The following is a 57,671-nucleotide window of genomic DNA, read 5'->3' as shown; positions in this document are numbered from 1 at the left end:
CTTCCCTGCCGATACCGCGGGAAGCACCAGTTACTAGTGCCTTCTTACCTTCAAGAATCATGCTGGTTCCCCTTTCAATGCTTCGACCGTTTTATGTAGGGTTTCTGTATTCGATACTGAGTGAATATTGACGGATCGGTCGATTTTTTTAATCAATCCTCCCAGTACCTTGCCTGGTCCCACTTCAATGAACGTGTCCACGCCTAATTCAAGCAGCTTTTTGACACTATCTTCCCAAAGAACTGGTGAATACAATTGTTCAATTAATTTATTTTTAATCTCTGATGGTTCTGTGATAGGCTCGCCCGTTACGTTTGAAATCACCGGAATGGGTGCCTGTCGGAAACTCACTTCATCAAGTACCTTTTGAAGTTGTTCAGCCGCAGGTTTCATTAATTCAGAATGAAACGGCCCGCTCACATCAAGAGGGAGAGCACGTTTTGCTCCGCTTTCCTTCGCTTTTGCGCTCGCAAGCTTGACGCCTTCTGCCGTTCCGGAAATGACGATTTGCCCCGGACAGTTAATGTTAGCCAGCTGAACGGATTCACCTGCATCAGTAATATCAGCCGTTACAAGAGCGAGTGCTGTACGGTCCATTCCCAGAATTGCGGCCATCGAGCCTTGGCCATTAGGAACAGCGGCCTCCATGAATTGACCACGTTTTCTAACAGTATAGACAGCATCCTCAAAAGAAATTGCACCTGAGGCTACCAATGCCGTATATTCCCCTAAACTATGTCCTGCAGTGTAATCAGGCTGGATGCCCGCTTCCGCCAAGGCATTGAACAAGGCATAACTTGTAGTCAATAGCGCAGGTTGAGCATTATAGGTTACCGTTAATTCCTGCTGAGTGCCATTGAATATAAGCTCGGATAGCGCAAAATCCAGTTTTTCATCCGCCGTTTGAAAAATTTTCCGTGCTTGCTCATTTACCTCAAATAAGTCTAAACCCATCCCTATTGACTGTGAACCTTGTCCTGGAAAGACAAAAGCAATCTTACCCATCCCAAACTCCCCTATCTCTATATTTATTGGACTTTTTCTATCGTCTTCGCAATGGTCGGAATCACATCATGACTCACCATATCCCGGGTCTGACGGATCGCGTTATAAATCGCATTTGCGTCGGAAGAACCGTGTGCCTTGATGACAGGTGCCTTCAAACCGAATAATCCAGCCCCACCATATTCCGAGTAATCCATTTGATTTTTAATGCCTTTTAGTTCCGGTTTCACTAGTGCTGCGGCAATCTTACTCTTCATATTGCTCATCAACGCGGATTTTAACATATGAAAGACACTCATGGCTGTTCCCTCAAGCGTTTTCAGCACCATATTTCCTGTAAAGCCATCCGTCACAACTACATCTGCCGGACCGTTCAGAAGATCCCTGGCCTCTACATTCCCTATAAAGGAGATGTCCGATGATTGCTGAAGGAGCGTGAAAGCCTGCTTCGTCAGCTCGTTCCCTTTTTTCTCTTCAGTCCCAATATTTAAAAGGCCCACACGCGGTTTTTCAATTCCACGCACCTTTTGGGCATATACGGAACCCATTATGGCAAATTGAAGCAGGTGCTCCGGTTTCGCTTCTGCATTCGCTCCCACATCAAGAAAAACAAAACCTTTACCATCTATTGTCGGCAAGGTTGGGGACAATGCTGGACGTTCGATTCCTTCGATTCTCCCGACAACGAACAAGCCGGCTGCCATCAAAGCACCTGTATTTCCTGAAGATATGCATGCATCCGCTTCTCCATCGGCCACTTGGCGGGCTGCTAATACCATCGATGCATTCTTCTTGCGACGGACCGCACGAACAGGTTCATCGGTACTTAGTATCTTTTCTTCCGTATGTATGATCTTGATCCGTTCATTTTTCGTTAAGAACTGGTTGATTTCGCCTTCGTTCCCTACTAAGGTTATTTCCACATCGGGAAAGGCCTCGACTGCTTTCATGGCTCCTAATACCTGTGCCTTTGGAGCATTGTCTCCACCCATTGCATCTAGCGTTATTTTCATGAACGTTCATCCTTTTCTAAGCAAGTTAAGAGCGATACATTTCGAACTCACCTTTGAATACCATTTCATTTCCTACGTAGCTTCTGACTTCCACTACGGAACGATCTGCTTGATACTCCACCTTTTTAACTTTCGCTTTAGCTACCACTCTTTCATTTTCCTTGACGGAACGAGTAAATAGAATGGATGCTTTTGCCGTTAAGGCCAGTTCATCATTGATGACCGCCACCGCCAATGAATTAGCTTGAGCAAAAAGGTGATGACCCCTTGCGATTCCATTGCGCTTAAAAACATGCTCTTTTTTTATATCTAAAATAGAAATTGCATTTTCATCTAAATTCAAATCTATTACTTCCCCAATGATCTCATCCAATGGCAATGCCCTTATTTCGTCACTGAATTTCTTCTCGGCTACGTTTTTTATACGTTCACGAAGCTCCGGTATTGATAATTCAAGACGATCGAGCCTAATTGTCTGGACGCTCACCGAGTACTTTTCAGCCAGCTCCTCATCCGTTACAAAAGGATTCTGTTTAATCGTTTCGATTAATAATTGCTGGCGTTCCTTCTTGTTTCTTCGCATTTGAAGGTCACCATCCATAATATTATGACTAGGTACTAATAGTAGTATATATATTTTAAAAACAGATTGCAAGATTTTGTGGAAATTCTCACAATCTGTTTTACTGTTTCATTCAATCAAGACGATCAGTCAAGCTTTTCTCCTGTCAATACGCCTGTACCTTCCAAATGTGCCCGGAGCGACGCGTATTCTGGTGCATGCCAAAAACTATTTGAGGCTATCAATTTCGCAGCATCTTCCCTAGCAACTTCCAGCGTCCGGTAATCATGGACCATGTCCGCCACTTTGAATTCGGGAAGTCCGCTTTGTTTTTTACCGAAAAAGTCCCCTGGACCTCGAAGCTCCAAATCCTTCTCTGAAAGGACAAATCCATCATTCGTCTCTGTCATGATCTTCATCCGCTCTTTGCCGACTTCCGTTTTCGGATCGGCAAGCAGGATGCAAAAAGACTGGTTGCTCCCCCTCCCCACTCGGCCACGTAACTGATGCAGCTGGGAAAGACCAAATCGTTCAGCATCATAAATGACCATCACCGTGGCATTGGGTACATTCACCCCAACTTCGACAACTGTGGTGGAAACAAGGATTTGCGCTTCGTTGGAACTGAATTCCTGCATCACTTCATCTTTTTCATCCGCAGGCAAACGCCCATGCATGAGCCCCACCTTATAACGATTCACGAAGTATTGCGTAAGCATGGCATGGACATCGAGAACATTTTGCAAGGAGTCAAGTTTTTCCGATTCCTCGATCAATGGGCAGATGACATATGCTTGTCTGCCTTTTTGAAGTTCCTTTTCTACAAAGGAGAGGATTCTATCGAGCATTTGGTGTTTCGCCCAATACGTTTCGATGGCTTTCCGTCCAGCCGGCATTTCGTCGATTGTGGAAACGTCCATCTCGCCGAACACTGTAATGGCGAGTGTACGGGGAATCGGTGTCGCCGTCATGAAAAGGACATCGGGATTTCCTCCCTTTTCACGCAGGACGCGTCGTTGTTCAACACCAAACCGATGTTGTTCATCCGTTATAACCAAACCGAGGTCCTTGAAGTTCACCTCGTCCTGAATCAGTGCGTGGGTTCCAATCAAAAGATCAAGTTCCCCTAATTCAAGTTTCTCCAATAATTCTCTACGCTTCTTCCCTTTTACCGAGGAGGTCAATAAAGCCACCTTTACTCCGACTGGTTCTAACATGGCGGTCAATGATTGAGTATGCTGCTCAGCCAGAATTTCAGTCGGGACCATTAGCGCTCCTTGGAAACCGGCCGATATGGTCGCATATAGGCAAATCGCGGCCACTACCGTTTTTCCTGAGCCTACATCTCCTTGTAAAAGCCGGTTCATGCGGTAAGGCGATTCCATGTCAGTCAGGATTTCCTCGACAACCCTGTTCTGGGCAGTCGTTAATGGAAACGGGAGGGTATCAATGAATCCCTTCACCTGCTGCCTATCAAATTCTTGTCCAGTCCCTCCTGACTGTTCGCGCTGTATTTTACGAAGTGCCTGCATTTTCAGCTGAAACAGCAAAAACTCCTCATATACAAAACGACGGCGGGCTTGCTTAACATCAGCTGCCGATATAGGAAAGTGCATCATGCGAAGCGCATCTTTACGTGGCATCAACTTATAGGTTGTCAGCAGCTGTGGTGGGAGGTTTTCCTCAATCATATTTCCATATTGGGAAAAACCATTCGTGATATGGCGACGCATACCCTTTACCGTAATGCTCCCCTTGACGGAATACACGGGTTCGAATTCCTTTTCCCGGCTATGATCTCCAACATGGCATTCCGAACCAGTGATGGTTTGGCGATGACGATCCCATTTACCTGTCACTGTCACGGTTTCCCCGATTGTAAGTTTTGATTTCAAATAAGGCTGATTGAAAAATATAACCGTAATTAAATATCTTCCAGTCAACAACTTAATCGTTAGCCTGGACTTCTTCTTCCCAAAATAGCCCAAGGTCGGCACTGTATGAATTTTCCCTTCTACAGTGACGCGTTCCTCATGTTCAACCGTTTCTAAGTCCCTTAACCGGTAGTCTTCATAGCGATAGGGAAGATGCTCTAGAAGATCATTGACGGTATGGATCTCCATTTCCTGCATCGCAGCAGCTGTCTCTCCCCCAATGCCCTTAACTGCCGTAATTGGTTCCTGTAAGCCGTTGCTCACTTGTTACTTAACGGCAAGCCAAAGATCTTCGCTTCCAACTTCCGTCCAGTCGGTGTGGCCGCTAATCCTCCTTGTGCAGTTTCCCTTAAGGCCGATGGCATCGCCTGTCCGATTTTGTACATGGCATCGATTACTTCGTCACACGGAATTCGGCTTGTAATACCTGCTAACGCCATATCAGCTGCCACCATGGCGTTAGCTGCCCCCATCGCATTCCGCTTCACACAAGGCACTTCTACGAGCCCAGCAACAGGGTCACAAACCAGACCAAGCATGTTCTTTAATGTAATCGCCATGGCGTGGGCACTTTGAGATGGCGTTCCACCAGCCATTTCAACGATGGCGGCCGCGGCCATCCCTGATGCTGAACCCACTTCCGCCTGGCAACCTCCTGCGGCCCCAGAAATCGAAGCATTATTAGCAACAACGAAACCAAATGCCCCTGCAGTGAAGAGGAATTCAATTTTTTGTTCCCGATTTGGCTTTAATTTATTCTGCAAAGCGAACAAAGTTCCTGGGACAACGCCTGCCGATCCAGCAGTTGGCGTCGCACATATCGTCCCCATCGCTGCATTCACTTCATTTGTTGCCACAGCTTTACTGACCGCATCCAACAAAAGTTCACCCGATAATGAGTTTCCCATTTTAATATAATTCTGAAGAAGCACGGCGTCCCCACCTGTCAAACCCGAAACGGAACGGACTCCTTGGAGCCCTTTTTCAACGGCCTGTTCCATGACGTCAAGGTTTACACCCATCTGGTGGATGATTTGGTCCCGGGTTTTACCCGACACCTCCATTTCCTGTTCAATCATGAGCGTCGAAATTTTCACTTGCTTTGCTTCTGCCAATTCTACTAGTTCTGCTACATTTCGAAACATGTCCTCTTTCCCTCCTTAATGAAAACGGTTGCCTCAAGTAACTCAGTCGACAATCCTTGCGACCTTGGTGATATGAGGCAATTTCGAAATTTCATCGATGACTTGCTCTTCTATATTCACATCCACTTCGATGGTCATAAGTGCCATCTTTCCCTTTTCTTTTCGTGATACTTCCATCTGTCCTATATTAATTTGATGCTTGGCCAAAACGTTAGAGACATTGGCAATAGCTCCGAAACGGTCATCATGAACGACAAGTATGGCTGGGTTGTGACCCGAAAGCCTTAATTTGAATTCATTCAATTCGATTATTTCGATTTTGCCACCTCCAATCGATATCCCAACGAGCTCCAGTTCATCCGCATCATCACCAACCGTTATCTTCACAGTATTCGGGTGTTCCGGAACGGCCTCTTCTTCTTGGAAGGCAATGTCCATGTTCTTTTGACGGGCTATTTCAAGAGATTCTTTGATTCTCTCATCAAAAGTATCAAAATCAAGTAGTCCCCCTACAATGGCCACATCCGTCCCATGACCTTTATGGGTCTTTGCAAAAGACCCATAAAAAGAAATACGGGCCCATTTCGGTTCTTTGTTGAATAGATTCCTTGCCACCCTGCCTATTCTCGCAGCTCCGGCTGTATGTGAGCTCGAAGGTCCAATCATAACGGGACCGATAATATCAAATACACTCCTATATTTCACGTTCTATTCCTCCTTCATTACGCGCTGGACTTTAAGAACCTAAAGAAAAACGCTAGAGGTTATCTTCTGATTGGTCACAGTTCCTGCATGCATGCTGTTTTATAACCTTTAGTCCGCAAAAATAAACTGCATAGCCTAATGACCTATGCAGTTTATTACTTTTTATCGAGACTTCTATATCACATCTATTAAAGGGCAAAAGACGATCAGGTGATCTTACCCAAGTAGATGGTTTAGTTTATTCAATTGAGAAAATGAAAGCATATAACGGCTGTTTACCGTTATGGACTTCAACTTCAACATCTTCAAATGTTTCTTCACAAAACGCGACAAGCTCATCCACTTCTTCTGAAGTTGCATCTTCACCATAAAGAATGGTCAAGATCTCGGAATCTTCGTCAATCATTTTGGTTAAAAGATCCTTTGCAGCCTGAGCCTTGTCTTTATTTTTCACTTTGATGGTGCCTTCATCAATACCCATGAAGTCGCCCTTCTCGATTGAAAGACCATCAATGCTTGTATTCCTTACAGCATATGTGATTTGACCTGTTTTAACATGAGAAAGAGCATCGGTCATCACCTTTTGGTTCTCTGTAATATCCAATGAAGGGTTGAAAGCAAGCAATGCTGCCATTCCCTGCGGTACAGTTTTGGCAGGAACGACCATCACGTTATCCCCAAGGACATCAGCAGCTTGATTGGCAGCCATAATAATATTTTTATTATTAGGCAGAATGATTACTTTTTCTGCATGGGCTTCTTCAACTGCTTTCACGATGTCTTCAGTACTAGGATTCATCGTTTGTCCGCCTTCAATGACTGATTTTGCACCGATGCTTTTGAAAAGCTCGCTGATACCGGCACCCATCGCCACAGAAACGACACCATATTTATCCTTGGCTTTCGGTTTTGTTTGAAGTGGCGTTTTAGTTTCGCCGACTATAGCTGTATGCTGTTCACGCATATTATCAACTTTCAACTTAATAAGACTACCATATGTCTGACCATAATTAAGGCAATTACCAGGTTGTTCAGAGTGAATATGTACTTTAACTATTTCATCATCAGAGATGACTAATAATGAATCTCCAAATTCACTTAAATCATTCCGGAACTTCTCTTCATTGAACGATTGGGCAGCTGGCTTATCCTTTTCCAACCGGACCATGAATTCCGTACAATAACCAAACACGATATCTTCCGTATTAATGTGTCCTTGTACGTTAATGTGATGTTCAGCACTCACCATATCATCCATGCTTGGGCCATTGGCTGAACGAACGGGTAAAGCTTCACCCTTCAATTCTGCTAGGAATCCTTCATAAACGAAAACCAACCCTTGTCCACCGCTATCGACCACACCGACTTCTTTCAATACAGGAAGTAAATCAGGTGTCCTTTTTAAAGATGCATTTGCCTCAGTGACAATATCCTCCATTACCTGGATAAGGTCCTGATGCTTGGCAGCAGATGAAACCGCTTGCTTGGCTGCATCCTTCGCGACTGTTAAAATGGTGCCTTCAACAGGCTTCATAACGGCTTTATAAGCGGTTTGTACACCCGCCTCAAAAGCATGGGCGAATTCTTCACTATTGATGACCGCTTTATTTTCGATAGATTTTGCAAAACCACGGAAAAGCTGTGAAAGGATTACTCCAGAATTACCTCGAGCCCCCATCAATAGACCTCTTGAAAGAGAAGTACCCACTTTTCCGATATGTTCTTGTACATTATTTTGTACTTCCTTAGCGCCGGAAGTCATAGATAAATTCATATTTGTTCCTGTATCTCCATCTGGAACCGGGAAAACGTTCAATGCATCGACCATTTGGGCGTTGGCTGCTAAATGATTAGCTCCCTGGATGATCATTTCAGCAAAGCGCTTTCCATTTAAACTTGTAATTGACACAAAACTTTCCTCCTATACTTAAGGGTTCGTAACACGAACTCCCTGTACAAAAATGTTTACAGAATCTACAGCTAATCCAACAGTTTTGTCCAGAGTGTATTTTACCTTTGATTGCACATTATGTGCAACTTCCGAGATTTTCGTTCCATAACTAACGATAATATACATATCGATATGAACTTCTTCCTCATCTTGTCGGACTATTACACCCTTAGTAAAGTTTTCTTTTCTTAGTATTTCGGCAATGCCGTCTTTAAATTGTTTTTTGGAAGCCATTCCTATTATTCCGTAGCAATCAATAGCAGCACCACCGGCTACAGTAGCGATTACATCATTAGAGATATCAATTTGTCCATATTTCGTTTGTAATTCGATAGACATTTTCTTTTTCCCTCCCAAAACTAACTCAACTAAAGACATTTTACTATAATGTCTATTGTTTTAAAAGTAAATGTCATACGGTACTTAATATAATTCAATTTTAAAGGGGGTATGTCAAGGTTTTTTTCTTGAAAGTAATTAACTGAAGTATTGCATTCTCACGGTAGGTGTGATAAATTATTAAAGTATTTCACAAAGACTTAAGACAACTTCGTAAACTTAAGCTTGTTGTAGTTAGGAGGGAATTTGACATGGCACGTAAATGTGTAATCACTGGAAGAAAAACCCGTTCTGGTAACAGCCGCTCTCACGCAATGAACGCTAGCAAGCGTACATTCGGCGCTAACCTTCAAAAAGTACGTATTTTAGTTGACGGTAAACCTAAACGTGTATACGTTTCTGCAAGAGCTCTTAAATCGGGCAAAGTAGAACGCGTATAATGTTACGGCATCCTCTAAGGATGCCTTTTTATTTGAAAATGGCTGCCGCTTTTATAATGGGTGATGATTGGACAATCTGATTCTTTCAGAAAGATCATCACTCATTAAAAGCCTGTCCAACCTATCGTTTCTTTTTATTGTCCCCAGCCAAACCAAAAAATAACACCCCCTTTATAGAAGGTGTCACGTAAATATGTTTTATTAGCCTTTTTTAAACGCTCCGAGCATGGCCCTTACCAAACTGCCCAGAACTTTTGGCAATTTAATTGTATAAAATTTCATAATGCCCCTCCTCTTTACATCCCACAAATTTAAGATGAAGTGGAACTTTTCTATTACAACATAAGCTTTTAAGCGGATATAGGATGAAAAGTATATCCGAATCTGCTCTAAGCATGAATTTTAATCTCTGCTTCTTATCACCATTAATATGCCTTCCTCAAATGAAACATTCCCACAATCAGAAATTAGTTCATTGCTGACACAGAGTGTGGAGCCCAATTCAAGCTTTGCATCAACAAGTGGATACTTAAACCCCAAGAGTGTAATGCCGGTGATCTCTTCGGTTACCGGCAGCAGGGAAATATACTTCCTCTCTTCATCCAAGGTCAAGGGATAGGATCCTGGCGTCTTCACGGTTAAGCTATTCTGACAATCGACTATATACATATCAATATCCTTGTGATAAGGCAGGATGCTATCTTTCTGCAATAATTGGATATTGCCGAGAAAATGGTCCAGCCGCCCTCCTGTTGCACCTAGAATATGTATTTCATTTGGCTCCTGCTCCATTGCCCATTTAAATGCAATTTCCAAATCGGTTTCATCCTTCTCAGGAGGGTAAAGATGAATATTCTCCATCCTTTTTTGAATCTTGGACCATTCCTCTTCGGATACGGAATCGAAATCGCCAAACCCACACTGAGGAACAATGTCATTTTCAAGTAAGGACCAAACACCTCGATCGACCCCAACCCACAAGTCAGTACTCTCTTTATAAGTCGTTAAATCAGGCCACAAATCCTTTGGGCCTCCAGCCATAATGCTTATTTTCATATTCCGCCACCCTATTCTTAAGATTCTTTACATGTTTGATTGTTTTAAAAAAGCCGATCATCATCGTAGTATAGATACGATAATGTCGGCTTTCTCTCTTTTTAATTTCCACGAATTCTCTGAATCGCTGCCTGGCGATCTTCCTGGTTATATATGGCTGACCCGGCGACAAGTACCGTTGCTCCCCGTTCAATACAAACTTTGGCCGTTTCTTCATTTACCCCGCCATCTACTTCAATTTCAAGATTGGGATTGTACAAATCAGCCATCGCCTTCACTTCGGAAATTTTTGGCAGTACAGAAGCGATGAACTTTTGCCCCCCAAATCCTGGATTGACGGTCATCAATAAAACCATATCTATATCTTCGATGATCGGTTGGATCACGGATGCTGGAGTGGCCGGATTGAGGACTACCCCCGCTTTAACACCAAAGGACTTTATCAATTGAATCGTGCGGTGTAGGTGGGTACACGCTTCTACATGGACAGTGATATAGTCGGCCCCTGCTTTGGCAAACGCCTCGATATAGGCATCTGGACGTTCAATCATCAAATGGACGTCTAGAGGGAGTTTCGTCACCGGTCTGATAGCATCGACAATCAATGAACCAATTGTGATGTTAGGCACGAAATGGCCATCCATAACGTCTACATGGATATAGTCGGCTCCGCCCCTCTCTACATCCAAGATTTCTTCTCCCAGCTTTGCGAAATCAGCTGATAATATGGATGGTGCAATTTTAACCATACTAATACCTCGGCTTTCTATCTCTTATTTCCTCTAAAAATTGCATATAATGTTCGTACCTGTATTGTGGGATTACCCCGGTTTCTACCGCTTCTTTCACAGCACACTTCGGTTCCTTGTCATGGAGGCAGGCCCTGAACTTGCAGTCCTCACCAAGCTTATGCATCTCAGGAAAACAATACGATAGACGTTCTGCTTCCATTTCCGTGAATTCAAGTGAACTGAATCCAGGCGTATCCGCGACGAGGCCAGTGCCCATGTGAATCAGTTCCACATGACGTGTGGTATGCTTTCCGCGTCCCAAATGAGATGAAATGTCGTCTGTCTTTAGGGCCAAGCTCGGGTTGATCGCATTCAACAACGAGGATTTCCCCACTCCGGATTGACCGGCAAACACACTGGTTTTCCCTTCTATTAAAGGAATCAGCCGATTGACGCCTCCTGTGGTTATCGAAGAAGTTTCCAGCACTGTATAGCCTAACTTCTGATAGTCCTTGATATGCTGAGACAATTTCTCTTTTTTATCTTCCGTTACCAAGTCCATTTTGGTCACGACAATAATGGGCTCGATCTCATTATCTTCAATGAGGACCAGGAATCGATCAAGGAGAGCTGGACTGAACTCGGGTTCGACTGCTGAAAAAACAAGAATGGCCTGATCGACATTCGCTATGGGTGGACGAACCAATTCATTCTTTCGGGGCTTGACCTCCGTTACCGTTCCGTCCGTCTTATTATCTGCCTGATATACAACGTAATCGCCAACAAGGGGCGTTACCTTATTTTTACGAAAAACGCCTCGACCCCGGCATTGGTATACTTCTTCTCCATCTAAAACATAATAAAAGCCGCTTAAGGCTTTAATGATTTTTCCTTCGGGCATAGCCACACTCCTAATTTGATTAAATTCATTCCGGATAAGTGATGGTTTTCTCCTTAATCACCTGTCCGTCACGCATGACTTTATATCCGGCTTTCTTATCTTTGGACACCAAGAATTTGATCTCTTTTTCTTCAGTTTCCAAGAGCGAAAAAGTATCATAGGGCTCTGTCATGCTATTATTGATGTCTTCAATGAAGATTTGAACTTGCTGTGGTTTACCGGGCTCCACAGGGTCATATTCGATCGTGATTTCCTCTGTCACCGTCTTTGGTGGAATCTCTTCTTTCCCTTTTGAAAGGACCACGCTTACCGTACTTCCCTTGTCCACTTTAGTAGATGGTGCAGGTTCCTGCGAAATAACAAGTCCCTCGGCCACTAAGTCCGTATACACCTTTTTTTCGACGGCAATTTTTATTCCACTTTCATTGGAGTAATCATTCAAAGCCGTCTCATTGAAACCAGTTAGGTTCTTTAATGTTAATCGATCGGCACCCTTACTGACCATGAGTTCTAGCTCCGTTTCCGAAGCAATGACTTCAAAGCCTCCTGAAGGATCTTGATCAATGATCGTCCCCGGCTCGCTTTCATCAAATACCTCTGTCACTGCAACGTCCTTGAAGCCCATTTTATTGAGCATACTCTCGATATCATCATACTTTCTTCCTTCATAGCTAGACAATGTAATCGTTTCTTTACCAATGCTTTGATAGATATCTATTTTAGCGCCTTCTTTGACCAGCTTACCTTCTTTAGGGTTGGTCTTGATGACGAGACCTTTTTCGACCTCTTCATCATTAATCTCAATCGTGTCCCCCGTGACAAGTCCTAATTCCACCAAGGTAGAAATGGCATCATCCAGCTCCTCCCCTTTTAAGTCAGGGACGGTCACTTCTTTAGTGCCAAGCATGGATGGAAAAACGGTAATGGATAAAATGGCAACCACCGCTAAAACCAAAAAGATGGTAACTAAAATCGCAGGCCATTTTATGCGCCGATTACTTTTTTGCTTCGATTTCGTTTTTTGTTTTTTCTGTTTCTTTTTAAGCTTAGTCGCTGTAGCTGGCTCATCACTTTGTTCATCTTGTTCAACTACGCTCGCATTTTTTTCCGGTCCTCTTATGATTGTCTCATCTATGCTTGACAGCTGGTCATTCGTGATGATGGGGATGGCTTTTGTTGCATCATGATCTTCCGGAATGACAAAAGGCAATTCATTTAAGCGCTCTGGATCAAGCGAAGTTCGAATGTCATCTTCCATTGAATCGACGCTTTCATAACGATAATATGAATCTTTTGCCGTTGCTTTTAGAATAATATTTTCCACACTTTGCGGTATATCAGGATTCCAACGCTTTGGCGATGGGGTTTCCGACTGGAGATGCTTTAACGCAATGGAAACTGCAGATTCACCTGAAAAAGGGAGCCTGCCAGTTAAAATCTCAAACATCACGATACCCAGAGAGTAGATATCCGATTTCTTATTGGCCATGCCGCCTCTTGCCTGTTCTGGAGACAAGTAATGAACAGAACCTAAAACTGCATTTGTCTGGGTTATATTCGTGGCACTTAGAGCAAGGGCAATTCCAAAATCAGTGATTTTAACGGTTCCTTCTTTATCAATCAGGATATTCTGAGGCTTGATGTCCCTATGGATGATTCCGTTATGGTGGGCATGGGAGATGGCAGCCGTAATTTGCTTCATGATATCTAAGGCTTTTTCAACCGGAATTGGATAGTATTTTTGTATGTATTGCTTTAAAGTAAACCCGTCCACATATTCCATGACGATATAGTAGATATCATTTTCTTCTCCGACATCATAGATACTGACAATATTCGGATGGGCTAGACTCGTTGCTGATTGCGCTTCCCGATTAAAGCGTTTAATGAATTCATCATCATTATTAAAATCCATCCTCAGGATCTTCAAGGCAACATCACGGTCCAAAATCATATCTCTTGCAAGGTAAACATTCGCCATACCGCCACCACCGACCATCTCGATCAGTTTATAACGGCCGTTGATCCTTCTACCAATCAACATTGAGTTCACCTGCTTTCGCTTTCATCAATAAATTGAACAAGCACAAGGGTGATATTATCTTCTCCACCATAGTTATTGGCCATTTCTATTAACGACTGTGCCTTTTCTTCAAGTGAATGTCCATTGTTAAGCATTTCTTCGAGTTCCACTTCACTTACTTTATTCGTTAAACCATCAGAGCAAAGCAAAAGCATATCCTGCTCTTCGAAAATGACTGTCGTAATGTCCATTTCCACTTGCAGTTCAGTGCCCAATGCACGCAACAACACATTTTTCCTTGGATGATGCTCAGCGTCTTCCTTCGTGATCTGACCAGAACGGACCAGCTCATTAACAAGCGAATGGTCTTCCGTGACCTGCTTGAATCCGCTTTCGTTATACAAATAACACCGGCTGTCCCCGATGTTTGCGATGGTTGCAAATTTATCTGTGCATATTGCCGCAACAATGGTTGTACCCATGCCCTTACATTCCAGGTTCGCTTCGGCATGTTCAAAAAGCAATTGATTGACAAGGAGGATCTGTGTTTTCAACCAATTTTCAGCATCATTTGCCGTTTCAATACCACTTGACTCTTCCCATCTTTCCTTCAAAAGGTCAATCGTCATCCCACTCGCTACATCCCCGGCACGGTGGCCGCCCATGCCATCTGCAACGATGGCAAGGCGTACGCCTTCCGGATTACTAAAAACTCCCCCATTATCTTCATTATGTTGGCGGACTTTCCCACGGTCAGTCTTGAATATTGCCCTCATAGGGTCACCTCGTCTCTTCTTTACGCTCCTTAGCCCGAAGCTGGCCACAGGCTGCGTCAATGTCACTGCCTTGTTCTCTTCGAATTGTTACATTAATGCCACGTTTTTTCAATGTTTTTTCAAACTCAAAAATCTTATCCCGAGGTGTACGTACATAGTTGCGTTCCGGTACATAGTTAACCGGAATTAAATTGACATGACACTTGATGTCTTCTATTAAATCGGCCAGTTCTTCAGCGTGCTCTACTGAGTCATTTTCTCCACCGAATAGACCATATTCAAAGCTGACACGGCGTCCTGTTTTTTCCGTGTAGTATTTGATGGCTTCAATCAAGTCAGGAAGCTTATAAGCCTTATTAATCGGCATCAATTTACTTCTCAACTCAGTGTTCGGCGCGTGAAGTGATACAGCAAAATTGATTTGCATGCTTTCTTCGGCAAATTTATAGATTTTAGGAATGATCCCACTAGTCGAAACGGTGATATGGCGAGCACCGATGTTCAACCCTTTTTCATGGTTGATATTTTTAAGGAAAGACATCATATTATCATAGTTATCGAATGGTTCGCCGATTCCCATGATAACGACCGAGCTAACGCGTTCCTCCACTTCATCAAGTGCTTGTTGGACCTTGACGACCTGGGCAACGATTTCCCCTGATTCAAGATTACGTTTTAAACCACCAAGCGTCGATGCACAGAATGTGCAACCGATTCTACAGCCTACCTGTGTCGTTACACAGATGGAATTCCCATATTCATGGCGCATTAATACGGTTTCAATTGAGTACCCATCATGCAATTCAAATAAGAACTTCATGGTTCCATCATTGGATGTTTGTTGGATCAATGTCTTTAACGTCGTGAAAGTAAATTGATCTTCCAATTTATCTCGCAATGTCTTAGATAGGTTAGACATATCCTCAAAACTTGAAACGCGTTTTTTATAAAGCCAGTCATAAACTTGGTCCGCACGGAAAGCTTTCTCACCGTTTTCAACCAACCATTCTTTAATTTGATGAAGCTCCAACGAATAAATCGATGGTTTTTCTGGTGTTGTGTCTTTTCTCACTCTTGATGATTTCGTAATCTCTGCCATTACAGCACCTTCTTTCTAAAACTCGCAATAAAGAAACCGTCACTGCTAAAATATTGCGGGAACACTTGCAAGGTATGACCTTCAACAAATGGTTGAACACTTTCGGGCATTCTTTCAGACAATGTTGTATCGCTTTCGAACTCCGGATGTTGTTCCAAGAACGTCGCTGCTACTCTGTCATTTTCTTCTTTGTCCACTGTGCATGTACTATATACTAACTGTCCACCTTGTTTCAGGAGCGGAGCAGCTGCTTCCAATAATTGTTTCTGTATGTTTGAAAGTTTCATTATATCATTATTTGTTTTTGTATACTTCACATCAGGCTTACGACGCATGACGCCTAATCCGGAGCAAGGAGCATCTATCAGGATTCTGTCAAACCCTTCTTTATTGAAGTGTTCCTGAACGTGTCTGCTATCTAAGACTTGCGTCTTAATGTTGTTCCTTAACTTTAGTCGCTCTGCCTGTTCCTTGATGAGCTTAACTTTATGTTCATGAAGGTCAAGAGCATATACCTGCCCCGTCGTCAGACCTTCGGCAATATGCATTGACTTGCCTCCTGGCGCTGCGCAACAGTCCAAAACTGCATCGTTATCATGTGCACCAAGCGCATGGGCGACCAGCATCGAACTTTCGTCCTGAATGGAAAGAAGACCCAATTTATAGCTTTCGGAATGTGCCAGGTTCCCTTTGTAACTGATAATGGATTCCGGCACGAATTCACTGGCTTCCACATCATATCCCTCTTCAGTCAAAATACTGATTAATTCACTGCGGGAAATCTGTTTCAAGTTAACTCGTCCCGTCTGTAACGGAGCCATTAAGTTAATTTCACACATTTCCTTTGTTTTCTCATACCCATATTGCTCAACCCAACGGTTTATCAACCATAATGGATGGCTCACTTCAATTGATAGGCGTTCACGGTCGTCCTTGATATCATCAAAAGATGCAACACCATTTCTTTGGATATTGCGGAGCACCCCATTGACCATTGACTGCGTTCCTTTATGCCCGCGTTTTTTCGATATCTCGACAGCTTCGAAAATAATCGCATGATCTGGCACTTTATCTAAATAAACCATTTGGTATACGGAAAGCCTAAGAAGGTTAATGACCCAGCTTTGCGTTTTTTTAGGATTTTTTATATATGGCTGTAGATAGTAATCCAATGTCATCTTCCGCTGGATCGTTCCGTAGCTGATTTCTGTTAACAATCCACTATCCACTGCAGACAATTGATGCTTTTTAATCAAATTATTAAGTAACAGGTTGCTATAAGATTGATTTTTCTCTACAGATTCCAAGATGTCGAGAGCAATATCGCGTACTCCCTTTTTAGTTTGTGTCATTAGTTTCTCCTAACTTTATACCTGCTTTAATGAATGAACCCGCACCAATCAAGTAATTCTTCGCTGGCATTTTTTTCTTACCTGATGGTTGTAGTTCGGTGATGAGAATCGCCGTTTCATTTCCAGTCGCCACGACCATTCCTTCATCAAGCACCTCAATGATCGTTCCGGGGCTTGTTTGAGCGTTCCCTTTAACTTTCTTTGTCTGCCAGATTTTCAGGACAGACCCGTTTACGAGTGTATAGGCAACAGGCCAAGGATTCAAGCCGCGGACATGATTATAGATGGACTCTCCCGTTTTCGACCAGTCGATTTTTTCCTCTGATCGTTTAATGTTGGGAGCAAAAGTTGCCTTTTCCTCGTCTTGCTTAATTGGGGATAGCTCACCATTCAATAACTTCGGCAATGTGTCGGCAAGTAAATCCGCACCGACCTTACTCAACTTATCATGCATCGTACCGACATTATCTAGTTCTTCGATGACCACTTCTGCCTGAGTTAAAATATCTCCGGCATCTAATTTCTCAGCCATATACATGATGGTGATTCCCGTCTTTTCTTTACCTTGTATGATGGAGTAGTGAATAGGCGCTCCGCCACGTAGTTCAGGTAGTAAAGAGGCATGTACATTAATACAGCCAAATTTAGGAGCTTCCAATAACTCATTAGGAAGAATTTGTCCGAATGCCGCCGTCACCACTAAGTCCGGTTTTAAACGGATGATCTTTTCCAATTCTTCTTTTTCACGGATTTTCTCTGGCTGGTAAACGGGTATCCCTTGTTTGATTGCTTCAACTTTAACCGGTGGTGGAGTCAAGACTCTTTTCCTGCCAACCGGACGATCCGGCTGAGTGACGACAGCAATCACTTCATACCCCTCGTCAATGATTCGCTTAAGCACCGGTACTGAAAAGTCCGGCGTCCCCATAAAAATAATTTTTGTCATTTTTCTTCAAACCTTTCTAACTCTTCCTCTGTAATATATCGGGACACTTTACTTGTAAATAGCACCCCTTGCAAATGATCCATTTCATGCTGGATGGCCCTAGCCAGGAAACCTTCAGCTTCTATTTCGAAAAAATTCCCCTTCCTGTCCTGTGCACGCACTTTGACACGGTATGGACGGGACACTTCCCCATATAGGTCTGGAAAACTTAGACAGCCTTCAACGCCTGTCTGTTCTCCCTCGACTTCCAGCACTTCCGGATTGATCAATTCAATGACACCTGATCCTTCCTCTATCTCTACGACGGCGACTTGTTTTTTCACGCCCACTTGTGGGGCTGCAAGACCCACTCCATCCGCTTCAACCATCGTTTCGTACATATTATTTAACAGCTTTGCCAATTTTTTATCAAAACTTGTTATTTTAGCGCATTTTTGTTGTAAAATTCTTTCAGGAAACATGACAATCGGTAAAATAGTCAAAGCGAAAAGTACCCTCCTAATATAAAAAACAAAACTTACTATATAAAAACGCAAGCCTGAACAGCTCGCGATATCATAACAACTACATCATAATCTGCGGATTTAAATCAATGGAAATCTGCAGGTGATTTTGGGCCGTTTCCTTTTGATAATGCTCCAAAAGCGTTCGTAAATGGTGATAAAGCTCCGGCTCTCGTTTGTATTTTATCAGACATTGGTATCGATATCTATTGTTGATTCGACTAATTGGGGAGGCGACCGGCCCGAGGACGATAGAATCCTTATGCAGTCGCGAACTCAGGAAATTAGTAATCTTATCCGTCACACTCACGGTTTTCATCAAGTCCTCATGAGAAACCGTTACGAGGATTACATAATAATAAGGAGGATAATGGGCTTGCCTCCGGATGTACATCTCCCTTTCATAAAATGCATCGTAATCCTGCATAGCGGAAAGCTCTATACTGTAATGCTCAGGCGTATAGGTTTGGATCACCACTTCACCAGGAAGTGTATGTCGCCCTGCCCTTCCGCTGACTTGCGTCAATAGCTGGAATGTCTTTTCCGAAGAACGGAAATCAGGCAAATGCAGCATCGTATCGGCTGAAAGCACGCCAACCAACGTAATATTCGGGAAATCAAGGCCCTTGGCAATCATTTGGGTTCCAAGCAGTATATCTGCTTTTCCTTCACCGAATGCATTCAGCAGCCGCTCATGTGATCCCTTCCTACTCGTCGTATCGACATCCATCCGAATTACTCTTGCATCAGGGAGGATCTTGGCAAGTTCTTCCTCCACCTTCTGTGTACCCGTTCCAAAGAATCGGATATGGTCACTCTCACACTCGGGACACACAGAAGGCATCCCTTCCTCAAACCCGCAATAATGGCATTTCATTATATCATTAAAGCGATGGTAAGTGAGGGAAATATCACAATTTGGACAGTTGATCACCAATCCACAACTACGGCACATGACAAAGGAGGAATGCCCACGCTTATTTAACATCAGTACCGTCTGCTGTCCCTTTTCGAGCCGATCTTGCAACTTCGTAAATAGCAGTTCGGAAAACATTGAGCGGTTTCCCGATCTTAGTTCTTCCCTCATATCCACGATATCGACTGCAGGCATAGCATGTTTATTCATCCGCTGACTGAGGGTCAATAACTGATAGACATTTTTCTTGGCACGGGCAAAGGATTCTAGGGTAGGGGTGGCACTTCCGAGGATGACAGGGCATTGATAGGATTTCGCTCGTTCAATCGCAACATCCCTTGCATGATAACGCGGATTTTCTTCTTGCTTGTAACTCGCCTCATGCTCTTCATCAATGATGACGATCCCAAGATTCTCAAATGGAGCAAAAACGGCCGACCGTGCCCCTACCACTACTTTTACTTCTTTACGATGAATTTTCCTCCACTCATCATATTTTTCTCCAACGGATAAACCACTATGCATGACCGCAACCTGCTCGCCAAAGCGTTCTTTAAACCGTTTCACCGTTTGGGGAGTCAAAGAAATTTCCGGAACCAACATGATGGCTTCCTTCCCTTTCTCCATAACCGAAGCGATGGCCTGTAAATACACTTCTGTCTTCCCACTTCCCGTTACACCATATAAAAGGAAAACATCATGTTCGTCCTGTTTAATCTTCTCCTGAATGGGCCCAAGCGCGGCAGCCTGCTCATCTGTTAATGTGAAGGGATTGGATTTATTAAATACACGGTTTTCATAAGGGTCGCGGTATACTTCTTGTTCCAGTTCGACCAATGCCCCTTTTGCCACAAGGGACTTCACCGTCCCACTAGAAGCATTAACCAATTCAAGAAGCTCCTTAAGCGGTATCGGGTCTGGGTGTTCAATGAAATATTGGATGAGCTCCTGCTGTTTTCTTGCATTTCCGGATAGCGACGAACCCATTTCTTTCAATTCCATTGGAGATACTAACGGTTTTATAACCCGTACCGTCTTTTTATTGAGACGGTTTTTCACAAAATACACTAACTCTAAATTGCCTTTTTGCAACTCTTTTTGAAGAAGGGAAGCATGTTCCCCTTCTATCGCATCTTTCCATGATAGCGAATCATGCTTGCCAAAAAGAGCTTGTATCATCGTGGACAGCTGGGCCTTTTTACCGTCTACGATATTGATGACTTTTTCATATTTTGCTTTCATTGCTGCCGGTAGCATCGCTTGCAGCGCCGAAATTTTGAAACACATGGCCTCTTTCGTCAACCAGTCACCAAGTTGCAGCAATTCATCATTTAAAACAGGCTCCAAATCCATCAGTTCTTTAATATGGCGGAGCTTAGCAAATTCACTTTTATCTTTTAGCCCCGTTACGAATCCCTGCACCATTCTGGGACCAAACGGAACAATGACTCGCATGCCAGGTTTAATGACCTGGATCCATTTCTTAGGAATTCGATAATCGAATTCCCTATCCGTTTGTTTTGCAGGTACATCCACTATGACGGATGCAATATCCATTAGACATCAATCCTTTTGCATGCAGGATACTTCTGCCAAAATACTTTTGGCGATATCCGCTTTACTCATTTTTGGAAGTTCGATGGAACGCCCATCCTTATTAAAGATCGTAACAATATTTGTATCCGTGCCGAAGCCTGCACCCGATACCGTAACATTATTGGCTACGATCATATCGGCATTCTTCTTCACCAATTTCCCTTTTGCATACTCTTCCACATTATTCGTTTCGGCTGCAAAACCGACTAAGAGCTGATGAGTCTTATTCTTGCCCAATTCCATAAGAATGTCCTTTGTCCGTTCAAATTCAATCACATTTTCACCAGGCTGCTTTTTCATTTTCTGTTCATGATAGAATTTGGGTTTATAGTCGGCAACCGCAGCCGTCATAATTACCACATCACTCGAGTCAAATTGCTCAAACACCGCTTCATACATATCTGCGGCTGATTCGACGGGAATGACCTTCACCTTCGAAGGCGGAGCCAAACTCACGGGCCCGGTGACCAAGGTCACATCGGCTCCCTGATTGGCTGCCTGCTCGGCAATGGCATAGCCCATCTTGCCACTAGAATGGTTCGTCACGAAGCGTACAGGATCGATTGCTTCACGGGTAGGCCCCGCCGTGATTAAGAATTTCTTACCCTTAAGTGGTTTCAAGCCAACTTCCCCAAAGTATTCTTGTAGATGTTGTACAATCGTTTCCGGTTCTTCCAGTCTTCCCTTTCCTACATAGCCGCAAGCCAAATACCCTTCACCGGGCTCTATGAATTGATAACCAAACGTACGAAGCGTCTCCATATTCTTCTGCACAGCCGGATGAGCGTACATATGGACATTCATAGCCGGAGCTACCCAAACAGGGGCCTCCGTTGCAAGCAACGTGGTCGTGATCATATCATCCGCGATGCCATTGGCTATCTTGCCAATAACATTCGCTGTGGCAGGCGCCACCAGGACAATATCCGCCCAATCAGCAAGGTCGATATGGGCAATGACCGAGGAATCTTTTTCATCAAATGTATCGGTATAAACATCATGTCTTGAAAGTGCCTGAAAGGTAAGAGGCGTCACGAATTGGCGCGCCGAGGCACTCATGATCACCTTAACGTGAGCCCCTGCCTGCGTCAGTTTACTGGTCAGGGCTGCAGCCTTATATACAGCAATTCCGCCAGTGACACAAAGTAGAACCTTTTTATCGATTAGCATGCAAATTTCCCCTAACTATACATTCTATTATTAACTAATTATGAAGGTTTACAGGTAAAATTTCATTATATATGCGCAAGAACCTTGGTAAGTGTCAATAAAGTCCATAACCGCTTTTTGGATTGCTGTTTGTTTGCTCCTATCCAAAATCAAAACAAACAGGCCTGACACACCTTTGCCGCAGGAAGGAAGCAAGTTCCAAAAGTAACGCATCCTGTTTGCTGTTAGGGTGTCAGGCCCGATAGGTCAAGCTTAAGTGTTCAATTATTTTACTTCAGATGAATTATCATATGATAATTTACCAGAATAGATTTCTTCAAGGGCACGACCGACTGATTTGTGAGAAACTGGTTTAGCAATCATGCAGTTATCTTTAATTTGCATTTCTCTAGCACGCTTGGCTGCCACAGATACAAGTGAGTATTTTGAATCGATTTTCAGTAATAATGAATCAATAGATGGATATAACATAGTTTATTCCGCCTCCAACATTTTTTTATAAAGAACAGCAACTCTTTCCCGACGGCAATGTTCGGCAATTACAATTGCATTAATTCTAGCACAAGCAGCATCTACATGGTCATTTTCAACGACGTAATCATACAGATCCATAAGCTCTATTTCCTCTTTAGCCACCTTCATGCGCCCTTTGATCGCTTCCTCCGTCTCGGTACCACGGGTTACGATCCGACTTTCAAGTTCACTCAAGCTTGGCGGGGCAAGGAAAATGAATAGGCCTTCAGGAAACTTTTCCCGAACCTGCCTAGCTCCTTGTACTTCGATTTCAAGAAAAACATCTTTTCCGGAATCAATCGTTTCTCGGACATAATCAACAGGTGTTCCATAATAATTGCCGACGAACTCCGCATATTCCAGGAGCTTTCCTTCTTCAATCAACGCTTCGAAATCCTCACGCTTTTTAAAGAAATAATCTACCCCATCCACCTCACCTTGCCGTGGAAGTCGTGTCGTCATCGAAATTGAATACTCGAATGCCGTACCCGGCTGAGAAAAGATTGCCTTTCTTACGGTACCCTTACCCACACCTGATGGGCCGGACAAAACAATTAATAAACCTTTTTCTCTCATAATCTTTCAGTTACCCCTCTTCTACGCTATCATCTCGATCTTGAAGCCTTGCTGCAACCGTTTCCGGTTGAACGGCGGATAAGATGACATGGTCGCTGTCTGTAATAATAACGGCCCTTGTTCTTCTGCCGTATGTAGCATCTATTAATGATCCGCGATCACGGGCATCCTGGATAATCCTTTTTATTGGAGCAGATTCAGGACTTACAATGGATACGATCCGATTTGCGGAAACGATATTACCAAAACCAATATTAATGAGCTTAATTGACATTTTTGTCCCCCATTCATATTCTATTGTCGCCTTGACAGGGTTATCATAAACCGATTATTCGATATTTTGAACCTGTTCCTTCAATTTTTCAAGCAGGCTTTTCATTTCAACCACTTCTTTTGTAATGGCTGAGTCATTTGCCTTTGAACCGATCGTATTGACTTCCCTGTTCATCTCTTGAACGAGAAAATCCAATTTCCTCCCAATCGGTTGGCCTTGCTTAAGGGTATCCGAAAACTGTTGCACATGGCTATCGAGCCTAGTCAATTCTTCATTTATATCACATTTATCCGCAAATATGGCCGCCTCTGTGACAATGCGACTATCTTCAATCATTCCATCAGTCAACTCGGAAAGCTTTATTGTCAGTCGATCCTTATATTGCTTTACAACAGAAGGCGCATAGGTTTTAACCCCCGCTACAATCTCAGCAAACTTCTTTAACTGACTTTGCAAATCACTGGCCAGCCCCTGTCCTTCCTGAACACGCATTTGTTTCAGGTTTTCTAGGGCACCCTTTACTGATTCCATAAGCAACTTTTCCAAATCACTAGGAACGGTCGCTACTTCTTCCATCAAGAAAATCGATTCGAGTTGCAGTATATCTTGAAGCGAAATGGAACCGCCAAGGTTATATTTCCCCTTCACTGCATCCATCAGGCTTACATATTGATCTGCAAGATTCCAATCGATATCAACATTTTTAGAAACCAGGCTTTTCCCTTCGACCGTTATGAAGAGTTCCACCCGTCCCCTTCTTATGTATTCACTCGCCATTTTTTTCACTTTTTCTTCCAGAACCAACAGCTGGCGCGGCATTCGAATCGTATATTCGCAGAAACGATGGTTGACGGTCTTGATTTCTGCAAAGACCTTGACCTGTTCGTTTTGTGATTCTCCTCTTCCATAGCCCGTCATACTGGTAACCATGTCTCCACTTCCAATCAAACATAATGTAGTAACTTGGTATGTTCATTCAATCTATATCAGCATTTTCACGTCATGATCAGTATAAATAAAAGGTTCTAAAAATAAAAAGGTAATAGAGAAAGACTCTATCACCTAAAAGATTATATCATATTTTATTGTGCTTTTCTTGCTAAAAAGGTTCCCGCCAGTAAAAAAGTTGGGATTGATGACATTCCTACCACTAATAGCCAATCCCTGCCCGAAATCGGAACGGTGTGAAAGATTGCCTGTAGCGGCTGTACATACATGACAGCAAGCATTAACAACAGGGAAGAGAGCACTGCTCCCACTAAATACAGATTGCCAAACGGATTTCTTGAGAAAATGGACTTTTCACTCCGACAGTCAAAAACATGGATCAACTGGGCAAGTACAAGGGTCGCAAATGCGATGGTCTGTGCATATGCAAGATTATCAGGATTCGCACGATATACCACATAAAAGGCAATTAACGTCGAGATCCCAATTAAAAAACCACGTGAGAGGATTTTCCAGCCTAGTCCCCTCCCAAAAACCCCTTCATTAGCATTTCTCGGATTCCTTTTCATCACATCTTCTTCAGGATCATCGAGACCCAAAGCCATAGCCGGGAGTCCGTCCGTCACCAAGTTGACGAATAGGATTTGAATGGGAATCAATGGTAAAGGTAAGGCACAAAGCATGGCGAAAAACATGACAAGAATTTCACCAACATTCGATGCCAACAAATACCGGATAAACTTCCGAATGTTTTCATAGATGTTCCTTCCTTCTTTAATAGCCGATTTAATCGTGGCGAAATTATCATCGACCAAAATCAAGGAAGAAGCCTCCTTTGCGACGTCTGTACCCGTGATGCCCATTGATATACCGATATCGGCCGACTTTATTGCCGGAGCGTCATTGACGCCATCCCCCGTCATCGCAACAACATGTCCTTTATTCTGTAAAGCCTTCACGATTTTCAACTTATGTTCCGGGGAAACACGGGCGAACACAGACACTCCTTCAACGATTTCTTCGAGCTCGTCAACTTCCATCGCCGATAATTGATGACCTTCGAGTACACGGTCTTTCCCTCTTAAAATACCAAGATCTTTAGCAATAGCCCTGGCTGTTATAACATGGTCGCCCGTTATCATGACCGTTTTAATTCCCGCATCCCGGCATTCCTTCACTGCTTGTTTCACTTCAGGACGAGGTGGGTCTATCATGCCCTGCAGCCCCATGAAGGTCAAATTCCGTTCGGCCTCTGTCTCATGGAGTAGAATGGTTCCCTTTGAAAGTGGTTTGTAACCCACTGCAATCATCCGAAGTGCACTTGATGCAAGCTCATTCATTTTCAGTTGAACCCGTTCCTTGTTTTCCCGATTTAGCGGGTCCGTTCTACCGTCCACTAAAATCGTATCACTCTGGGCTAGCAAAACATCTGGTGCCCCTTTTACTACGACAAAATGGTTTTCTTTATCATCCTTGACTACAACACTCATCATCTTCCTTTCAGAATCGAATGGAAACTCCCTCACGATCGTGAACTGGTTTGACAAATGCTCCCTCGTCAAACCCGCCTTCATCGCCGCTACTACCATCGCGCCTTCTGTCGGATCTCCGTCAAGAATATATCCTTTACCTCTCTCATTTACCTCGGCTTTGTTGCAAAGAATCCCAAATGTCACCATTTGGAGGAGAGCCTTTTCATTTTTTGGAGCGACCGAAACTCCTCCTGAAGAAAACTCCCCAGTCGGATGATATCCTGTCCCACTTACATCCCATGTCTTCCCGCCACTCCAAATTTTCGTAACCGTCATTTTATTCTGGGTCAATGTTCCAGTTTTGTCGGAACATATCACCGTGGCACATCCAAGCGTTTCAACCGCAGGCAACTTCCTAACAATGGCCTTTTGTTTAATCATCCGTTGAACGCCAAGAGACAAGGCTACTGTCACAATGGCAGGCAAGCCTTCCGGGATGGCCGCAACAGCCAAGGAAACACCGGCTAAAAACATGGTATAAAGATCATGCCCTTGAAGGACACCCGTTAATACGACGACTCCAGTTAAGATCAACGCGGTAATGATTAAGATTTTTCCCAATTGTTCCAATCGTCGTTGTAGTGGCGTTTCCTTGGTTTCTGCTGTTTGAAGAAGGTCCGCTATCTTCCCCATTGCTGTGTTCATTCCTGTCGCGACAACAATTCCAATACCATTTCCTCTAGTGACCATCGTTCCCATGAACGCCATATTTTCCTGATCCCCGATGCTTTCCGCCTCGCCCATTAATGGATCGGAGCATTTCACGGCTGGAATGGACTCGCCAGTTAGAGCTGATTCTTCAATTTCAAGGCTGGAATGGTCGACGATCCGTAAATCTGCCCCTATTCGGTCCCCGCTTGCAAATTTCAAGATATCCCCTACTACCACTTCCCTTGAAGGGATCTTCAGCCATTGCCCGTTCCTTAATGCCTGAACCTGTGGGGCTGTCATTTCCTTTAAGGCATCCAATGATTTTTCAGCCTTACGTTCTTGAAAAAACCCAAGTACCCCATTTAAAAAAACAATGGCAATGATGGCAATCGCATCGATATATTCACCCAAGATGCCAGAGACCAAGGTTGCCGCAAGCAAGACAATGACCATAAAATCTTTAAATTGAGCGAAGAACAGTAAAATGGCAGATTGCTTTTCCCCTTCTTTCAGTTCATTGAATCCTTGCTTGTTCAGCCTGTCCTTTACTTCTTTCTCATTCAAACCAGCTTTCACGTCCGTTTGAAGCGCCTTCTCCATTTCTTGCTTATTCATTTCCTTGAACTCCATCGAGTATCACACATCCCTTTGAATAGAATGAAATAGGCCCCAGTATACATGCTCAAAACAGGCACTTAGCGTTGCTCACCCTCATCCGCCTGCATACTAAACTACATAAAACAACTGCTCTTCTTCCATGATTATTCAGACTCGTCCAAAAAAATGCTATAATTAATCTGAAATTGCACAAACGGATTATCCGACCTACCGATGGATTAATGAATGTCAGGAATAGACTCATTCCCATGTTTATTCCAGTAATATAGGCAACCATTTTAAAACGGCTATTGAAAGAGCCTTATAGAAAATCTTATGTAAAGGAAGTAAAATGAATGTCATTCGATGGATTATTCACGAAAGCGATAACGGAAGAAATCGCTTCTTTATTAAAAGGCGGGCGCATCAATAAAGTGCATCAGCCCTATAAAAACGAAATCATACTGGTGGTTCGGGCTGGAGGTAAAAATCAAAAGCTACTATTATCTGCACACCCGAGCTATTCAAGGGTACAGCTGACAGAAGAAAGCTATGAAAATCCGAAAGAGGCACCAATGTTCTGCATGCTGCTCAGGAAGCATCTGGAAGGATATACAATCGAGGACATCTATCAACATGAGCTAGATCGGATGATCATCCTCGAAGTGAAAGGTAGAAATGAACTGGGCGATGTTTCCCAGAAACAGCTAATCATCGAAATTATGGGTCGTCACAGCAATATCATCTTAGTTGATAAAGAGCGGAATATGATTTTAGACAGCATCAAACATGTATCACACGCTGTGAACAGCCACCGGGCGATATTACCTGGCCAGGAATACATTCTCCCCCCAGAACAGGAGAAGCAAAATCCATTTGACTCCACTGACGATGATATAAGGAAATCGCTGGACTTTAATGCTGGAAAGCTTGACCGTCAGCTAGTAGCCCATTTCTCAGGAGTTTCACCCCTAGCGGCTAAAGAGGCAGTTTACCGTGCTGGTTTGGCGAACAGTTCGACACTTCCACCTGCTTTCTCTAGCCTTATAAAAGAGATTGCAGATCGAGAGTATGTCCCGACCATCAAACAAGATGGCAGTAAAGAAGTTTTCTATATGCTTTCCCTGAATCACCTGAGGGGTAAAGAAAGGTCATTTCCATCCTTAAGCGAGATGCTTGACCGCTATTACTTCGGGAAAGCCGAACGGGACCGCGTCAAGCAAAAGGGCCAGGATATAGAACGCTTCATTACGAATGAAATAGAAAAAAACTCAAAAAAAATCGGCAAATTGGAACGTACGCTAAAGGAAACGGAACGCGGGGAACAATACCAGCTGTTCGGTGAATTGCTGACAGCCAACTTATATCAAATGAAAAAAGGCATGAAGGAAATCGAGGTCATCAATTATTACAATGAAGATCAAGAGACTGTCGTTATCCCGCTTAATCCATTAAAAAACCCATCTGATAATGCACAGAAGTACTTTTCAAAATATCAAAAGTCCAAAAATGCGGTCGTTGTCGTCCAAGAGCAAATCGAAAAAGCCCAACTGGAATTGGCTTACTTTGAAGCCTTGCATCAGCAATTGCAGTCTGCCTCACCAAAAGATATCGAGGAAATACGCGAAGAACTACAAGAAGAAGGCTACATCCGCCAGAAAAAGAAAAAGGGCATGAAAAAACCTGCCAATGCCAAACCGCAGCTTGAGACTTATTACAGTAGTGATGGAGACCTCATATTTGTCGGGAAAAATAATAAGCAAAATGATTACTTGACGAATAAATTTGCCCGTCGTGATGAAATCTGGCTTCATACGAAGGATATTCCCGGCTCACATGTCGTGATTCGGAATGAATCACCAAGTGAAAATACGATAAAGGAAGCGGCCGCTTTAGCTGCATTCTTCAGCAAAGCCAAGCAATCAAGTTCGGTGCCTGTCGATTTCACCCAAGTTCGCCATGTGAAGAAACCAAATGGATCGAAACCTGGGTTTGTCATCTATGAACAACAGCAAACCGTTTATGTTACCCCTGATGCCGATACGGTCATTTCTTTAAAAGAAGCGACACACGTAAAAGGATAAGTATTAATAAAAACAATACCATGTGAACTGCACCCCGCTTGTTAGACATGACCTAACAAGCGGGGTGCAGTTTTTATTTTGGTTGAAGCATCATCTTAGAGATGGTAAAAGTGAAGAATATACTAATAGAAATCGTAAAGAGAAGGGCCCTTTTGATCTCATGAAAAAACGATGCCTTGAATGTCACCAGGTCGAAAGTCTTGTTAAATAGTAAAAACAAAAAAATAAATACATATTTTAGAAATCAAGATGGAATAAATACCTATTCAAAGATCTATGCTTCTCTAGTCCATCATTTGTAAAGCACTGAAGGTTTGATTTTTTCAACCAAATCCGTAAAAACTATGGTAATATAGTTCCTGTTGTAAAAGGGAGGAATTATTTCAATGAAAAAAATATGGAGTATGAGTCTTTTGTTGGTGGTTTTACTATTGACTGCCTGTTCAGGTGAGGAACAAACTGTTTCAACTGAGAAAGGTTCTTCTACCAATACCAAAGCTGAACAAAAAGATAAAAAAGAAGCGAAAGTAGAAATAATGCAAGAAACATTCGGTGCTTGGAAAGATTCTATTGATTCTGTTTGGGTGAACTATTCTGCCGAAGTGAAAAATACCGGAAATGCCCCTGCTTCGTTAAGTGATATCCAAATTAATTTTGAAGGGGAAGACGGAAGCGTCCTTGGTACGGCCAGTATGATAACGGCTACACCTGATGTCATCATGCCAGGTGAAACGGCGTATATTGGTGAATCCACTATTTTAGATTCTGTGAAAGACCCTAAATTGGTCAATAAAGCGTATTCTAATATAGATTTCGATACAACAGATGAGGAACCAGCCTATTTAAAAACGGAAAATGTTAAGTTGAACGCTTTGAGCGGTGATTTTTCAGATAATCCTTATTCTGTCACAGGGAATGTGATAAATGACGGGGATGAAAAAGCGGATGACATTCGTTTGGCATCTGGTTTATATGATGGAGAAGGGAAATTGGTAGGCGTATTGAATGGTTCATTAGATATTGGGTTGAATGCAGGTGGAAAAACGGCATTCGAACTGAACTATCCAGAACTTCCAGCTACCGTCAAAGGAAAAGCGAAAGAAGTAAAAACTGTTGCTTACAGTTGGAAGTGGTAATTTAATAGTATAAAAAAGGCTATTTTATTAAAAAAGTGATAACTAGAATGTTTCCACATGAAACAAACTTTGGTACACCGCTTGTATTAGTGGTGTGCTTTTTTATGTTAATACGAACCCTGATCACCCCCTTTTACTTCCACCATAGCCAAAACTGTAATGGCATAGTATATGTGTCATGGGGGTACGGTACCAAAAAAGTATAAAACAGCACCCCATATTCAGTAGAGAATACGTGGTGCTGTTTAAGCGTACCTATCAAACATCAACCCATTAGCTCTATTTATGCAGAAATCCAGGCGGAGTCTTCGGGATTTTCACGCCATTTTTTTAGCTTTTCCAGTTCCCCTGCAGTAATATAGCCTTTTTCATTAGCTACTTTAATCAATGAGGAATAATCACTTAAGGAGTAGTTCGTAATGTTTTCAGCAGTAAACTTTTCTTTTCCCTTTTCTAATTCGTATGTAAAGATGGAAACGACCCCAAGGACCTCGCATCCTGCTTTTCTAAGAGCGTCTACTGCCGTGATGACGCTACCGCCTGTAGATATTAAATCTTCAACGACAACCACTTTTTGACCTGACAAAGCACGCCCCTCAATTTGATTGCCCTTTCCGTGTTCCTTCGCTTTCGAGCGGACATAACACATCGGCAGGTCCATTTTATCACTCACCCAAGCGGCATGCGGTATTCCAGCCGTGGCGGTGCCAGCGATTAGCTCAGCATCCGGGAAGTTCTGTTCAATCAATTTTTTCAATCCCTCGGCGATTTCATTCCGAACCGCTGGATAGGAAAGAGTTAAACGATTATCGCAATAAATGGGTGACTTGATTCCAGATGCCCACGTGAATGGTTCATTTGGCTGTAGGAATACCGCTTTGATTTCTAAAAGTCGTTCTGCAATTAATTGGTTTAACATCGAATTCCCTCCCAAGATGCCTTCATGTCTAAATATGTTTGTAATGGATCTTTTGCAGATGTGATTGCTCTACCTACCACGATTGCATCGGACCCTATGATCCTTGCCTGCTCAGGAGTGGCTATTCTGTGTTGATCATGTGTTGGTCCACCTGCATTACGGATGCCTGGCGTGACCGTCATAAATTGGTCGCTGATATGTTCATGGATTCTTCTTACTTCATGCGTCGAGCAGACAACACCATCAAGGCCGGCCTGGCCTGAGAGCTTTGCATAGTGCAGTACTGCATCTTCAAGTGTTCCGTTGATGTTTTGTTCGAGATTCATTTGTTCCTGTGACGTACTTGTCAGTTGGGTCACCCCTATGCATAATGGGCGTTTTTTTCCGGTAGCCGTTCCACTATCAAGGCCTTCAAGTGCCGCTTCCATCATTCTGCTTCCGCCGGCCGCATGGACATTCACCATATCCACATTCAATGTAGCAAGCCCCCTCATTGCCATTTTGACCGTATTAGGGATATCATGAAGCTTCAAATCTAGAAAAATATCATGCCCTTGTTCTTTTACAAATGAAATGATTCCCGGTCCGTTCTGATAAAACAACTCCATCCCGACTTTAACTGCTAGTTTCTCCGATTGAAAATGTTGTAAAAATTGCTTCGTTTGAATCAGGCTAGGAAAATCAAGCGCGATGATTAACGATTGCTTCATTCTGCTTCCAACTCCTTCCGGTACATTGCGAAATATGCTCAAATCCTAACTCATCCAACAATTTGGGCAATTCTTCAATAATCGTCGGGCACACAAAGGGATCCACAAAGTTTGCTGTTCCCACCGCAACTGCGCTTGCACCTGCATAGAAAAATTCAATGACATCCTCCGCAGAAGAGATGCCGCCCATACCAATGATTGGAATCGAAACTTGCTGACTCACTTCATAAATCATCCTAAGTGCGACTGGTTTAATGGCAGGACCAGACAATCCACCAGTCTTGTTTGAAAGGATCGGCTGACCCGTTTTTAAATCCAACCGCATGCCGACTAGCGTATTGATCATTGTCAGACCGTCGGCCCCTCCCTCTTCAACCGCTTTGGCCATGGCTACAATATCGCTGACATTGGGAGAAAGCTTCACATAAACAGGGACCGAGGAAACTTCCTTTACTGCCTTAGTTACTTCCTTTGCAACTTCGGGAATCGTCCCAAAAGCGATGCCGCCTTCTTTCACATTCGGGCAGGAGATATTCAATTCAAGTGCCACGACATTCTCTGCCTTGCTTATGTCCCGGGCAACTTTCACATAATCGGCTATATGGGATCCGGCAATGTTTGCGATGATCGGCACATCATATTTATCGAGCCACGCCAATTCTTCATTGATGACTTTATCCAGACCCGGGTTTTGCAATCCGATTGCATTCAGCATCCCTGAGGAGGTTTCGGCGACACGCGGTGTCGGATTGCCAAAACGAGGCTCTGGTGTGGTCGCTTTAATCATGATGGCTCCCAATATATCCAAATCAAAGAACTGGCTGTATTCACGCCCGAATCCAAAACAGCCCGAAGCTGGCATGACCGGATTTTTTAAGTGTAAACCGGGTAGTTCTACCGATAATCTGCTCATAGTACCACCTCTCCTGAACGAAATACGGGTCCGTCACTGCATACCTTCTTATAACTAAAGCCTTCCGGATCGTCTGCAGTGTGACATACGCAGGCAAAACAAGCACCGATGCCACACCCCATCCTTTCCTCTAGCGATAGATAAAGCTTCTTGTCGCTATACCCCGCTTCCAACGCCTTCAACATCGGCGTTGGCCCGCAGGAAAAGACCGTTTCAAATTCCGCACCCAGCTTCTCGATTACCGTCGTAACGAATCCTTTTGTCCCATATGATCCATCCACCGTTGCAATATATGTATCTCCTAATTCACTAAACTCTTCTTCATAAAAAACGGCAGCCATCGTTTGGAAACCAAGCACATGAATAACCCGAACGCCTCTGGCAACCAGCATTTTTGAGAGCTGGAACAGGGGAGGGACGCCTATCCCCCCACCGACCAACAATGCAATCTCCCCAGCTTTCGCTTCATCAACCGGAAAGCCGTTGCCAAGTGGGCCGAGAATATCTACCCCTTCCATCTGCTTTCGCTGGGACAATAATGTTGTTCCCTTCCCTTCAGCCCGGTAAATCATCGTGAATTCCTTTTTGCTTTTATTGTAAGAAGAAATCGAAATCGGGCGTCTTAGCAGCGGCTCGGTACCTTCCGTCGGTTTAATTTGGACAAATTGCCCCGGCTGCTTCATTTCAGAAACTAACTCACCTTGTAGGGTTAGCTCAAAGATAGATGGAGCCAGCTCTTTATGTGTCAACACCTTCATTGTTTCCTTCTTGATCATGTATAGCTCACCTCACGACTTTTTTTCGTCTTTCCCATGGCTTCCGTCGAGAATGTCATGGATTCGATCACTCTTAAAATGGCTTCTGCTGTATCCAATGATGTCAAGCAGGTAACTCCATTTTCAACCGATTCACGTCGAATCCTGAACCCATCCCGCTCCGGTTGCTTCCCTTTTGTCAATGTATTGATGACGAACTGGGCTTCGCCATGACGGATGACATCCAACAGATTCCTGCCTTCTTCTCCGATTTTTCCTACGACAGCAGTTGGGATGCCCGACTCTTCCAGCATATTCGCCGTTCCACTTGTGGCAATTAGCTTGAAGCCGATGTTATGGAAGCGTCTGGCTAATTGAAGTGCTTCCTGCTTATCTTTATCCGATATGGTTAACAAGACCGTTCCATGGCTTTGTATGGTGAAGCCGGAAGCGACAAGTCCTTTGTATAGGGCCTTTTCAAGTGTGCTATCTTTCCCCATGACTTCCCCAGTCGATTTCATTTCAGGCCCGAGTGATATGTCCACTCCTCTCAATTTAGCAAAAGAGAAGACAGGCACTTTTACATAGACCCCGGTTTGTTCGGGAACCATTCCTGACTGATACCCATGACTTTCAAGGCTTTGTCCCAGAATCACCTTTGTTGCGAGGTTCGCCATGGGTACATTTGTGATTTTACTTAAGAATGGAACCGTACGACTTGAACGTGGATTCACTTCTATGACATACACTTCGTCATTACTGATGACATATTGGATGTTCAGCAAACCAATGATTTTCAATCCTTTTGCCAATCTGGTGGTGTAATCGATGATCACTTCTTTTTGCTTATCCGTTAGGCTTTGGGGCGGATAGACGGCAATCGAATCGCCCGAGTGAACCCCTGCCCGTTCGATGTGTTCCATGATTCCAGGAATGACCACGGTCTTGCCATCCGAAATGCCGTCCACCTCCACTTCTTTACCCGTTAGATACCGATCAATCAGTACCGGGTGTTCCGGATTGATTTTCACCGCATTTTTCATGTAATGAAGCAACTCTTCTTGTTTGTAGACAATTTCCATCGCTCTTCCTCCGAGTACATAGGAAGGCCTTACTAAAACCGGGTATCCGATATCTTCAGCAATGATGATCGCTTCTTCGACGGACGTGGCCGTTTTCCCTTTAGGCTGTGGAATGCCCATTTCTTGGAGAGCGGTTTCGAATTTGTTTCGATTCTCCGCACGGTCCAGGTCTTCTAAAGAGGTACCGAGTATTTTCACACCCCGATGAACTAACCCCTCTGCAAGATTGATGGCGGTCTGCCCGCCAAATTGGACGATGACCCCTTCTGGTTTCTCCAAGTCGATGACATGCATCACATCTTCAAGTGTCAACGGCTCGAAGTAAAGCTTATCGGAAATACTGAAATCTGTTGATACCGTTTCAGGATTATTATTGATGATGATTGCTTCATAGCCCGCTTCCTTAATGGCCCACACGGAATGTACGGTCGCATAGTCGAATTCAACACCTTGACCAATTCGGATCGGACCAGACCCCAGTACGATGACGCTTTTTTTATCCGTTACCACCGATTCGTTTTCCTCTTCATACGTTCCGTAAAAATACGGCGTTTCTGATTCGAATTCTGCGGCACACGTATCAACCATTTTATAAACTGGTATGATTCCATGCTGTTTTCGATATTCATATACATTGATTTCAGCGACTTCCCAGATTTCCGAAATGGTTTTGTCGGAAAAGCCAAGCTCTTTAGCCTTCTGCAGGACTTCCGTGTCATAAATATGAGTACGTAACTCTTGTTCAAAGTCGATGATTTTCTTCAGTTTATGAAGGAATAATAAATCGATTTGACTCCATTCGTGAATGGTTTCTATCGTTTTTCCTCTTCTTAATGCCTCACCGATATAGAATAACCGTTCATCTCCCGCTTTCCGGATTCTTTTTTCAATTAATTCATCATTGAAATTCTCACTCAACTCGAGGTGATATACCCCGGCTTCAAGGGAACGAACAGCTTTAAGTATCGATTCCTCGAATGTTCGGCCAATCGCCATGACTTCTCCAGTTGCCTTCATTTGCGTGCCGAGTCTACGGTTGGCACTTTCAAATTTATCGAACGGCCACCGAGGGATTTTCGTGACGACATAATCTAGCGCCGGTTCGAAGCTGGCATACGTTTTGCCCGTAACCGGGTTCATCATTTCATCTAGCGTCAAACCGACTGCAATCTTAGCCGCAAGTTTGGCTATCGGGTATCCTGTCGCTTTCGATGCGAGTGCCGATGAACGGCTTACCCGTGGATTGACTTCAATCACATAGTATTGGTAGCTATCTGGGTCAAGGGCAAGCTGAACATTACAACCACCTTCGATTTTCAAGGCACGAATGATTTTCAATGAAGTGTTCCTAAGCATTTGGTACTCTCGGTCACTTAGCGTTTGACTTGGTGCCGCAACAATCGAATCACCTGTATGTACACCGACTGGATCGAAGTTCTCCATATTACATACGACTATCGCATTATCATTGGAGTCTCTCATCACTTCATATTCCACTTCTTTAAAACCGGCAATGCTTTTCTCAAGAAGGCATTGATGGACAGGGCTGCTTTTCAAGCCGCCTTCAACAATCTCAATCAATTGCTCTTCGTCTTCACAGATCCCGCCTCCTGTTCCCCCCAATGTGAACGCGGGACGAACGATGACTGGATAGCCGACTCGTTCCACGAACGCATAGGCCTCATCTAAATTATGTATAATGTCGCTATCCGGAACCGGCTCATCGAGTTCATTCATTAACGTGCGGAACAAATCCCTATCTTCCGCTTGTTGGATGGCAGAAAGTTTCGTGCCCAGAATCTGGACGTTGCATTCTTCCAATATCCCCGCATTGGCCAATTCCACGGCCATATTCAATCCCGTCTGTCCGCCCAAAGTCGGAAGCAAGGCATCCGGACGCTCTTTGCGGATGATTTTACCAACAAATTCCAGGGTGATCGGTTCGATATAAACCGCATCAGCCATTTCACTGTCGGTCATGATCGTCGCGGGGTTTGAGTTGATCAGAATTACCCGGTAGCCCTCTTCTTTTAATGCGATGCATGCTTGAGTTCCTGCATAATCGAACTCAGCGGCCTGGCCGATTACGATTGGACCAGAACCAATAACTAAGATGCTTTTTATATCTGTGCGTTTTGGCATGTTTCTTCCCCCTTTGTAGTGGCAACTTCAATGTTCCGTAAAAATTCATCGAAAAGATAATTGGCGTCTTCCGGTCCTGGTGACGCCTCCGGATGGTACTGAACCGTAAAGGCCGGGTAATGTTTATGGCGTAAACCTTCGATGGTATCATCATTCAAGGCAGTATGTGTAACGGTAAGGTCGGTATTTTCGATTGAATCCGTTTCGACTGTGTAACCGTGATTTTGCGAAGTAATGGACACTTTTCCCGTACGAAGATCCTTTACTGGATGGTTGGATCCGCGATGACCGAATTTTAGTTTGTCTGTATCTGCCCCGTTTGCAAGCGCGAACAGCTGATGGCCCAGGCAAATTCCGAATAGTGGGACTTCTTTCTGGATTGTCCGAATCATTTCTAACGTTTCCCGAACGCTTTTTGGGTCTCCAGGTCCATTGGACAGCATCACTCCATCCGGATGATAGTTCATGATCTCCTGTGCCGTGATGTTATAAGGAACGACCACGACGTCACACCCACGTTTCGTCAACTCTCGTAAAATACCATGCTTCATTCCGTAATCGACTAGAACCACTCGCGGTCCCCTACCTGGACTTGAGTAGGCCGTTTTAGTAGATACCTGTTTCACTTGAGTGGTCGGGAGTACCGTTGCTTTAAGCTGGGCAATAACCTCATCGGCCTTCTTATTCATATTACAGAGCGCCCCTTTAAGAGCACCTGTCTTTCTGATGATCCTTGTCAGCTTTCTCGTGTCAATCCCGGAGATTCCAGGGATATTCTTCATTTTCAAATAGTCATCAAGTGATAATTGGTTGCGCCAGTTAGAAGGAAATTCTGCAGTTTCCTTCACGACGAATCCCGCTATGGCTGGATTGATCGATTCAAAATCGTCTCGGTTTATTCCATAGTTCCCAATTAGCGGATATGTCAAAGTAACAATTTGACCACAATAAGATGGATCAGATAAAATTTCTTGATAGCCTGTCATCCCTGTGTTAAATACGACTTCCCCGATTTTCTCCACGTCTCCACCGAATGCTTCGCCAATGAAAACCGTACCATCTTCTAAAATAAGCTGTCTTTTCATCCCTGAACACGTCCTTTTTCCCAAGCTAACTTTCCTTCTGAAATCGTCATGACCGGCCACCCCTGACATTTCTTGTCATGGAAAGGTGTATTTTTTCCCTTTGAAGCGAATTCTTCTTTATTGATCGCCTGTTTTGCATTCAAATCGATTAACGTGATATCCGCCACAGCTCCTTCTTTTAGCTGGCCGAATGGAAGCGAGAAGCAATCAGCTGGTTTGATGGTCAGGAAGTCTACCAACTGTTTCAGAGTGATGATTTCTTTTTTGACCAGTTCCGTATAAAGCAGCGGGAAGGCCGTTTCTAGACCTACAATTCCGAATGGAGCAAGCTGCATGCTTTGCTCTTTTTCCTCAACGCTATGAGGGGCATGGTCTGTTGCGATAAAATCGATGGTTCCATCAAGCAAGCCTTCGATTAAAGCATCACGATCTTCGCGTCCCCTTAAAGGAGGGTTCATTTTATAATTCGTATCAAGCCCTGGTATATCATCTTCTGAAAGTAATAGATGATGTGGGGTCACTTCCGCAGTGACTTTGATACCGGCACGTTTAGCGTCTCTTACGGTTCTTACCGATTCTTTCGTTGATATATGGCAGACGTGGTAATGGCAGCCTGCCGCTTCCGCAAGCAATATGTCACGGGCAATATGTACAGCTTCGCATACAGAAGGAATTCCATTGATTCCATTTTCTTTGGAGAATCTCCCCTCATGAACGGAGCCTTTATTGATTAAGCTATTATCTTCACAATGGGCGACCACAGCCATATCAATGGCAGCTGCCCGCTTCATCGCTTCAAGCATCATTCCTGCCTCTTGAATGCCAACACCATCATCCGTAAAGGCGAATGCCCCTGTCTTCTTCAGTGCTGAAAAATCAGTCAGCTCCTTGCCAGCTTCTCTAATCGTGATTGAAGCATAGGGCAACACGCGAACATGTGCCGTTTCTTCAATTTTTTTATTCAACGCCCCAAGGTGCTCCACAGTATCAGGTACAGGTCTTGTATTGGGCATGGCTGCTACTGTCGTAAAGCCACCTCTGGCCGCCGCCAAGGTTCCCGTTTCAATGGTTTCTTTATGTTCTCCCCCCGGCTCACGTAAATGTACATGTAGATCTATGAATCCTGCTGTAACAAGCAGCCCATCAGCATCTACTACTTTACTATCTTCCGTAGCCAGGTTCTCCCCTATTTTCGTGATGAACCTTCCCTCTATTTCTATATCTGCTTTCTTGAATTGATTTTGATTATCTAGCAATACTCCATTTTTGATGACAGTTTTCATGAGTGTTTCCTCCCTTATTTTTTTCAAGCACATTTTTTAACACAGCCATTCTGATAAAAACGCCATTTTGCATTTGTTTGAAGATTCTTGAGCGGCTGCATTCGACCAAATCACTGTCAATCTCAACTCCGCGGTTAATGGGGGCTGGATGCATGATGATGGCACATGGTTTCATCGTTTTTTCACGAATCTTATTCAAGCCAAACCTTTTCAAATACTCCCCATTTTCCACGTCATATTTATCACTATGCCTTTCATGTTGGATTCGGAGCAACATGACCACATCCGCTGTCGCTACAGCTTGATCGATATCTTCGTATTTCGCCAATCCATTGTTTACGTCAAACCATTCGGGAGGACCTGAGAATACAACTTCTGCACCTAGGCGGGTGAGTGCGTCTGCATTGGATTTAGCCACACGGCTATGCCTCACATCTCCAATAATCGAAATTTTCAGACCTTTAAAACTAGTAAACTCTTGCTTTATCGTCAATAAATCGAGCAGAGACTGTGTCGGATGATTTCCGCAACCATCACCCGCATTGATGATGGGGATATGTAATTTGCCTCTCAACTCATCAAAATAGTTGTCCTGCTCATGACGGATGATGAGAGCTTTGACTCCAATCGATTCAAATGTTTTCGCTGTGTCGTATAAGGTTTCTCCTTTTAACACGGATGATGTCCCCGCATCAAAAGGAATGACCTCAAGTCCTAATTTCCTTTCAGCCATTTCAAAACTTGATTTGGTTCGCGTGCTTGGCTCAAAGAACAGATTGGCGACCATCGTCTGCTGCATAGGCATCCAGTTCGTTCCATTGGCAAACCCCTCTGCCTCGTATAAGATCGTTTCGATTTCAGTTAAAGATAGCTCATTCATCGTCAATAATTTTTTCATCATTCCTGCTCCTTTCACAATCTTTTTTTGTGATGCGGGGCATAAAAAAAGCCCCGTCATTTAAGGACAGGGTGAAGGTCATAAAGACTTGGAGTACTCGGGAAATTCCCCCTTTCCTTTCCTCTTCCGTCTTTACTGCAACACCCTTCTAAGTCTCTCTGGACTTCTTTTAAAAGGTGATTTATTTAATGTTTATTTTTCAAAGATGTTTCCGGTCACTTTTTCTCTGTCCGGCAATACCAAGTTAAGTACAATCCCCACTATTGCTGATAGCGCCATTCCGGATAAAGAAACATTTGCGGATAATTGTACGAATGCTCCACCAATCCCAATTACTAAGATGACCGAAGCAATCATCAAATTACGTTTTTTATCAAAATCCACTTTATTATCAATCAACATCCTTAAACCGCTTGAAGCGATGATACCAAAGAGAAGAATGGAAATCCCCCCCATGACGGCCGTTGGTATTGATCCGATCACCGCTGAAATCTTCCCGTTGAAACCGAAGATCATAGCAGTCAAAGCCGCACCACCGATGATGTAGACGCTAAATGCCTTTGTCATCGTCAGGACCCCGATATTTTCTCCATACGATGTAAGTGGTGGTCCCCCGATAATGGAACCAATCATGATGCCTGCGCCGTCACCAAGGATGGATCGATGTAAACCCGGCTTTTCCAAAAAGTTTCTACCTACCACTTTACTTAATACCATTTGGTGTCCGATATGTTCAGATAAGGTGACGATGGCGACCGGGACCATGATGGCGATGACTTCCCATGAAAAGGTGGGTGTATAGGTTATACCAGGAATCATGAATTCCGGCATTTCCCACCATTTTGCCGTTTCAATCGGTCCATAATCGATAATGCCTGCAATTGCCGAGCAGCCATATCCGACTATGATCCCCATCAATATTGGAATCAGGTTAAGAAAGCCTTTAAAAAATACGTTACAGATAATCGTAGCTGCCAAGGTGATGAGTGCTATGATGATGTAAGTAACGCTGTACTTGTCTTGCGGATCATACATGGCCATGTCAACTGCTGTCCCAGCGAGGCTCAGCCCGATTACTATGATGACGGGACCGACGACCACCGGTGGCAATAGAACCATCAACCAGCGTAAACCGACTTTATGAATGACCAACGCCACTATTCCATATATGAGTCCTGCTACAAAACAGCCGATCATGGCCGCTTCCGGTCCACCAAGTGACTTGGCCGCGATTATGGGTGCTATGAAAGCAAATGATGAACCAAGATAAGCAGGGATTTGGCCTCTAGTAATCAATAAGTATGATAATGTCCCTACCCCACTGGAAACCAATGCTACTGCAGGGCTCAGACCGACCAGGAATGGCACTAGCACCGTTGAACCAAACATCGCAAACAGGTGCTGGATGCTTAATGTCACCCATTGACCAAACCTTGGTACGTCTTCCACGTCGAGGATGATGTCTTTTCTTTCGTCTTCCATTTCTTTTCCCCCTATGAACATTGCATCTAAGCCACAAAAAAAAACCTCTTTGCAGCATATACAAAGAGGGTTTCACGGATGGGCCTGCCCTATACCTGTCAGGCTAAGGTCCCTTTCCATTTCACTCCCTTTGCCGGCCTCTCTGGACCGTTTTTAAAAGGGCAATATTTAATTTATCATTTCGCTAGTATGGTGACTTGATCGAGCTCGTCAACTTCCGTTAAAGTGACCGTAATCTTCTCGGATTGTGAAGTTGGAATATTTTTACCGACATAATCGGCACGGATTGGAAGTTCCCTATGGCCTCTATCAACTAATACAGCAAGTTGGATTTGCGAAGGTCTTCCCATATCCACCAAAGCATCCATAGCAGCTCTTACGGTTCTTCCCGTAAATAGTACATCGTCCACTAAGATGATTTTCTTATCAGTTATTGGGACCGGAATGTCCGAGCCTTTTACAACCGGTTCACCATCGTTCGTCTTTTTCGATAAATCATCACGATAAAGCGTTATGTCTAATTCACCTAATTGAATTACTTTATTTTCTATTTCACCGATGCGCTTGGCAAGTCGATCAGCAAGGAAGATCCCCCGGGTCCTAATCCCGATTAAGACACAATCCTCAATCCCTTTATTCTTTTCAATAATCTCATGTGCAATTCTCGTCAAGGCTCTGCTGATGGCCTTTTCATCGAGCACGATTGCTTTCTCATTCAAATGGACCACCTCAATTTCTTTTGAACTGTGAGAGCTCTCCTTCAACAAAAAATCCTCACACCAAGAAGGTGTGAGGATTTTTCTACAAAAGGGTATATGTTCCCCTTTTGCTATCCGTTTCCTTCTCAGTCTCTCTGGACTGTGTTAAAGGTTCTCATTAAGTTAATATAATACTATCTCATAAAAATAGTCTTGTCAAATACTACTTCTACGTAGTTGTTCGATTAGCTCCGTAAATTCTTTAGGAGCTGGCGCTTCAAACTCCATATATTCATTCGTCCGTGGATGAACAAAACCAAGAAGACCTGCGTGTAACGCTTGTCCGTCCAATTTCAACGTCTTTTTAGGACCATATTTAGGATCTCCTGCAAGAGGGAATCCAATATATTTCATATGAACACGGATTTGATGGGTCCGTCCTGTTTCAAGCTGACACTCTACTAATGTAAACGCGGTGAAACGTTCAACCACACGGAAATGAGTTACCGCATTTTTAGAGTTTGAATCCGTAACCGTCATGCTCTGACGGTCTTTTTTATCACGGCCTATCGGGGCATCAACCGTTCCGAAATCATGGGGAATCACTCCATGGACCACAGCTTGATACTTACGGGTTACTGTTTTATCAACAAGTTGCTGAACAAGTTTCTCGTGTGCCATGTCATTTTTCGCAACCATCAATAAACCTGATGTATCCTTATCAATACGGTGGACAATACCTGGACGCATAACGCCATTGATTCCAGAAAGATCCTTACAATGGGCCATCAACCCATTAACAAGAGTACCTGTTACATGCCCCGGTGCAGGGTGGACAACCATACCACTCGGTTTATTGACAACCAGTACGTCTTCATCTTCGTAATAGATATCCAAATCCATTTCTTCAGCGACTGCATCCAACTCCACAAGTTCCGGAATCAGCACTTCAATTTCGTCACCTATGCTACATTTATAATTGGACTTAATGGCAGCCCCGTTCACTAACACATGATCATCTTTGATCCATTGTGCAACTTGAGTGCGTGACCATTCCTCATTTAAAGTAGATAGAGCCTTGTCAATCCTTGTACCTTTTAGTGTTTCGTCGATGCTGTATAGCTTTTTATCCATTATCTTTCTCCTTAGCGTTTTTTTCTTCCAAGAACATGTGAATCACGAGCAGCACGACACCAATCGAAAGGGCGGCATCGGCAATATTAAATACCGGGAAACTATAGCTGAAAATATAAGTATGGACAAAGTCGACTACTTCCTGGCGAGCAACACGGTCAATGAAGTTTCCTATTGCCCCACCTAGCATAAGACCTAGGGAAACTCCAAGCAGACGGCTGTTCTTCGCCATTTTCTGAATATAATAGACGACTCCAATAATGACAGCGATGGTGATGATGTAGAAAAACCACATTTGACCTTGTAGAATTCCCCATGCTGCCCCACGGTTACGATGCGAGGTAATATATAGAAGGTTTTCAATAATTTCAATGCTTTCTCCGTACTCCATTTTTTTCACAATCATCCATTTTGTCAGCTGATCGAAAGCTATGACCAAAAGGGCAATTAAGTAATAAAACACATTTCTTCCCCCAAACTAATCAAATCTTCACTTTTGAATTGTAGCATAAACTAGAAATAATGACTAATACCAAAAGCATTACATCTAGCAGTTGGTGAAGAATATTAGAATAGAAAGGAACTTTATTCCGGTCTTTATTCAAATGCGCTCTCATTTCAAATAAAAAACCGGCTCCCATATTAACTGGGAACCGGTCGTTCTAAAATGATTAATTCGTATAATGCTCTTTCACGACTGTTGCACAGCGTGGGCAAAGTGTTGGATGTTCTTCCACTTGACCTACATCTTGAGAAACATTCCAGCAACGTTCACAAGTTTCTCCTTCTGCTTTAGTTACCAGGATGGCCATATCCTCAAGTTTAACAGCTTCGGATGGGGCACTGGCCACATCGCCCGCGATATCAAATTCGGATACGATGAATAACTGTTCAAAGCTCTCCTCGATACTATCAAGAAGATTCCTTGTCTCTTCGTTTACATAAACGGTCACTTTTGCGTTCAGTGATTTCCCGATTACTTTTTGGTTACGTGCTTCTTCCAATGCTTTCAGGACATTATCACGAACATGCATGAATGCCGTCCATTTTTCCTCAATCGCTTCGGCATTATCCACAGAGATTTCCTCAGGCATCAATGTCAACTGTACACTCTCTTCCGTTACACCCGGAATGAACGTCCATACTTCATCCGCAGTATGAGACAGGATTGGAGACACTAATTTCGTTAAGCTGATTAAGGACTCATAAAGGACAGTTTGGATTGCTAAACGGTCTTTCCCGTTTGGCGCTTCACAATAAAGAATGTCTTTAGCATAATCAAGATAGAACGAACTTAAATCCTGCGTACAGAAATTGTTGACCATATTATAAATGGTAGCAAATTCATAATTTTCATAGCCTTGTTTTGATTGAGTGATCAGCTTATTCAATCTTACTAGCATATATTGATCCACTTCACGCAAATCTTCTACCGCCACTTTATCCGTTTCCGGATTAAAGCCATCCAGATTTCCTAGTAGGAAGCGGAATGTATTACGGATTTTACGATACACTTCGGAAACCTGTTTTAAGATAGGATCTGAAACCCGAACGTCAGATTGATAATCAACAGAAGCAACCCAAAGACGTAAAATATCAGCACCAAGCTGGTTCATAACTTTAGATGGAAGGACCACGTTACCAATAGATTTACTCATTTTACGTCCTTCGCCGTCTAATGCGAACCCATGGCTAAGTACACCTTTATATGGTGCTTTTCCTGTCACGGCAACACCTGTTGAAAGTGATGAGTTGAACCAACCGCGATATTGATCGGACCCTTCAAGATAAAGGTCAGCCGGACGTTGAAGTTCTTCTCTTTCTTCAAGAACCGCTTGATGGGAAGAACCGGAGTCGAACCATACATCCATGATATCCGTTTCTTTAGTGAAGATACCGTTTGGACTTCCTTCATGTGTAAAGCCTTGTGGTAGAAGATCTTTTGCTTCTTTTTCAAACCAGATATTTGAACCGTGCTCACGGAATAATTCTGAAATATGATTGATTGTTTCGTCCGTGATGATTGGTTCGCCATTTTCTGCGTAAAATACTGGAATTGGCACACCCCATGCACGTTGTCGGGAGATACACCAATCTCCTCGGTCACGGACCATATTGAATAGGCGTGTTTCACCCCATGCCGGTACCCATTTCGTTTCTTCGACTGCCTTCAGCAAATCATCACGGAAGTCCTTGATTGAAGCGAACCACTGTGCAGTTGCACGGAAGATCGTCGGCTTCTTCGTCCGCCAGTCATGTGGGAATGAATGTGTGATGAATGTAAGATTCAACAGGGCTCCCACTTCAGTTAATTTTTCGGAAATCGCTTTATTTGCTTTATCATAGAATAATCCAGCAAACTCCCCTGCTTCTTCAGTCATGACACCTTTTTCATCGACTGGGCAAAGAACATCCAAGCCATATTTCTGACCGATGATAAAGTCATCTTCCCCGTGTCCTGGAGCTGTATGAACACAACCTGTTCCAGCTTCAGTCGTTACATGCTCACCTAACATCACTAGTGATTCACGATCATATAGAGGATGTTTCGCTACAGCACGATCCAACTCACTGCCTTTTACCGTTTTCTCGATAGTTGGGTTTTCCCATCCAAGCGTTTCTTTAACAGATTCCAATAAGGCTTCTGCCACTAAGTATTTTTCATTTTCCACTGCAACGACCACATAATTCAATTGTGGATGTAGGGAAATTCCAAGGTTGGCCGGAATCGTCCATGGTGTTGTCGTCCAAATGATGATTTTTACACCTTCATCAATGACACCTTTACCATCAGTCACTTCAAATGCTACATAGATTGAAGCCGAACGTTTATCTTGGTATTCAATCTCCGCTTCAGCAAGAGCCGATTCACTCGAAGGGGACCAGTAAACAGGTTTCTTCCCTTTATAGATATAGCCTTTTTTCGCCATTTCACCAAAAACCTTGATCTGTTGTGCTTCATATTCAGGCTTTAACGTAATATAAGGATTATCCCAATCCCCGCGAACACCAATCCGCTTGAATTGCTCACGTTGATTGTTAATCTGTACGTATGCATATTCTTCACATAGCTTTCTGAATTCAGCGACGCTCATTTCTTTACGGTTCACGCCTTTTTTAGTCAAAGCCGTTTCAATTGGGAGACCGTGCGTATCCCAGCCTGGAACATACGGTGCATGGTAACCGCTCATGGACTTAAAACGGACGATGAAATCTTTTAAAACTTTATTCAAGGCATGACCCATATGGATATCACCGTTTGCATATGGAGGTCCATCATGTAAAATGAATAACGGTCGCCCTTCAGTGTGCTCTTGCACTTTTTTATAGATGTCCATCTCTTTCCACTTTTCCTGAATTTCAGGCTCGCGCTTCGGAAGGTTGCCCCTCATTGGAAATTCAGTTTTAGGCATTAATAAAGTATCTTTATATTCCATTATAAAATTCCTCCATCCATCTATCCATAACTTCATTTGAGTTGATTGACCCGATTCGCAGACAAAATAAAAAGCCTTCTCATCCCTGAAAAAGGGACGAGAAAGCTTTGCTTCCCGCGGTACCACCCTGGTTAGAAAGATTCACAAAACGGCTGAATCCTTTCCTCTCGAGCATTCGTAACGTGAATGATACGCATCGTTTACTTGCTGCATAAGCAGGTTCAATTCAGAACTCAAGGGTGATGTTCAATTCCTTCTCTTATCCCGGGCTTACACCGTCCCCGGGTCGCTACATATAAGGATATGAGGAATTTACTGTCCCTGTCATCGTCTAATGTCATCATGAATAGTATTGTTAAAAAATTATATGCGAAAAAAGTGCTTGAAGTCAAGGAAACGTTTAATTTTCCTCATCTACTCCATCATTTAATTCTATTTCAGATGCATCCACTTCGTATTCAAGCAGATGATCCCAGTCGTCATTATCCAACAAATCGAGCTGTGCTCCGACAAGCATTTTAAAGCGAGTACGGAAAACCTTCGATTGTTTTTTCAAGTCTTCTATATCCATCGCTATTTTTCTTGCTTTCACAAGCGACTCATTGACAATCCGGTCAGCATTCTTTTCTGCTTCCTTGATGATCAGTTTGGCTTCTTTTTGGGCATTGCGCTTTAATTCTTCTGCAGCTTCCTGCGCGACAATGATAGACTTATTAAGCGTGCCCTCGATAGTCGTGAAATGACCTAAACGATCGAACGTCTCGTTCAATTTTTCTTCCATTTCTTTCTTTTCTCTTAGAATCAATTCATAATCTTTAATGACTTGGTCTAGAAATTCGTTAACCTCATCTTCATCATACCCTCGAAATACTTTACTAAATTCCTTGTTATGTATATCTATCGGGGTTAAGGGCATTGTTGCACCTCCAGAACAATTTCTACTCTATTACATTAAAACTCTATATTCGACAAAAAATATGTGAATCCTGCTAACAACTAAATTATTTTTTCCTACCTAATGAGATTCTCCACTTATCCTTTTTCGTTTTCCCATCGATTGAAGTGATTTTACATCGACCGAAACCCCTGATGGATAGAGTATCCCCCTCACGGCATTCTTCAGAAACGCTCTCCGTTTGCTTGAAATTAACCTTGGTTTTCCCCGACGATATCAACGTCTGGGCTTTTTGCCGGGAAATATTCAAAACAGCCGAAAGTACGCTATCAAGCCTTAATGAGCTAACGGTACTGACCTGCTCTTCCCAGTTGTCCTTCACCACAAGGATATCCTCAATCGGAATCCTTTTAATGGTTACGGAAGCATTGCCTATCTTATCCAGGTTTCCCGTAAGGTATGAATCCATTTCCCCTGTTGCAATAAATTGGACTTGCTCCTCTGTCACTATAATATCACCGAATTTTTCACGTTTTACCCCCAGTGACATCAAGGTTCCAAGTATTTGCCTGTGTTCAAGTGTAACAAATTTTTTTGGATAGGAGATATCATATAAGGAGATATTGAAATCAGATGATTCAGGAGAGTAGTAATCAGGATAAATGAGGGCACGTTTCCGTTCAACGAAATCACTCCCGCCGTGAAATTGCAGTAGCACATCCTGTTTGTTTCCTAATAGGGATGTGAGGATTTCCTGCTGACGCGGATCCAGAAAGTCAGAAAGTTTAGGAGCATAAGAATCTCTAACCTGGTCAATCCAATTCATTGCCTGGTCGATAAATTCCTTTTCCTCCGGCCTGAAATGTTGATATATACTCATGTAGAATGCATGCTCCTTACATATGGATAAATGGTTGTACACAAGAATGAATCGTAACTTACACCTTCGTTACTACTACACAGCCAAGAATTCACCTAGCTGTGTAGTTACTGGCCATTCTATTATTTTACGTCTTTAGTATGAACTACAAATCATCCGAATAAGCTTTGTAGATAAAAAATCCCATAATTCTTCGCAAAATTTAAAACCAACAAGGCTACAAGTGGTGATATGTCGATCATGCCGAGTGGTGGGATGAATTTTCTGAACGGTTCTAAATATGGTTCGCAAATCTTTACCAGGAATTGGCCAATCGATGTTTCCCGGGCATTAGGGAACCAAGACATTAATATGTAAACAATTAATGCCATTGAATAAATTTCAACTAAATAATATAAACCTTGAAGCACTAGAGCCATTAACCATTACCACCTCGCTTCTTCGTACTCCTTATCCACTTCAAAACCGGTAATATTACCGGAAACATCAACGTTATCCGGAGTACACAAGAATATGTCTGTACCGATTTTTTGGATATCCCCACTGATTGCATATACAGTGCCGCTTAAAAAGTCGATAATCCGCTTTCCTTGGTCATGCGGGATTCGCTGAAGATTTACAACGACTGCACGACGGTTTTTCAAATGGTCAGCGACATCCTGAGCTTCTGCATAAGCACGAGGCTCCAATAATACTACTTTAGAAGATTTTTGCACGCTTTGCAAACTTACTATATTTTGATTTGGATTATTTCCTGTAGAAGCAGGTGGGGTCTGCTGTTTTGCAGGCTTTACCGCTTTACGCTCCATCTCCTCTTCCTCCACCACTTCGTCCTTATATTCATACTCATCATCCAGCGCGAAATAGGATTTAAACTTTGATACGAATGACATCTTTTACGTACCTCCTTATAATTCTTCGCCTACCAGTGCAGTACCAATCCGAATCATGGTAGAACCTTCCTCGATGGCAATCATAAAATCATTGGACATCCCCATGGATAATTCCGAGCATGGAGCATGAGTCAATTCCGCTTTTTGAATTTCCAGTTGGAGGTTTTTTAATGTACGGAAGCAACCTCGGAGTACCTGTTCGTCCTCTGTAAAAGGTGCCATTGTCATCAACCCAACGACCTTCACCTTGTCAAAAGCCCCTAGTTCTTTAATAAATTCAAGCGTCGACTCTGGATTCAGACCGTGTTTAGACTCTTCACCAGAAACATTGACCTGCACTAAACAGTTTATCGGCTCTTTTGAACGTTTTTGTATTTCTTCTGCCAACGATATACGATCCAAAGAATGAATATAAGCAACTTTATCAATGACATTCTTAACCTTACGTGTCTGCATGGAACCGATATAATGCCAGTTCGGTGTATCCTTCAACACTTCATATTTATTCAATAAACCTTGATCGCGATTTTCACCTAAATCAGTGACACCGGCTTCCAATGCCTCTTTTGCCCTCTCGATGGAAACATATTTTGTAACCCCGATTAATTTGACATCTTCCCGATGCCTGCCACTATTTTTACACGCTTCATTTATTTTTTCTTCGATGTTTTTTAGATTTTCTGCAACTTTCATCGCTTTTCAAGATCCTCCTTCCAACCAATAAAGCTCATCAACCTACCACTTTTCCCATTATCCCGGCGATGGGAAAAAAATAAATCCTCATCACAGCTTGTACAATATGAAGTCACAGCAATCTGCTCCCTCGGGATTCCAGATTTCTCCATGATCATAGCGTTCAGTTCTTTAAGATCTAGTTGATATTGTCCTTCACTAATTAAATTATAGGGCTTCTCGTCATTTTCTTCCAGCAAATTCCGCACTAAATCTATGACTTTATCATCTACAACATAACATTTCGAACAAATAGAGGGCCCAACTACGGCAAATATTTCTGATGGTTTTATACCTTCATGTATCCACGCCTCTACCATATTGTGCGCAATGCCATTAACGGTTCCCTTCCAGCCGGCATGTGCCACCCCAACCATTCCATGTGTAGGAGCATAAAAATATAAAGGCACACAATCCGCATAACAAAGGGTCAGTAGGACATTTTTATCTCTCGTATAAAAACCGTCTGTCGCCCTAAAACCAGAAGGATAATCAGTGGCGCCTTTCCCACAATCCCGAGTCGTTACTTGCTGGATATGAGTTTCATGAGTCTGCTCGGCCCCTACCCAATGATTAAGCGGAAAAGATAGTTTTTCAGCAAGAATTCGGCGGTTTGCCTGTACATCCCCTATCTTGTCCCCAACATGAAAGCCGGTATTCAATGATGTAAAGCAGCCAGAACTGACTCCTCCGTTTTTCGTTGTAAAGCCCGCCACAAGCTGGAGATTTTGTTGTCTCCAGCTATCAACAAGCAAATATTGATCTTCGACTAAAACAAAAGGTTCTTTCATGCTTTCATTCCTCTTTATTTTTAGTTTAGTGTATCATAAATATCCCTCTAATACCCTCTAAAGGTACCCCTATAACCGTTCATCTTTCAGCTCTGTTTGAAATATCGTCTGATGTTCGACAAGGATGACATCCGCCCCAATTTTTTTTATTTTTCGCCAAGGAATCACGATATCTTGCTCCCTCCCAAAAAAGCCCATTAGCCTGGTACTATTCGAAACAATGATTGCTTCAATCATTCCCGTCCCCGTATTGATTTCTAAGTCTGTCATATTCCCCAATTTCTTTCCATCTGCTATATTGACGATATCCTTAATTTGAAATTCAGAAATTCTAGTCACGCCATTCAGCTCCTCCTGAAATGTGTTTCTCCAGATAAAAAACCTTTTTTTATGTATATGACTGGTTTTGTTCAAGAATGAAGGAATCGGGAAATAAAGGTCTTTATGCAGTGGCTTGAGCAAACTAAAAAAAAAGCCGCTACGGCTAGGTTGCTGATTGGCGGGCAAGAGAATCATCCCTTACCCGCTTCAGTCAACTGTCACTCGTGCTCAGCTTTTACTGTTGAATGTTTTTATTCATTTGCTTGATTGCCGCTTTTTCCAAGCGGGAGACTTGAGCTTGTGAAATGCCGATTTCCTCGGCTACCTCCATTTGGGTCTTCCCTTGGAAAAATCGTTTACGAAGGATCATTTTTTCACGGTCATTCAACCGTCTCATCCCTTCGTTTATGGCTATCTCATCAATCCAGGTACTATCCTTATTTTTTTCATCACTTAATTGGTCTAGTACATAAATCGGATCCCCGCCATCATTATAAATCGGTTCGAAAAGGGATACTGGATCTTGGATTGCATCTAACGCGAAAACAATTTCTTCGTGCGGTAATCCTAACACTTTGGCGATTTCTTCAGCTGTGGGCTCACGTAAAGTCTGGCTGATAAGTTTTTCCTTAACCTGCAATGCTTTATAAGCAATGTCCCTTAAAGACCGGGAAACACGTATTGGATTATTATCACGAAGATACCTTCTGATTTCTCCAATAATCATTGGTACAGCATACGTTGAAAACTTTACGTTCTGACCCAAGTCAAAATTATCTATCGATTTCATCAACCCTATACAGCCTACCTGAAATAGATCATCTACATATTCTCCCCGATTGTTAAAGCGTTGAATGACGCTCAAAACGAGTCGAAGATTCCCGTTTACCAGTTTCTCTCTTGCTGAAAGCTCGCCACCTTGCAATTCTTTAAAGAGTTTTCTCATTTCATCATTTTTCAAAACCGGTAATTTCGATGTATCCACACCGCAGATTTCAACCTTGTTACGAGACAAAATTCTTCCCTCCTCACAGGAGTGCTGTACAAAAAACAGTATTTCCGCGGGAGGGAAAAATATGCATAGGGTATTTTTGAAAAATCAAAACATCTCTTCATCCAAGCACAAGAAAGTACGGTCTCAAAAGCTTTATACTCGAAATATTTTTTTACACCATTTTATTAAATTCTTTTCTTAGCCGTTTAATAATTCTTTTCTCCAACCTTGAAATATAGGATTGGGAAATCCCGAGCATATCCGCAACATCCTTTTGCGTCTTTTCTTCTCCGCCAGCAAGTCCAAATCGAAGTTCCATTATTTGTTTTTCACGATCAGAGAGCTGCGTCAGGGCTTTCGTCAGTAGCTTCCGATCCACATTCGCCTCTAGATCCTTAGTGATGATGTCATCATCAGTCCCCAGAACATCTGAGAGCAGGAGTTCATTTCCATCCCAATCGATATTCAAGGGCTCATCAAAAGAAACTTCCGAACGGATTTTATTATTTCTCCTTAAATACATTAATATTTCATTCTCGATGCATCTCGAAGCATATGTAGCAAGTTTGATTTTTTTCTCGGGATTGAATGTATTGACTGCCTTAATCAAGCCAATGGTCCCAATGCTAATTAAATCTTCGATATTGATTCCCGTATTCTCAAATTTCCTTGCAATATAGACGACAAGCCTTAGATTCCTCTCGATTAAGATAGAGCGGGCAGCTTCATCGCCTTTTGGTAACTTATTGATCAATATTGCCTCTTCTTCTTTTGAAAGTGGGGGCGGGAGCGCCTCACTTCCTCCTATATAAAATATTTCGTCCGTCTTCAATCCGAGCTTGAACAAGAGTTTGTACCAAAAATAGGTGAGCCGAAGAATAAATTTCTTCAAAATAATTCTCCCTTCTAAAATAGACGAATTGTGGAGCCAAATTGAAAGAGCAAAATGTTATGAGGCATTTTTCACCGGAATCCCGGTTAACATTTTTGGATGGACGATAGATTGATAGCTATTGTCCGCAGAAAGTTGTTGAAAGGTAAACGACACAAGGCCCTGCTTGACTTGATACTCGTTTTCCCCTTGGGATATTTTAATGAAGTCCGGCTTGATGGCCGTTAGCAATTGATGTTCATGCCCCACCACTTTATATGGAATTACGCGCATACGGCCCGTCCATGTATATTCAGGCTGTTCTTCCTGTCGGACCAGGATGTCCGGATTCTTGAACAATTCAACCATATCCGAAGGGATTCCAGCTTCATCTCCAGAAAGTGAAATGATCATAACAGGCGAACGGGTTATTGGATCATATAATTGATTCCCACTGTCCACAAGCCCCTGAAAAGTCCCTTCAAACTCTGATACTTTCACCGTGACTGACACCAGTTGCTCATGCGTTAGTTTTGTCATCTCCATTTCTTCTAGAGTACGCTTGGAAAATTGCCAGGCAAGCGGGAATCCAACCATCACAAAAATCCAGCTGACGGGGTCACCAAAACGATTGATTCCGGCATATTGACCAGGGTTTTTGGAAACGATTTGATATTCGAATAGATAGTGAAGGCCAAGGAGGATCCCACCTGATAAAAACGTGACAAAGTATAAAGTGGCTAATGACTTCAGGAAAAGGTTGAATCTGATGAACCCAAAGGTGGCCAGGACCATAAAAAGAGAAAATGCGATTTTCATATAAAATTGGTCAGCCATTGCGTAAAAAGGGGTAAATGCCAATACGATGATTAGAGAACCTATCAGCCCGCCGGCACAAACCCGCCAAAGGGCGACCCGCCGTTTGAGAATGATTGCAGTCCAATATAAGAGGAGGCAGTCAAATAACCAATTCAATAACCAAATCACATCTAAATATAAGGTCAAACACTCACCCCTCCTTTTAGAATCTAACCTTCCACTAGCAAAAAGTATAACGCACCTGATAATAGAAAGTGTGTCACTTTTTGTACAGGAAACTTAAGAGTTTTTCAGTCTTTTTTAGCCTTTTTGTAGAAAAACAGCTATTGATTTTTTCAAGACTGCTTCATACCAGTTACGCTCCTTCATTTAAAGCTGTCGATTTATGGGTTGTAGAAGATAGAATTTCTTTCAGCTTCTCTTCTCAGAGTTCCATTGTTATAAAGGACCATCTCCAAATTCAAGTTGGAAATCCATTATCCATTCCAGCCGCCTTTACGTCCTTTCATGAATTTTATGGATCAGGGCATAGCCCAACGGTTCAAACAGGTGGAGAGCAGCTCTTAGGGCCTTAAAAGTCCATATGGCGATTAACCAGTAATAATCAATCGAAACATCTTTCCGAAAAAAGCAAAAAAAGGGCCGCTCCCATAGGGAACGACCTTTTCTCTTTCAGATTAACGCCTTCTATTACGATTGCGTAGGAAGGTTGGAATATCCAAAGCTTCCTCACCTTGTCCTTGATTATTATTCCTTGTAGGCTGTTCGTTCACTTCTTCTCTCTTCACTTCACGATTTACACTAGGTGTAGGCGCTTGTGTTTGAGGTCTCGTTTGCTGTTGTTGCTGTCCAAGTGTAGAACGACCCGGAGCTCGCATGGACGTTTCAGCTTCGGTAAATCCCGTCGCAATAACTGTAACAACAATTTCGTCCTTTAAGTTTTCATTGATGACAGAACCGAAAATCATATTTACCTCTTGATCAGAAGCGGTGGCCACAATATCGGCTGCCTCTTGGACCTCGAATAAACTTAGGTTCGTTCCACCAGTAATATTCAATAGAACCCCTTGAGCCCCATCGATGGACGTTTCAAGCAACGGACTGGAGATCGCTTTTTTAGCTGCTTCAGCGGCACGGTTTTCTCCAGAGGAGATCCCGATACCCATCAGGGCCGATCCACGATTTGACATGATGGTCTTAACATCGGCAAAATCCAAATTAATAAGACCAGGAACAGCGATCAAATCTGAAATCCCCTGTACCCCTTGACGAAGGACATTATCCGCTTCACGGAATGCTTCAAGCATAGGTGTGCTTTTATCAACAATTTCAAGAAGTCGGTCATTCGGAATGACGATAAGCGTATCGACCGATTCTTTCATGGAGGCAATGCCACCTTGCGCCTGGGTTGCACGTTTGCGTCCTTCAAACGTGAAAGGACGTGTAACGACACCAACTGTCAGTGCACCAAGATCTTTAGCAATACCCGCGATAACTGGGGCAGCACCCGTACCAGTTCCGCCGCCCATTCCAGCCGTTACGAAAACCATATCAGCGCCTTTTAGCGCTTCTTCGATTTGTTCTTTACTTTCTTCTGCCGCTTTTTTACCTACCTCAGGATTCGCACCAGCACCCAATCCTCTAGTAAGCTTACCGCCGATTTGCATTTTAACTTCTGCTTTTGATAAATTAAGTGCCTGCGCATCAGTATTGACAGAAATAAATTCGACACCTTGTACACCATGTTCGATCATTCTGTTTACCGCATTGTTACCGCCGCCGCCAACACCTATAACCTTTATCGTTGCTAATTGTTCTAAATTAGAATCAAACTCCAACATGACAATCCTCCTATTTTGACGAAATTCCCGATTTTTTGTTTTTATTCAAAAAAGTAACCCAAGATTTTTTTGAATTTCGATTCACCTTTTTCACCTTGTTTTTTAGCCGTGTTCTCTTTATGTTTCTGAGAGGACTTCTGGCTCCGCTGGTCATTATTCTCTTGTGCCTGACCAGCTGGTACAGGAGTTTTATTTGTGGTGTTCTTTTGCATTCTCTCTTTCTTGCACGCATGTTTAATTAGACCGACAGCTGTCGTATATTGCGGTTCTCTGACACCAATATAATTTGGTTCGGCTGTCCTGACACGATTTTGGAATACATACTGAGCAAGTTCCAGTACTCCTGGCATCTTAACGGCCCCACCGGTCAATACGAACCCTCCCGGTACTTCCTGAAAACCAAGTCTTCTCAAATCATCTTGTATTAACTCGAAAATTTCGGTCAACCTCGCCTCAATTATATCTGAGAGCATCAGCTGGTTACATGGTTGTTGCTGGTCGCTGCCGATGATTGGTATCTGGAATACTTCGTCTTCTGACGCATCATCATAAAAGGCATGGCCATGCTTAATTTTAATTTTTTCAGCTTCCTCCATGGTAGTCCTTAGTACAATGGAGAGATCCTTTGTAAGCGTCTCCCCGCCTATAGGAATCACGGAAGTATATTGTAGATAGCCTTGCTCGAAAATCGCTAGAGTGGTAGAACCTCCCCCAATATCGACAAGCGCTACTCCAAGTTCCTTTTCATCCTTCGATAAAACCAGCCCACCTGCTGCCAATGGCTGAAGGGCAATATCCGTTATTTCTAACCCTGCTCGTTCCACACACCGCAAGGAATTATGTAAAATTGTCCGCAGACCTGTTATTAATATGCCTCTCATTTCCAGACGGACGCCAATCATGCCCCTTGGATCGCTAATTTCATCCAACTCATCAACTTTATAATGAATCGGCACCACATCGATAATTTCCCGGTCCGATGGTATGGTAATTAACTCAGCGGCTTCTCTAACACGGAATACATCGTGTTCATTAATCTCTTTATTTTCACTAGATACGGCTACTACCCCATGGCAAGGCTGAAGCGTTACGTGGTTCCCGCTGATACCGACGATCACTTTTTTGATTTCCATTCCTATCATTCGTTCAGCTTGCTCTACGGCCTTTTGAATGGATTGGACTGTTTCATCTATATCGACGATGGAGCCTTTCTTTAGCCCTTCTGATTTTACATTTCCTACGCCTATGATATTTAATGTGTCATTGACCATTTCCCCAATGATTACTTTTACACTGGATGTACCGATGTCAAGACTTACGTAGATTTCGTTGCTGTTCATTCCATGGCACCTCCTTCAGTTTATACATATATTAGTAGAATAGCATTATCCTATCAAAAGACCTATTCATTTTAGAATAACAGACCTAATTACAACTCGCTAATATTATAATAAAGTGTCATCTCGTATTATTAAGAGAAAACTCGTAGGTTTACAATCTTTATAATAGTTATCGTTCGTCTCTTGGTATCTAAATGTCTTACCTAAACTTAATACTGACTTAATCTATTCGGCATTTATACCGCAATTCCCTCTAATAATATAGATTTTTTCCATTTTTTT

Annotated in this window: 55 protein-coding genes and 1 other annotated feature (2 of these 56 cut by a window edge); of the genes, 3 read left to right on the top strand and 52 right to left on the bottom strand. The window is 43.0% G+C overall.

Going from position 1 to position 57,671, the window contains the following annotated elements; genetic code table 11:
• The 9 genes from fabG to ACQKL6_RS09060 form a co-directional block, all read right to left on the bottom strand.
• Positions 1 to 61 carry the start of a 3-oxoacyl-[acyl-carrier-protein] reductase gene (gene fabG, locus ACQKL6_RS09100; RefSeq protein WP_402987838.1) on the bottom strand. The gene continues 683 nt to the left of window position 1, outside the view, so 61 of the gene's 744 nt are visible here — the first part of the coding sequence; its start codon is at positions 59 to 61; its stop codon lies beyond the left edge, outside the window.
• On the bottom strand, positions 58 to 1,005 hold the full coding sequence (gene fabD / locus ACQKL6_RS09095; protein WP_402987835.1) for an ACP S-malonyltransferase: 948 nt from the start codon (positions 1,003 to 1,005) through the stop codon (positions 58 to 60). The genes fabG and fabD overlap by 4 nt, the downstream gene beginning before the upstream one ends.
• A gap of 23 nt (positions 1,006 to 1,028) precedes the next feature.
• Entirely contained in the window at positions 1,029 to 2,018 is a 990-nt protein-coding gene (plsX, locus tag ACQKL6_RS09090; protein ID WP_402956261.1) for a phosphate acyltransferase PlsX, read from the bottom strand.
• Positions 2,019 to 2,043: 25 nt separating this feature from the next.
• Positions 2,044 to 2,601: a transcription factor FapR gene (gene fapR / locus ACQKL6_RS09085; RefSeq protein WP_402868260.1), complete on the bottom strand. Its 558-nt coding sequence runs from the start codon at positions 2,599 to 2,601 to the stop codon at positions 2,044 to 2,046.
• A 125-nt stretch (positions 2,602 to 2,726) separates the two neighbouring features.
• On the bottom strand, positions 2,727 to 4,778 hold the full coding sequence (gene recG / locus ACQKL6_RS09080; RefSeq protein ID WP_427650977.1) for an ATP-dependent DNA helicase RecG: 2,052 nt from the start codon (positions 4,776 to 4,778) through the stop codon (positions 2,727 to 2,729).
• The gene (gene sdaAA / locus ACQKL6_RS09075) at positions 4,775 to 5,659 is read right to left on the bottom strand and encodes an L-serine ammonia-lyase, iron-sulfur-dependent, subunit alpha (protein ID WP_427650976.1); all 885 of its coding nucleotides are present in this window, start codon (positions 5,657 to 5,659) and stop codon (positions 4,775 to 4,777) included. The genes recG and sdaAA overlap by 4 nt, the downstream gene beginning before the upstream one ends.
• Before the next feature lie 42 nt (positions 5,660 to 5,701).
• Positions 5,702 to 6,364, bottom strand: coding sequence for an L-serine ammonia-lyase, iron-sulfur-dependent subunit beta (gene sdaAB / locus ACQKL6_RS09070; protein ID WP_427650975.1), 663 nt, complete (start codon positions 6,362 to 6,364; stop codon positions 5,702 to 5,704).
• 238 nt (positions 6,365 to 6,602) lie between these two features.
• Positions 6,603 to 8,273, bottom strand: coding sequence for a DAK2 domain-containing protein (locus ACQKL6_RS09065; RefSeq protein WP_427650974.1), 1,671 nt, complete (start codon positions 8,271 to 8,273; stop codon positions 6,603 to 6,605).
• 18 nt (positions 8,274 to 8,291) lie between these two features.
• A complete protein-coding gene (locus ACQKL6_RS09060; protein ID WP_402868253.1) occupies positions 8,292 to 8,654 on the bottom strand; it encodes an Asp23/Gls24 family envelope stress response protein in 363 nt (120 codons plus the stop codon).
• Between the two features lie 251 nt (positions 8,655 to 8,905).
• On the opposite strand from ACQKL6_RS09060, the gene rpmB reads away from it, so the two are divergent.
• Positions 8,906 to 9,094 carry a 50S ribosomal protein L28 gene (rpmB, locus tag ACQKL6_RS09055; protein ID WP_402868250.1) on the top strand — a complete coding sequence of 63 codons (189 nt, stop codon included), beginning with the start codon at positions 8,906 to 8,908 and terminating at the stop codon, positions 9,092 to 9,094.
• 201 nt (positions 9,095 to 9,295) lie between these two features.
• Here the strand turns inward: rpmB and spoVM are convergent, their stop codons facing one another.
• From spoVM to ACQKL6_RS08970, 17 genes are all read right to left on the bottom strand, one after another.
• Positions 9,296 to 9,376, bottom strand: coding sequence for a stage V sporulation protein SpoVM (spoVM, locus tag ACQKL6_RS09050; RefSeq protein WP_034313769.1), 81 nt, complete (start codon positions 9,374 to 9,376; stop codon positions 9,296 to 9,298).
• A 120-nt stretch (positions 9,377 to 9,496) separates the two neighbouring features.
• Positions 9,497 to 10,150 carry a thiamine diphosphokinase gene (locus ACQKL6_RS09045; RefSeq protein ID WP_402868249.1) on the bottom strand — a complete coding sequence of 218 codons (654 nt, stop codon included), beginning with the start codon at positions 10,148 to 10,150 and terminating at the stop codon, positions 9,497 to 9,499.
• A gap of 101 nt (positions 10,151 to 10,251) precedes the next feature.
• Positions 10,252 to 10,899 carry a ribulose-phosphate 3-epimerase gene (gene rpe / locus ACQKL6_RS09040; protein WP_402956252.1) on the bottom strand — a complete coding sequence of 216 codons (648 nt, stop codon included), beginning with the start codon at positions 10,897 to 10,899 and terminating at the stop codon, positions 10,252 to 10,254.
• 1 nt (position 10,900) lies between these two features.
• Positions 10,901 to 11,782, bottom strand: a complete 882-nt coding sequence (gene rsgA / locus ACQKL6_RS09035; RefSeq protein WP_403123216.1) for a ribosome small subunit-dependent GTPase A — start codon at positions 11,780 to 11,782, stop codon at positions 10,901 to 10,903.
• Positions 11,783 to 11,807: 25 nt separating this feature from the next.
• A complete protein-coding gene (gene pknB, locus ACQKL6_RS09030) occupies positions 11,808 to 13,826 on the bottom strand; it encodes a Stk1 family PASTA domain-containing Ser/Thr kinase (RefSeq protein ID WP_403123219.1) in 2,019 nt (672 codons plus the stop codon).
• Positions 13,827 to 13,831: 5 nt separating this feature from the next.
• Positions 13,832 to 14,581: a Stp1/IreP family PP2C-type Ser/Thr phosphatase gene (locus ACQKL6_RS09025; RefSeq protein ID WP_427650973.1), complete on the bottom strand. Its 750-nt coding sequence runs from the start codon at positions 14,579 to 14,581 to the stop codon at positions 13,832 to 13,834.
• A gap of 4 nt (positions 14,582 to 14,585) precedes the next feature.
• Positions 14,586 to 15,680: a 23S rRNA (adenine(2503)-C(2))-methyltransferase RlmN gene (rlmN, locus tag ACQKL6_RS09020; protein ID WP_402868244.1), complete on the bottom strand. Its 1,095-nt coding sequence runs from the start codon at positions 15,678 to 15,680 to the stop codon at positions 14,586 to 14,588.
• Positions 15,680 to 17,032, bottom strand: coding sequence for a 16S rRNA (cytosine(967)-C(5))-methyltransferase RsmB (rsmB, locus tag ACQKL6_RS09015; protein ID WP_402868242.1), 1,353 nt, complete (start codon positions 17,030 to 17,032; stop codon positions 15,680 to 15,682). Before rsmB ends, rlmN begins: the two co-directional genes overlap by 1 nt.
• Positions 17,019 to 17,978, bottom strand: coding sequence for a methionyl-tRNA formyltransferase (gene fmt, locus ACQKL6_RS09010; RefSeq protein WP_427650972.1), 960 nt, complete (start codon positions 17,976 to 17,978; stop codon positions 17,019 to 17,021). The genes rsmB and fmt overlap by 14 nt, the downstream gene beginning before the upstream one ends.
• The gene (gene def, locus ACQKL6_RS09005; RefSeq protein ID WP_427650971.1) at positions 17,975 to 18,460 is read right to left on the bottom strand and encodes a peptide deformylase; all 486 of its coding nucleotides are present in this window, start codon (positions 18,458 to 18,460) and stop codon (positions 17,975 to 17,977) included. The genes fmt and def overlap by 4 nt, the downstream gene beginning before the upstream one ends.
• Positions 18,461 to 18,542: 82 nt before the next feature.
• The gene (priA, locus tag ACQKL6_RS09000; protein WP_402868236.1) at positions 18,543 to 20,954 is read right to left on the bottom strand and encodes a primosomal protein N'; all 2,412 of its coding nucleotides are present in this window, start codon (positions 20,952 to 20,954) and stop codon (positions 18,543 to 18,545) included.
• A 6-nt stretch (positions 20,955 to 20,960) separates the two neighbouring features.
• Entirely contained in the window at positions 20,961 to 22,163 is a 1,203-nt protein-coding gene (coaBC, locus tag ACQKL6_RS08995; RefSeq protein ID WP_402868234.1) for a bifunctional phosphopantothenoylcysteine decarboxylase/phosphopantothenate--cysteine ligase CoaBC, read from the bottom strand.
• 264 nt (positions 22,164 to 22,427) lie between these two features.
• A complete protein-coding gene (rpoZ, locus tag ACQKL6_RS08990; RefSeq protein ID WP_402868232.1) occupies positions 22,428 to 22,634 on the bottom strand; it encodes a DNA-directed RNA polymerase subunit omega in 207 nt (68 codons plus the stop codon).
• 3 nt (positions 22,635 to 22,637) lie between these two features.
• A complete protein-coding gene (gmk, locus tag ACQKL6_RS08985; protein ID WP_402868230.1) occupies positions 22,638 to 23,252 on the bottom strand; it encodes a guanylate kinase in 615 nt (204 codons plus the stop codon).
• Positions 23,253 to 23,262: 10 nt separating this feature from the next.
• On the bottom strand, positions 23,263 to 23,526 hold the full coding sequence (remA, locus tag ACQKL6_RS08980; protein ID WP_034313813.1) for an extracellular matrix/biofilm regulator RemA: 264 nt from the start codon (positions 23,524 to 23,526) through the stop codon (positions 23,263 to 23,265).
• 54 nt (positions 23,527 to 23,580) lie between these two features.
• Complete coding sequence (locus ACQKL6_RS08975) at positions 23,581 to 24,456, bottom strand: YicC/YloC family endoribonuclease (RefSeq protein ID WP_402868228.1); 876 nt, start codon at positions 24,454 to 24,456, stop codon at positions 23,581 to 23,583.
• Between the two features lie 152 nt (positions 24,457 to 24,608).
• Entirely contained in the window at positions 24,609 to 27,287 is a 2,679-nt protein-coding gene (locus ACQKL6_RS08970) for a calcium-translocating P-type ATPase, SERCA-type (protein ID WP_402987814.1), read from the bottom strand.
• A gap of 323 nt (positions 27,288 to 27,610) precedes the next feature.
• Between ACQKL6_RS08970 and ACQKL6_RS08965 the strand changes: the two genes are divergently transcribed.
• Complete coding sequence (locus ACQKL6_RS08965; protein ID WP_402987811.1) at positions 27,611 to 29,338, top strand: Rqc2 family fibronectin-binding protein; 1,728 nt, start codon at positions 27,611 to 27,613, stop codon at positions 29,336 to 29,338.
• Positions 29,339 to 29,724: 386 nt separating this feature from the next.
• Entirely contained in the window at positions 29,725 to 30,474 is a 750-nt protein-coding gene (locus tag ACQKL6_RS08960) for an FxLYD domain-containing protein (RefSeq protein ID WP_402956233.1), read from the top strand.
• A 283-nt stretch (positions 30,475 to 30,757) separates the two neighbouring features.
• On the opposite strand, the gene pyrE is transcribed toward ACQKL6_RS08960, so the two are convergent.
• The 26 genes from pyrE to ACQKL6_RS08830 form a co-directional block, all read right to left on the bottom strand.
• Complete coding sequence (pyrE, locus tag ACQKL6_RS08955) at positions 30,758 to 31,393, bottom strand: orotate phosphoribosyltransferase (RefSeq protein ID WP_402987808.1); 636 nt, start codon at positions 31,391 to 31,393, stop codon at positions 30,758 to 30,760.
• Entirely contained in the window at positions 31,387 to 32,103 is a 717-nt protein-coding gene (gene pyrF, locus ACQKL6_RS08950) for an orotidine-5'-phosphate decarboxylase (RefSeq protein WP_402868220.1), read from the bottom strand. Before pyrF ends, pyrE begins: the two co-directional genes overlap by 7 nt.
• Positions 32,075 to 33,016 (bottom strand): dihydroorotate dehydrogenase, encoded by a 942-nt coding sequence (locus ACQKL6_RS08945; protein ID WP_402987805.1) that lies wholly within the window; start codon positions 33,014 to 33,016, stop codon positions 32,075 to 32,077. The genes pyrF and ACQKL6_RS08945 overlap by 29 nt, the downstream gene beginning before the upstream one ends.
• Complete coding sequence (locus ACQKL6_RS08940; protein ID WP_402868217.1) at positions 33,013 to 33,792, bottom strand: dihydroorotate dehydrogenase electron transfer subunit; 780 nt, start codon at positions 33,790 to 33,792, stop codon at positions 33,013 to 33,015. Before ACQKL6_RS08940 ends, ACQKL6_RS08945 begins: the two co-directional genes overlap by 4 nt.
• Entirely contained in the window at positions 33,789 to 36,995 is a 3,207-nt protein-coding gene (gene carB, locus ACQKL6_RS08935; protein ID WP_427650970.1) for a carbamoyl-phosphate synthase large subunit, read from the bottom strand. Before carB ends, ACQKL6_RS08940 begins: the two co-directional genes overlap by 4 nt.
• Positions 36,974 to 38,080 (bottom strand): carbamoyl phosphate synthase small subunit, encoded by a 1,107-nt coding sequence (locus ACQKL6_RS08930; protein WP_402987796.1) that lies wholly within the window; start codon positions 38,078 to 38,080, stop codon positions 36,974 to 36,976. The genes carB and ACQKL6_RS08930 overlap by 22 nt, the downstream gene beginning before the upstream one ends.
• Entirely contained in the window at positions 38,077 to 39,363 is a 1,287-nt protein-coding gene (locus ACQKL6_RS08925; RefSeq protein WP_402987793.1) for a dihydroorotase, read from the bottom strand. The genes ACQKL6_RS08930 and ACQKL6_RS08925 overlap by 4 nt, the downstream gene beginning before the upstream one ends.
• Positions 39,326 to 40,261: an aspartate carbamoyltransferase catalytic subunit gene (locus ACQKL6_RS08920; RefSeq protein WP_402956219.1), complete on the bottom strand. Its 936-nt coding sequence runs from the start codon at positions 40,259 to 40,261 to the stop codon at positions 39,326 to 39,328. The genes ACQKL6_RS08925 and ACQKL6_RS08920 overlap by 38 nt, the downstream gene beginning before the upstream one ends.
• A 192-nt stretch (positions 40,262 to 40,453) precedes the next feature.
• Entirely contained in the window at positions 40,454 to 41,764 is a 1,311-nt protein-coding gene (locus ACQKL6_RS08915; protein ID WP_402868208.1) for a solute carrier family 23 protein, read from the bottom strand.
• 155 nt (positions 41,765 to 41,919) lie between these two features.
• Complete coding sequence (gene pyrR / locus ACQKL6_RS08910) at positions 41,920 to 42,462, bottom strand: bifunctional pyr operon transcriptional regulator/uracil phosphoribosyltransferase PyrR (protein ID WP_402868570.1); 543 nt, start codon at positions 42,460 to 42,462, stop codon at positions 41,920 to 41,922.
• A gap of 195 nt (positions 42,463 to 42,657) precedes the next feature.
• The gene (locus tag ACQKL6_RS08905; RefSeq protein WP_402868207.1) at positions 42,658 to 43,575 is read right to left on the bottom strand and encodes an RluA family pseudouridine synthase; all 918 of its coding nucleotides are present in this window, start codon (positions 43,573 to 43,575) and stop codon (positions 42,658 to 42,660) included.
• Positions 43,568 to 44,038, bottom strand: coding sequence for a signal peptidase II (gene lspA / locus ACQKL6_RS08900; protein ID WP_402868205.1), 471 nt, complete (start codon positions 44,036 to 44,038; stop codon positions 43,568 to 43,570). The genes ACQKL6_RS08905 and lspA overlap by 8 nt, the downstream gene beginning before the upstream one ends.
• 208 nt (positions 44,039 to 44,246) lie before the next feature.
• Positions 44,247 to 47,012, bottom strand: coding sequence for an isoleucine--tRNA ligase (gene ileS / locus ACQKL6_RS08895; RefSeq protein ID WP_427591075.1), 2,766 nt, complete (start codon positions 47,010 to 47,012; stop codon positions 44,247 to 44,249).
• Positions 47,013 to 47,101: 89 nt separating this feature from the next.
• Positions 47,102 to 47,349 (bottom strand) — a binding site (T-box leader).
• A gap of 63 nt (positions 47,350 to 47,412) precedes the next feature.
• The gene (locus ACQKL6_RS08890) at positions 47,413 to 47,928 is read right to left on the bottom strand and encodes a DivIVA domain-containing protein (protein ID WP_402868201.1); all 516 of its coding nucleotides are present in this window, start codon (positions 47,926 to 47,928) and stop codon (positions 47,413 to 47,415) included.
• A gap of 85 nt (positions 47,929 to 48,013) precedes the next feature.
• Positions 48,014 to 48,787, bottom strand: a complete 774-nt coding sequence (locus ACQKL6_RS08885) for an RNA-binding protein (RefSeq protein WP_402956214.1) — start codon at positions 48,785 to 48,787, stop codon at positions 48,014 to 48,016.
• A gap of 152 nt (positions 48,788 to 48,939) precedes the next feature.
• The gene (locus tag ACQKL6_RS08880; RefSeq protein ID WP_402868199.1) at positions 48,940 to 49,206 is read right to left on the bottom strand and encodes a YggT family protein; all 267 of its coding nucleotides are present in this window, start codon (positions 49,204 to 49,206) and stop codon (positions 48,940 to 48,942) included.
• Positions 49,207 to 49,212: 6 nt separating this feature from the next.
• Complete coding sequence (locus tag ACQKL6_RS08875; RefSeq protein WP_402956212.1) at positions 49,213 to 49,680, bottom strand: cell division protein SepF; 468 nt, start codon at positions 49,678 to 49,680, stop codon at positions 49,213 to 49,215.
• Between the two features lie 15 nt (positions 49,681 to 49,695).
• Entirely contained in the window at positions 49,696 to 50,373 is a 678-nt protein-coding gene (locus tag ACQKL6_RS08870; RefSeq protein WP_402868195.1) for a YggS family pyridoxal phosphate-dependent enzyme, read from the bottom strand.
• The gene (gene pgeF, locus ACQKL6_RS08865; protein WP_402868194.1) at positions 50,370 to 51,203 is read right to left on the bottom strand and encodes a peptidoglycan editing factor PgeF; all 834 of its coding nucleotides are present in this window, start codon (positions 51,201 to 51,203) and stop codon (positions 50,370 to 50,372) included. Before pgeF ends, ACQKL6_RS08870 begins: the two co-directional genes overlap by 4 nt.
• 69 nt (positions 51,204 to 51,272) lie before the next feature.
• Positions 51,273 to 51,542, bottom strand: coding sequence for a YlmC/YmxH family sporulation protein (locus tag ACQKL6_RS08860; protein WP_402868193.1), 270 nt, complete (start codon positions 51,540 to 51,542; stop codon positions 51,273 to 51,275).
• Between the two features lie 217 nt (positions 51,543 to 51,759).
• On the bottom strand, positions 51,760 to 52,581 hold the full coding sequence (sigG, locus tag ACQKL6_RS08855) for an RNA polymerase sporulation sigma factor SigG (RefSeq protein ID WP_402868568.1): 822 nt from the start codon (positions 52,579 to 52,581) through the stop codon (positions 51,760 to 51,762).
• Between the two features lie 109 nt (positions 52,582 to 52,690).
• On the bottom strand, positions 52,691 to 53,410 hold the full coding sequence (sigE, locus tag ACQKL6_RS08850) for an RNA polymerase sporulation sigma factor SigE (protein ID WP_230158218.1): 720 nt from the start codon (positions 53,408 to 53,410) through the stop codon (positions 52,691 to 52,693).
• A 57-nt stretch (positions 53,411 to 53,467) separates the two neighbouring features.
• Positions 53,468 to 54,394 carry a sigma-E processing peptidase SpoIIGA gene (gene spoIIGA, locus ACQKL6_RS08845; RefSeq protein ID WP_402868189.1) on the bottom strand — a complete coding sequence of 309 codons (927 nt, stop codon included), beginning with the start codon at positions 54,392 to 54,394 and terminating at the stop codon, positions 53,468 to 53,470.
• Positions 54,395 to 54,885: 491 nt separating this feature from the next.
• Positions 54,886 to 56,049 (bottom strand): cell division protein FtsZ, encoded by a 1,164-nt coding sequence (gene ftsZ / locus ACQKL6_RS08840; protein ID WP_402868187.1) that lies wholly within the window; start codon positions 56,047 to 56,049, stop codon positions 54,886 to 54,888.
• Between the two features lie 41 nt (positions 56,050 to 56,090).
• Positions 56,091 to 57,389 carry a cell division protein FtsA gene (ftsA, locus tag ACQKL6_RS08835; protein WP_402868185.1) on the bottom strand — a complete coding sequence of 433 codons (1,299 nt, stop codon included), beginning with the start codon at positions 57,387 to 57,389 and terminating at the stop codon, positions 56,091 to 56,093.
• A gap of 225 nt (positions 57,390 to 57,614) precedes the next feature.
• Positions 57,615 to 57,671 carry the 3' end of a DUF1290 domain-containing protein gene (locus tag ACQKL6_RS08830; protein ID WP_402868183.1) on the bottom strand. Its footprint extends 177 nt past the window's final position, so 57 of the gene's 234 nt are visible here — the last part of the coding sequence; the start codon falls outside the window, past its right edge; it ends in the stop codon at positions 57,615 to 57,617.

Origin of the sequence: Peribacillus sp. NPDC097197 (assembly GCF_050278025.1) — a bacterium.
GTDB lineage: Bacteria > Bacillota > Bacilli > Bacillales > DSM-1321 > Peribacillus.
The sequence above is the reverse complement of the archived record's forward strand: the minus strand, read 5'-3'. Positions and strand labels throughout refer to the sequence as shown.

Coding starts and splice junctions, on each gene's coding strand:
- fabD (WP_402987835.1), bottom strand. CDS start 1,005: ATGGGTAAGATTGCTTTTGTCTTTCCAGGACAAGGTTCACAGTCAATA.
- plsX (WP_402956261.1), bottom strand. CDS start 2,018: ATGAAAATAACGCTAGATGCAATGGGTGGAGACAATGCTCCAAAGGCA.
- fapR (WP_402868260.1), bottom strand. CDS start 2,601: ATGCGAAGAAACAAGAAGGAACGCCAGCAATTATTAATCGAAACGATT.
- sdaAA (WP_427650976.1), bottom strand. CDS start 5,659: ATGTTTCGAAATGTAGCAGAACTAGTAGAATTGGCAGAAGCAAAGCAA.
- ACQKL6_RS09060 (WP_402868253.1), bottom strand. CDS start 8,654: ATGTCTATCGAATTACAAACGAAATATGGACAAATTGATATCTCTAAT.
- rpmB (WP_402868250.1), top strand. CDS start 8,906: ATGGCACGTAAATGTGTAATCACTGGAAGAAAAACCCGTTCTGGTAAC.
- spoVM (WP_034313769.1), bottom strand. CDS start 9,376: ATGAAATTTTATACAATTAAATTGCCAAAAGTTCTGGGCAGTTTGGTA.
- ACQKL6_RS09045 (WP_402868249.1), bottom strand. CDS start 10,150: ATGAAAATAAGCATTATGGCTGGAGGCCCAAAGGATTTGTGGCCTGAT.
- rpe (WP_402956252.1), bottom strand. CDS start 10,899: ATGGTTAAAATTGCACCATCCATATTATCAGCTGATTTCGCAAAGCTG.
- rsgA (WP_403123216.1), bottom strand. CDS start 11,782: ATGCCCGAAGGAAAAATCATTAAAGCCTTAAGCGGCTTTTATTATGTT.
- pknB (WP_403123219.1), bottom strand. CDS start 13,826: ATGTTGATTGGTAGAAGGATCAACGGCCGTTATAAACTGATCGAGATG.
- ACQKL6_RS09025 (WP_427650973.1), bottom strand. CDS start 14,581: ATGAGGGCAATATTCAAGACTGACCGTGGGAAAGTCCGCCAACATAAT.
- rlmN (WP_402868244.1), bottom strand. CDS start 15,680: ATGGCAGAGATTACGAAATCATCAAGAGTGAGAAAAGACACAACACCA.
- rsmB (WP_402868242.1), bottom strand. CDS start 17,032: ATGACACAAACTAAAAAGGGAGTACGCGATATTGCTCTCGACATCTTG.
- fmt (WP_427650972.1), bottom strand. CDS start 17,978: ATGACAAAAATTATTTTTATGGGGACGCCGGACTTTTCAGTACCGGTG.
- priA (WP_402868236.1), bottom strand. CDS start 20,954: ATGGATATTGCATCCGTCATAGTGGATGTACCTGCAAAACAAACGGAT.
- coaBC (WP_402868234.1), bottom strand. CDS start 22,163: ATGCTAATCGATAAAAAGGTTCTACTTTGTGTCACTGGCGGAATTGCT.
- rpoZ (WP_402868232.1), bottom strand. CDS start 22,634: ATGTTATATCCATCTATTGATTCATTATTACTGAAAATCGATTCAAAA.
- gmk (WP_402868230.1), bottom strand. CDS start 23,252: ATGAGAGAAAAAGGTTTATTAATTGTTTTGTCCGGCCCATCAGGTGTG.
- remA (WP_034313813.1), bottom strand. CDS start 23,526: ATGTCAATTAAGCTCATTAATATTGGTTTTGGTAATATCGTTTCCGCA.
- ACQKL6_RS08975 (WP_402868228.1), bottom strand. CDS start 24,456: ATGGTTACCAGTATGACGGGCTATGGAAGAGGAGAATCACAAAACGAA.
- ACQKL6_RS08970 (WP_402987814.1), bottom strand. CDS start 27,287: ATGGAGTTCAAGGAAATGAATAAGCAAGAAATGGAGAAGGCGCTTCAA.
- ACQKL6_RS08965 (WP_402987811.1), top strand. CDS start 27,611: ATGTCATTCGATGGATTATTCACGAAAGCGATAACGGAAGAAATCGCT.
- ACQKL6_RS08960 (WP_402956233.1), top strand. CDS start 29,725: ATGAAAAAAATATGGAGTATGAGTCTTTTGTTGGTGGTTTTACTATTG.
- pyrE (WP_402987808.1), bottom strand. CDS start 31,393: ATGTTAAACCAATTAATTGCAGAACGACTTTTAGAAATCAAAGCGGTA.
- pyrF (WP_402868220.1), bottom strand. CDS start 32,103: ATGAAGCAATCGTTAATCATCGCGCTTGATTTTCCTAGCCTGATTCAA.
- ACQKL6_RS08945 (WP_402987805.1), bottom strand. CDS start 33,016: ATGAGCAGATTATCGGTAGAACTACCCGGTTTACACTTAAAAAATCCG.
- ACQKL6_RS08940 (WP_402868217.1), bottom strand. CDS start 33,792: ATGATCAAGAAGGAAACAATGAAGGTGTTGACACATAAAGAGCTGGCT.
- carB (WP_427650970.1), bottom strand. CDS start 36,995: ATGCCAAAACGCACAGATATAAAAAGCATCTTAGTTATTGGTTCTGGT.
- ACQKL6_RS08930 (WP_402987796.1), bottom strand. CDS start 38,080: ATGAAAAGACAGCTTATTTTAGAAGATGGTACGGTTTTCATTGGCGAA.
- ACQKL6_RS08925 (WP_402987793.1), bottom strand. CDS start 39,363: ATGAAAACTGTCATCAAAAATGGAGTATTGCTAGATAATCAAAATCAA.
- ACQKL6_RS08920 (WP_402956219.1), bottom strand. CDS start 40,261: ATGAAAAAATTATTGACGATGAATGAGCTATCTTTAACTGAAATCGAA.
- ACQKL6_RS08915 (WP_402868208.1), bottom strand. CDS start 41,764: ATGTTCATAGGGGGAAAAGAAATGGAAGACGAAAGAAAAGACATCATC.
- ACQKL6_RS08905 (WP_402868207.1), bottom strand. CDS start 43,575: ATGGATAAAAAGCTATACAGCATCGACGAAACACTAAAAGGTACAAGG.
- ileS (WP_427591075.1), bottom strand. CDS start 47,012: ATGGAATATAAAGATACTTTATTAATGCCTAAAACTGAATTTCCAATG.
- ACQKL6_RS08890 (WP_402868201.1), bottom strand. CDS start 47,928: ATGCCCTTAACCCCGATAGATATACATAACAAGGAATTTAGTAAAGTA.
- ACQKL6_RS08885 (WP_402956214.1), bottom strand. CDS start 48,787: ATGAGTATATATCAACATTTCAGGCCGGAGGAAAAGGAATTTATCGAC.
- ACQKL6_RS08880 (WP_402868199.1), bottom strand. CDS start 49,206: ATGGCTCTAGTGCTTCAAGGTTTATATTATTTAGTTGAAATTTATTCA.
- ACQKL6_RS08875 (WP_402956212.1), bottom strand. CDS start 49,680: ATGTCATTCGTATCAAAGTTTAAATCCTATTTCGCGCTGGATGATGAG.
- ACQKL6_RS08870 (WP_402868195.1), bottom strand. CDS start 50,373: ATGAAAGTTGCAGAAAATCTAAAAAACATCGAAGAAAAAATAAATGAA.
- pgeF (WP_402868194.1), bottom strand. CDS start 51,203: ATGAAAGAACCTTTTGTTTTAGTCGAAGATCAATATTTGCTTGTTGAT.
- ftsZ (WP_402868187.1), bottom strand. CDS start 56,049: ATGTTGGAGTTTGATTCTAATTTAGAACAATTAGCAACGATAAAGGTT.
- ftsA (WP_402868185.1), bottom strand. CDS start 57,389: ATGAACAGCAACGAAATCTACGTAAGTCTTGACATCGGTACATCCAGT.